Source organism: Nocardioides humi, assembly GCF_006494775.1.
Lineage (GTDB): Bacteria > Actinomycetota > Actinomycetes > Propionibacteriales > Nocardioidaceae > Nocardioides > Nocardioides humi.
Genome location: NZ_CP041146.1, coordinates 1,174,720 through 1,232,390, shown reverse-complemented (window position 1 = coordinate 1,232,390; position 57,671 = coordinate 1,174,720). Strand labels below are relative to the sequence as shown.

Sequence of the window (57,671 nt, the reverse complement as noted above, 5' to 3'; positions counted from 1 at the left end):
AACAGCTCGCCGTCGATCCGGGTCGGCATCGTGGTCACGCGCTCGCGGTAGCAGTCTGCTGCTCGCGGTTCTCCACAGGTTGTTGAGATGCCTCTATCCATCGCGCGGTTCGTGGCCTACGGTTCTGCCAGCCAGAAGCAGTCCTATCTCGGGGGAGTCGCCATGGCCCTGCTCCAGCCACCCGTCGTGGTCGCGCCGGCGTCCGATGACGTCGTGGCGCGTCTCGACGAGGACCTGCGCGCCGCCGTACGCCGGGACGGCATCGATCCCCAGCGCGAGGTGCCTGCCGTACGACGCCTCGCCACCGCGCTCGTCCGCGACCACGACGAGCGCAGCCTGACCGGGGTGGTGGCGCCGGTGGCCGACCCGGACGGCCTGGTGGCGGAGCTGGTGGCCAGGGTCGCGGGCTTCGGGCCGCTGCAGCCGCTGCTCGACGACCCGACGGTGGAAGAGGTCTGGATCAACAGTCCCGACCGGGTGTTCGTCGCTCGGCACGGCCGCCACGAGCTGACCAACCTGGTGCTGAGCGAGGCGCAGGTGGCCGAGCTGGTAGAGCGGATGCTCAAGTCCACCGGCCGGCGGATCGACCTGAGCCGGCCGTTCGTGGATGCCATGCTTCCGGCCGGCCATCGTCTGCATGTCGTGTTGCAGGGCATCTCGAGGGGATTCTCGGCGGTCAACATCAGGAAGTTCGTCGTCCGCGCGACCCGGCTCGACGAGCTGGTCGGTCTCGGCACCCTGACGCCCCAGGCCGCGCGGTTCCTGGAGGCGTCGGTGCGGGCCGGGCTCAACATCCTCGTCACGGGCGGAACCCAGGCCGGCAAGACGACCCTGCTCAACTGCCTGGCGGCCGCGATCCCCGGTGGGGAGCGGGTGATCTCGGCCGAGGAGGTCTTCGAGATCCGCTTCCCGCATCCCGACTGGGTCGCCCTCCAGACCCGGCAGGAAGGACTCGAGGGAACGGGCGAGATCCGGCTGCGGGACCTCGTCAAGGAGTCCCTCCGCATGCGCCCATCGAGGTTGATCGTGGGGGAGGTCCGGGCCGAGGAGTGTCTCGACCTGCTGCTGGCGCTCAACGCCGGTCTGCCGGGGATGTGCACCCTGCACGCCAACAGCGCCCGCGAGGCGCTCACCAAGGCCTGCACGTTGCCGCTCCTGGCGGGGGAGAACATCTCCGCGCGCTTCGTCGTCCCCACCGTCGCGGCCTCGGTGGATCTGGTCGTCCACGTGTCGCTCGACCCGCACGGCGCGCGCCGGGTGACCGAGATCGTCGCGGTGCCGGGGCGGATGGAGGGCGACGTGATCGAGACGGAGCCGGTGTTCGACTGGCGCGACGGTGCGCTGCGGCGGGGGATCGGGCTGCCGCCGCGGCTGGAGCAGTTCGAGCGGCTCGGCATCGACGTGGTCGGGCTGCTGCGCGAGGCGGACCGAGAGGTGGGCTGAGCCGTGGGGGCGCTGGTCGGACTGGCGTTCGGGCTCGGCAGCCTGCTGGTGTGGGCGGCCCTCCGGTGGCCGCGCGAGGACCGGCCGGCCGGGACCGACGGCCGCGCCCGGCGGATGCTCGCCGAGGCGGGGCTGCGGGAGGTCGCCCCGCGCTCGCTGTCGCTCCTGTCCGTCGGATCCGCGCTGGTGGGCCTCGTGCTCGTCCTCGGCATCACCCGCACCGCCCCGATCGCCGTGGTGCTCGCCCTCGGCGCCGGCTACCTGCCGTGGGCCGTCGTCGCGGGCCGGGTACGACGGCGCCGGCGCGAGTTCGCCCAGGTCTGGCCGGAGGCGGTCGACGACCTCGCCTCGGCGGTGCGGGCGGGGATGTCGCTGCCGGACGCGGTGGCGGCGCTCGCCGTACGCGGTCCCGATCCGCTGCGGCCCGCCTTCGACGCGTTCGCGCTCGACTACCAGGTGTCCGGGAGGTTCGGCGACTGCCTCGACCGGCTCAAGGATCGCCTCGCCGATCCCGTCGGCGACCGCGTCGTCGAGGGGCTGCGGATCGCGCGCGAGGTCGGCGGCGGCGAGCTCGGGCGGCTGCTGCGCAACCTGTCGGGCTACCTGCGCGACGACCTGCGCACCCGCGCCGAGCTGGAGGCGCGCCAGTCCTGGGCGGTCAACGGCGCCCGCGTCGCGGTCGCCGCGCCCTGGGTCGTGCTGCTCGTGATGTCGACGCAGCCGACGGTCATCGAGCGCTACCAGTCCGCCGCCGGCACGATCGTGCTCGCCGTCGGGTCCGGCACCTGCGTGCTGGCCTACCGGCTGATGATGCGGCTCGGCCGGCTGCCCGTCGAACGGCGGATCCTCCGGTGAGCCCGGCCGTCACCGGCGCTCTGCTCGGCCTGGCCGCCGCGCTCGGGCTCGGTCTCGTCGCGACCCGCGCGGTCGCGATCCGCCGGCCCCGCCTGGAGGACCGGGTGCTGCCGTACGTCCGCGACCTGGCGCCGACCGCCCGTCGTACGACGCCCGCGACCGGCGCCCGGACGACCGCCGCCGTCGTGTTCGGTCCGGCCCTGCGCCGCGCCGCCTACGGGGTCGAGCGGGTGGTCGGCGGCGCTCCGTCGGTACGACGCCGGCTGACCCGGGCCGGGACGCCGCTCACGCTCCACGAGTTCCGCGTGCAGCAGGTGCAGTGGGGACTGGTCGGGTTCGCGCTCGCCGCCGCCTACGGGCTGCTCCGCACCTGGACCCGCCCCGGCAACCCGCTGCCGCTCCTGCTCGCCTGCGTGGGCGCGTTCGCCTGCGGGGTGCTGCTGCGCGACAACCGGCTCAGCGCGCGGGTGCGCCGCCGCGAGGCGGCGATGCTGGCCGAGTTCCCGACCGTGGCCGAGCTGCTGGCGCTGAGCGTCGCGGCGGGCGAATCGCCCGTCGGTGCGCTCGATCGCGTGGTCCGGCGCAGCGGCGGCGAGCTGTCCCGCGAGCTCGGCGACCTGCTCGCCCGGGTCCGCACCGGCGAGCCGGTCGCCGACGCCTTCGACCGGCTGGCCGCGACCACCGGCCTGTCGGTCGTCGCCCGGTTCGCCCACGGGATCGCCGTCGCCATCGAGCGGGGCACGCCGCTGGCCGACGTCCTGCACGCCCAGGCCGCCGACGTCCGCGAGGCCGGGCGCCGCGAGCTCATCGAGCAGGCGTCCCGCAAGGAGATCGCGATGATGATCCCGGTGGTCTTCCTCGTCTTGCCCACGACGGTCCTGTTCGCCTTCTGGCCGGGCTTCATCGGCCTCACCCTCAGCTACTGACGCAGGACATCTCGGGAAGGAAGCACCGTGCACCGACAACGACACCGACGACACGACCAGCGAGGGGACGTGCCCGGCTGGGTGCTGATCACGATCATGACGATCTCGATCGGCGTGGCCCTGTGGGGCGTCGCGCAGCCGCAGCTGGTCGGCATCCTGCAGTCGGCGCTCAACTCCGTGCGGTGAGCCGGGACCGCCGCCCCGGCGCGGGCGACGGCGAGCGCGGCTCGGCCCTGGTCGACTTCACGCTGGTCACCCTGGTCCTGGTGCCGCTCGTCCTCGGCCTGCTGCAGGTCGCGCTGGTCCTCCACGTCCGCACGACCCTCGCCGCGGCGGCGTCCGAGGGCGCGCGGCTGGCGGCCACCGCGGACCGCGGGCCGGGCGACGGCGTGGCCCGGACCCGCGCGCAGATCGCCGACGCCCTCGCCGGACGGTACGCCGAGGACGTCGTCGTCCGCCGGGTCCTCGTCGACGGCGCCCCGGGAGTGGAGATCGTCGTACGCGCCGAGGTGCCCGCGCTCGGCATCGGCGGTCCCGCCGTCGGCCTGACCGTCGCCGGCCGCGCGGTCGAGGAGGACCCGCGATGAGGTACGACGAGCGGGGGAGCGGACTCGTCGAGATGGTCTGGCTCGGCCTCTTGCTCCTGCTGCCGCTGCTGTGGGTCGTGCTCTCGGTGTTCGAGGTGCAGCGCGGCTCGTTCGGCGTCAGCGGCGCCGCACGGGCCGCCGCCCGCGCGTACGCGCTCGCGCCGAACGACCTGGCCGGCGAGCAGCGGGCCCGCTCCGTCGCGCGGCGGGCACTCGCCGACCAGGGCCTGAGCGATGCCCCGGTGGAGGTCACGGTCACCTGCTCGCCGTACCCGAGGAACTGTCATGCAGGCACGTCCGTCATCACCGTCCGGGTCGCGTCGTCGGTCGCGCTGCCGCTGCTGCCCGACCTGTTCGGCCTCGGCAGGCCGACCTTCGCGCTCGACGCACGCGAGACGGTCCCGATCGGCCGCTACCAGGAGGTCTCCCGGCGATGACCCGGAACCAGCGCGGCAGCTCCACACCGCTCGTCCTCGCCTTCACCGCGATCGTCCTGCTCCTGGTGGCGGTCGTCGTCGACGCGAGCGCCGCCTACCTCGCCCGCCAGCGGCTCGACGCGCTCGCCGACGGCGCCGCGCTCCAGGGCGCCGACGTGGGCGCCCAGGGCGAGGACGCGTACGACGGCGGGCTGGCCACCGGCGACCTCGCGATCTCGCGCCCGGAGGCCGAGGCGGCCGTGCGCGCCTACCTCCGCGACAGCGGCGCCGCCGCCGACCACCCCGGGATCCGGGCGACCGTGCGGGTCGACGGCGACCGCCTCGTCGTCGAGCTCGTCGCGCCGGTCGACCTGCCCCTCCGCCTGCCGGGCGCCCCCGACAACCCGACCGTGCGCGCGGTGGGCTCGGCCGTCGTCGACCCCGAGGTGGGCTGAGCGGCCGGGACCTCCGCGGGATCGCGTCGTTGGGCACGCGACAGCACCACTGCGCCCCGGGGCAGGCCGCGGCGACGACGATGGGGATTCGACTGATGCGCACGCACTTCCTGGGAGCGGTCGTGGCCACCACGGCCGCCCTGCTCGGGCTCGGGACGCTGGCGGCGCCCGCCGTCCGTGCCGACGACCCGACACCGATCGGCACCATCTCCGGGACCGTCACCGCCGAGGCCGGGGGAGCGCCGCTGTCCGGCATCACCGTGGCCGCCTGGCAGGAGATCACCGTCGACGGCACCACCGGGTGGGGCCGGTGGCGTTCGCCACGACCGGCGCGACCGGCACGTACACGCTCTACGGCAGTCCGGGCGAGTACCGGCTCCAGTTCCTCCAGTGCACCGGCACCTGCACCGACCCGGCCTACGCGCCGGAGTTCTACGACGACGTCGCGACCCTCGCCGAGGCCGCGCCGCTCACCATCGCCGACCACGTGGACCTGCCGGGCATCGACGCCGCGCTCTCCGCCGGCCACGCCATCTCCGGCACCGTGACCGGACCCGACGCCGAGGCCGTCAACCAGGGCACGGTCACCGCCTACGTCCGGTCCGGCGACGAGTGGCGGCCGACGTACACCGCCCCCCTCACGGACGGCGGCGGCTACCTCCTCGTCGTGCCGGACGGCAGCTATCGCGTGGGCTTCGCCGGCCGGGGCCGCAACTACGCGCGCGAGTACTACGCCGACGCCGCCACGCTCGAGGACGCCACCACGATCACGACCGATGGCGCCGACGTACCGGACACGGACGCGCAGCTGGACCTCGTCCAGGTCCAGAACATCCAGGGGGTCGAGCCCACGATCAACGGGGTCCCGCGCGTCGGCGACACCCTCGTCGCCACGCCCGGCGCCTGGCTCCCGCAGTCGGACGAGTACGCCTACCACTACGCGTGGTTCCGGTCCGGCTCCGCCCAGCCGATCGGCACCGGCAGCACCCTCGTCGTCCCGCTGTCCGCGCAGGGCGAGACCGTCACCGTGCAGGTCAGCGCGACCCTGACGGGCTACACCGGCAACACGGCCACGTCCGCGCCGACCGCCCCCATCGCCGCGGCACCCACCGCCCTGCAGGTCGTCGCCCAGCCGACCATCGCCGGCACCGCCCAGGTCGGCCGGACCCTGACCGTCACGCCCGGCACGTGGGAGACCACGCCGACCCAGGTCAGCTACGCCTGGCTCGCCGACGGCAGGCCGATCCCCGGCGCCACCGGCGCCAGCCACACGCTCACCCCCGACCTGCTCGGCACCCGGATCACCGTCATGGTCAGCGCCGTCGGCCCCGGCAGCCTCGTCGGCGTCGCCTTCGCCGGCGCCACCAGCCCGGTCCAGGCGGGCACCCTCGCCCTCGCGAGCGCGCCGGCGCTCAAGGGCAAGGCCAAGGTCGGCAGGAAGCTCAAGGTCGTCCCCGGCCGGACGCTGCCCACCGCCGCCACCGTCGAGATCCGGTGGCTGGTCAGGAACAAGGCGGTCGCCGGCGCCACGAAGAAGGGCTACAAGCTCAAGAAGGCGGTCAGAGGGGTGAAGGTCCGCGCCGAGATCACCTACACGGTGCCCGGCTACGCGCCGCTGGTCGTGCGGACCAAGGCGGTCAGGGTCAGGTAGCGCCGTGGGCCGCGCACCGATTTCGCGGAACGACCACCAGAACGGGCGCTCAGCCGGTAGCGTGCGCGAATCCTGTGTCCTCGGACACGTGACACGACTATGGGGAGTCGATGATGCGTCCGCATTTCCTGGGGGCGGCGCGTGGCCGTCCGGCACTGCCGGTGCTCCGCCGGCTGCTCGCGACCCTGCTCGCCGCCGCGGTGGCGCTGCTGGGACTCGTGGCGCTGTCCACGTCCACCGCGCCCAGCGCGCATGCGGCCGACCCGCCGGTGCGCAACCTGCTGCGACCGACGATCTACAACGACCCCCGAAGGTCGGTGACCTGGCCTTCGCGCACCTCGGGACCTGGTACCCGACGCCGGACGCCGTCACCCTGACCTGGTACCGCTCGGGCTCGACCGACCCGATCGGCACCGGCAACCCGATCTTCATCCCGGTCGAGGCGCTGGGGGAGACGCTCACCGTGAGGGCGACGGCCACGAAGGCCGGGTACGCCGACGCCACGGCGACGTCGTCCGCGAGCACGGCGGTCGTGGCCGGGACGCCGACGAACTACGTCGAGCCGGTCATCTTCGGCGAGCCCGCCGTCGGCAGCACCGTGGTGGTGTGGGAGGGCGCCTGGTCGGTCGAGGCCGACAGCTACTCCTACCGGTGGTTCCAGGAGGGCACCGCCGAGCCGATCGGCACCGATCGGGAGCTCGTGGTCCCGGCCGGCGCCGCCGGCAAGGAGATCACCGCCGAGGTCACCCTCACGGCGGCCCGGTGGGACGACGGCGTCGCCACGTCCGACCCGGTCACGGCCTACGACCCCGGCTCCGCCCGGTGCAGAGCGTCGTGAAGCCCACGATCAGCGACGCCCCGACGGTCGGCGGTCTCGCGGTCGTCCACCCGGGCGTCTGGGACCCGCAGCCCGACGCGGTCGACCTGCAGTGGTTCCGCTCCGGGTCGACCGATCCTATCGGCAGCGGGCCGGCGATCGTCGTACCCGCGGCTGCGCACGGCGAGACGCTGACCGTGAGGGCCACCGCGAGCAAGGCGGGCCGCACCGACGCCGTGGCCACCTCGGACCCGTCGGCGCCGGTCGGCGACGGCGCGCTCCAGAGCGTGGAGCGGCCGGCGATCTTCGGCGCCCCCGTGGTCGGCGGCGTCGTCGAGGTCTGGGAGGGCATCTGGTCGGCGACCCCGTCCGGCTACAGCTACCGCTGGCTGGTCGAGGGGTCCGACGACCCGGTCGGCACCGGCAAGCAGCTCACCGTCCCCGCGTCCGCGGCCGGGAAGGCGCTGACCGTCGAGGTGACGGCCACGAGGAGCCTGTACGCCGACGGCGTGGCCACGTCCGTCCCCGTGACCGCCGCGGCGGAGGCCCCGGGCGCGGTGCAGAGCGTCACGGCGCCCTCGATCACCGGCACCCCGAAGGTCGGCGAGACCCTCGCCGCGAGCACCGGCACGTGGGACCCGGCACCCGACGCGACGACCGTCACCTGGTTCCGCTCCGGGTCGACCGACCCGATCGGCACCGGCGAGGAGCTCGTCGTCCCGGCCGAGGCCGAGGGCGAGCTGATCGGCGTCGTCGTGACCGCGACGAAGGCCGGCAGCGCCGACGGTGTGGCGTTCTCCGCGCCCCAGGGCCCGGTCCTCCCCGCCGGCGCCGCCAGCACCGTGCAGAGCCTGGTCGCGCCGTCCGTCTCCGGCAGCCCGAGGGTCGGCCGGCTCGCCGGGGTCCACCCCGGCGTGTGGAGCCCGGCGCCCGACGAGGTGACCCTGGAGTGGTTCCGCTCGGGCTCGACCGACCCGATCGGGACCGGCACCGTGATCGTCGTCCCGGCGGAGGCCGAGGGCGAGACGCTGACGGTCCGCGCGACGGCCGCCAAGGCCGGCTACACCGCCGGCGAGGCGACCTCCGCCCCCAGCGACGTCGTCGGCGAGGGCACCCTCGAGGCCGCCTCCGACCCGGCGATCTACGGGACGCCGATGGCCGGCGCCACGGTCGTCGCCTACGAGGGCCTCTGGCCGGCGAGTCCCGACGGATTCGGCTACCGCTGGTTCGCCGAGGGCTCCGACGAGCCCATCGGGACCGGCAAGGAGCTGGTCGTCCCGGCCGACGCCGCCGGCAAGGAGCTCACCGTCGAGGTGACGGCGACCAAGGCGGGCTACGCCGACGCGGTCGTCACCTCCGCGCCGGTGACGGTCGAGGAGACCGGCTCCACCCAGGTCGCGAACCTGCTCGAGCCCCGGGTCCTCACCGACCCGCCCAAGGTCGGCGAGCTCGCCTACGCCCACGTCGGCGTCTGGAGCCCGCAGCCCGACGACGTCCAGGTGCAGTGGTTCCGCTCCGGCTCGACCGACCCGATCGGCACCGGCATCGCGATCGTCGTGCCGTCGGCCGCCCAGGGCGAGACCCTGTCGGTGAAGGTCACCGTCTCCAAGGCCGGGTACGCCGACGGCACGCTCACCTCGGAGCAGAGCGCGACGGTCGGAGCGGGCACGGTCCAGGCCCTCGTGCCCCCGCAGGTCCCGGCCGCCGCGAAGGTCGGCGACACGATCGTCGCGCACGTCGGCGTGTGGAGTCCCGGGCCCGACAGCGTCGAGGTCCGGTGGTTCCGCTCCGGCTCGACCGACCCGATCGGCACCGGCAACGCGATCGTCGTCCCCGCCGAGGCGCTCGGCGAGACCCTGACGGTCGAGGTCACCGCGACCAGGGCCGGCTTCACCGAGGGCCGGCTGACCTCGGCGCCGAGCAGCCCCGTGACCGAGGGGGTCCAGGCCAACCTGGTCCAGCCGGCGATCCTCGGCGCCCCCGTCGCGGGCGCCACGGTCCAGGCATGGGAGGGCATCTGGTCCGTCGTCGCCGACAGCTACACCTACCGGTGGCTCGCGGCCGGGAGCGCGCAGCCCATCGGCACCGGCAAGCAGCTCGTGATCCCCGCCGACGCGGTGGGGAAGGCGATCACCGTCGAGGTGACCGCCCACAAGAGCGGGTACGCCGACGAGGTGGTCAGCTCCGGATCGATCACCGTCTCGACGTCGGCGGCGTGCACGACCGCGACGTCCGCGGTGGACACGGCCACGGCCGCGCAGGCCCAGGCCGCGGCCGAGGTCAGCGCCGCGCAGGCGAAGGTCGCGAAGCTCAAAGCCAAGAAGAAGGCGGCCAAGGCGGCGGGCAAGAAGGCCAAGGTCGCCAAGGTCAAGGCCAAGCTCGCGGTGGCCAAGGCGGCGAGGAAGGCGGCCGTCACGAGCCTCGCCGACGCCGCCGTCGGTCTCGCCTCGGCCCAGACGGCGGTGGGCCAGAACTGCTCCTGACCGGCTGAGCGCCGAAGGCTCTCCTCGACGTCGCACGCCGTTGCCCGGGGGTTCACCGACCGTTCGCCCGTCCTCGTGATCGTGCGGGACGACACGACGATCCCGCTGGAGCTCGGACCGGCGCCGACCCCCGAGGAAATCTCCCGTGCGCTCATCCCGCCGGCTCACCGGCCTTCTCGCCGTGGCCACCGCCCTGGTCCCGGTCCCGCTCGTCCTCTCCGTCGCCGCCCCCGCCCACGCGGCGGCGCCCGACGTCCAGATCACCGAGTGGGAGTACAACGGCTCGGAGTTCGTCGAGCTGACCAACACCGGCACCGAGGCGGTCGACCTGACCGGCTGGTCGTTCGACGACAGCAGCCGCACGCCCGGCTCCTTCCCGATCGGCGGCCTCGGCACCCTCGCCCCGGGGGAGTCCGGCGTCATCAGCGAGGTCGCCGCGCCCGCCTTCCGCGCCGAGTGGGACCTCCCCGTCGGCGTGAAGGTCGTCGGCGGCAACGACCAGAACCTCGGCCGCGCCGACGAGATGAACATCTACGACGCGGACGGCCAGCTCGTCGACCGGCTGACGTACGACGACCAGGCCGGTCTCGGCCCGCGCACCGACGTCGCCAGCGCCTGGGCCCCGGACGAGGCGGCGCTGGCCGCCGGCGACGCCACGGGCTGGACCCTCGCGACGGCGGGCGACGCCGAGGGCTCCTGGACCTCCGCCGGCGGCTTCGTCGGCTCGCCGGGCACCTCGACCTTCGGCGGCGCCACGAACGTGCGGATCACCGAGTGGGAGTACAACGGCTCGGAGTTCTTCGAGATCACGAACCTCGGCGCCGGCCCGGCCAGCCTCGCCGGCTGGTCCTACACCGACAGCGCGCGGGTCCCCGGCGCGGTCGCCCTCGGCTCCCTGGGCGTGCTCGCCCGCGGCGAGTCCGCGGTGGTGAGCGAGGCCGGCGCCGTCGACTTCCGCGCCGAATGGGACCTCCCGGCCTCGATCAAGGTCCTCGGCAACAACAGCGTCAACCTCGGCCGCAGCGACGAGATCAACATCCACGACGCCGCCGGCGCGCTCGTCGACCGGCTGACGTACAACGACCAGGCCGGGCTGGGGCCGCGCACCGACACCGCGAGCGCCTGGGTCCCGGAGGCGGCGCTGGGCGCCAACGACGCGGCCGCGTGGGTGCGGTCCACGGTCGCCGACGCCGAGGGCTCCTGGGCCTCGACCGGCGGCTTCGTCGGCTCGCCCGGCACCAGCACGCTCGGCAACAACCCGCCGGGCAAGCCGGAGGGCTCCGGCGAGGAGCCGGACCCGAGCGACGTGAGGCTCAACGAGATCGAGTCCAACGGCGACGTCGTCGGCGACTGGGTCGAGATCACCAATGTCGGCGACACCGCGATCGACGTGTCGGGCTGGAAGGTCCGCGACGTCGGCGACGACCACCCGTTCGCGGTGATCCCGTCCGGTACGACGCTGGCGCCCGGCGGCTTCTTCGCGCTCTACACCGAGTTCCCGCCGCCCGGCTTCGGCCTCGGCGTCGACGACACGGTCACCCTCTTCCTCCCCGACGGCAGCACCGTCGTCGACACCTACAGCTGGTCCGGCGGCCACGCCGCCACGACGTACGGCCGCTGCCCCGACGGCACCGGCGAGTGGCAGGTGACCACCGTCCCGACGCGGGGCGCGGCGAACGCGTGCAGCCCGATCCGGGTCAACGAGATCGAGTCCGACGACCCCGGCGAGGGCCCGGACTGGGTCGAGCTGGTCAACCTCTCCGACGACGCGATCGACGTCGCCGGCTGGGTGATCAAGGACAACGGCGACGCTGCGCCGACCACCCTGCCGACCGGCACCGTCGTCCCGGCGCACAGCCACCTCGTCGTCGACGACCTCGCCGCCGGGCTCGGCGGCAACGACGCGGTCCGGCTGTTCGACCCGTCGGAGAAGCTGATCGACTCCTACGCCTGGACCTCGCACGCCACGCAGAGCTACGGCCGCTGCAAGGACGGCGTCGGCGCGTTCGTCGACAACGTCACGCCCACGCCCGGCGCGACCAACAGCTGCCCCGGCCCGGACACCCAGCCGTGGCCCGGCTCCCAGAGCGTCGCCGTCGCGGACCTCGCGGAGACCTTCAACCAGGACGCCAGCGGCGTGGTCTTCGACCCGGCCGACCCGAACGCCCTCTGGGTCGCGCAGAACAAGGCCGGCACGCTCACCAAGCTGGTCAAGGACGGCAGCACCTGGGTCCCGGCCGCCGGCTGGTCGCCCGGCCGGAACCCGCGCTACCACGACGGCACCGGCGCGCCCGACACCGAGGGCATCACCTTCGGCCCCGACGGAGCGGTCTACCTCGCCGCCGAGCGCGACAACGACGTCAGCGGCGTCAGCAAGAACACCGTGCTCCGCTACGAGCCCGGCACGTCGATGAACGCCACCGACGAGTGGGACCTCAACCCGATCCTCCCGACGGTCGGGGCGAACCTCGGCCTCGAGGGCATCACCTGGATCCCGGACTCCGCCCTGACCGCCGGCGGCCTGATCGACGCGAGCACCACCGAGGCCTACGACCCGGCCGACTACCCGCACCACGGCAGCGGCCTGTACGTCGTCGCGGTCGAGGGCACCGGCCTGCTCTACGTCCTCGCGCTCGACCAGACCGCCGCCGTCCAGGAGACCGCCCACCTGATCGCGACCGCCGACCCGCAGCTGCGGACCAACGCCGGCCCGCCGGGCGTGATGGACGTCGTGTGGGAGCCGGAGGCCGAGCAGCTGTGGGCCGTGTGCGACGACAGCTGCGACGGCGTCACCGTCACCCTCGAGCTGGCCGACGGCGGGTTCGGCGTCACCGCGGCGTACGACCGTCCCGTGGGCATGCCGAACCTCAACAACGAGGGCTTCGCGATCGCGCCGCAGTCGACCTGCGTCGCGGGGGAGCGAGAGGTCGTGTGGGCCGACGACGGCGACACCGACGGCCACTCGCTGCGCAGCGGCACGCTCCCGTGCGAGACGCCGGTCGGGACCTTCGACAACACGACCCCGCCGACCGTGACGGGCACGCCCCTCGTCGGGTCCGTGCTCACCGCGGGAGCCGGCACCTGGACGCCCGCCCCGGACTCCGTCGACCGCCAGTGGCTCGCCGACGGTGCGCCCATCGGCGGCGCGACCGGACCGACGTTCACGCCCACCGTGGCCGAGATCGGGCGCGCGATCAGCGTCCGCGAGACCGTGCACGCCACCGGGTACGCCGACGGCGAGGCCACCAGCGTCGCCACCGCCCCGGTCGTGGGCGTGGGCCTCCCGGCGCCGGCCGTGGTCAAGGGACAGCCGGTCGTCACCGCCAAGGCCAAGCCGAAGAAGGTCCGGGCCGGGAAGCGGGCGAAGCTGGTCGTCACCGTGACCGCGCCCGCCGGCACCCCGGTCACCGGCACGGTCACGATCAACGGCCCCGGCGTGAAGAGGACGACGGCCGAGGTCCGCAACGGCAAGGTCACCTTCCGCCTCAAGGCGTTCCGGACCGCCGGGAAGCGGAAGGTCCGGATCACCTACGCCGGCAGCGACCTCCTCCTCCCCGTGAGCACGGTGGTGAAGGTCAAGGTCAGGAAGCGCTGACCCCGGGCAGCACGACGCCCCGGCCGTGAGGCGCGGCCGGGGCGTCGTGCGGTGTCGTCGTGCCAGGCCCGGAGGAGAGCCGGGCCCGGAGGAGAGCGTCAGTCGAGGACGCCGGGCGCGGCGCCCTCGTCGTCGATCCACTCCTGTCCGTCGTCGAACAGATCGCGGTCCTCGCCGTCACGCTCGTCGCGCTTCCGGCGCCCGGCCGTGCCGGCCGCAGCCGCGCCGCCGCGGCCGCCGGACCCCCGTCCTCCGGCGCCACCGCCGCGCCGGCCGACGCCCGCCCCACCGGTGCGTCCGCCGGCGCGGCTGACCGGGCTGCCGGGAGTGGCGGCGCCACCGCGCCCCAGCGAGCCCGGCGCCCCGGCCCGGGTGGTCGAGCCGATCGCCCCGACGCTCCCGCTGAGACCGCGGCCGCTGAGCAGTCCCCGGATGCCGCGCACCAGCCCGGGGGCGCCGAAGACGCCCGCCGCCGTGACGCCCCCGATCACGCCGGGCGCGCCCTGGCTGAGGCCGAGTCCGGTCCCGCCGGGGCCGGACTGGTCGGGCAGCTCGAGGTCGGGGTCGAGGGTGGAGATCGGCGGCGGCCGCACCGCCGGTCCCGCGCCGGCCGCGGCACCGGGGTCGGCCGACGGGTCGTCGACCCCCGGGACGTGCTGGCCGGTGTCGTCGGAGATCCAGGTGCCCGTCGGGACCGATCCGTGGCGGACCGGCGGGACGTGGCCGCCGCCGGTGTCCGTGTCGTCGTCCTGGCCGCCGCCGTCGTCGTCGACGGGCTCGCCCTCGACCTTCGACAGGGCGGTGTACGCCTCGTCGTACCTCTCCAGGAGCCGCGCGACCTTCTTGCGAGCCTCCTCGTCGGCGTTGCCGTAGGCGGTCACCGTGTGGTTGTAGGCGTTGACCTCGCTGGCGTGCTGCTTGAGAGCGGTGACGTCGTCGGCGATGTCGCCGGTGGACGGGGGTGCGGCGGGCGGCGTGTCGGCGGGAGCGTCCGGCGCCTTGTCGGCGGCCGTCTCGGCCGACTTCATCGCCGTCGCGGCGTGCTCCAGGGCAGTGGCGACGTCGGCCATCTCCTGCTGCCGGCCGTTGATCCGCGCCACGGCGCCGTCGAAGACGGCCATCGCCTCGCTGCCCGTCTCGCGCTCGCCGAAGCCCTTCACCAGGGCCTCCTTGCCGTCGTTGAGTGCCGTCTGGATCGTGCCGAGCGCCGTGGCGGTCGCCTCCCAGGCGAGCTTCGACGCGGCGACGTCCTTGCTCGACATGCCCGCGGTGCGGTGGAGCAGGTCGTTGAGGTGCTGGCCGGTCATCAGGCTTCTCCTCCGGTGCCGTCGGTGCTGTCGTCGGAGGCGGGGACGGGCGGGGGCTCGTCGCCGTACCAGCCGAGGTCGAGGTCGCCGGCACGGGCCAGGAGGATGCGGAGGTCGGTCTCCGCCTGCTCGTCGGCGCCGCCGATCGCCTTCTTCGCGAGGTCGATCGCCTCCTGGAAGGTGAGCAGGTCGGTCTGCATGTCCTCGAGCGACTTCACGATCACGCCGTGTGCCCGGGTGTGCTCCTTGGCCAGCCGGGTGGACTCGGTGCCCTGGCCGAAGGACGAGGCGGGGATCGAGCCGTCGGAGGTGAACTTCTGGTCCTTGATCACCTCGATCTGCTCCCCGAGGGTCTCGAGGATCTTGTTGACCTCGGTCTCGACGAGCAGCAGATCCCGCAGGGCGGTGACCCCGACGATCAGTGCGGGGTTGAAGATCGGGATCGGGATGAGCGGGAGGGGTGCGGTCATGGGCTGGTTCCTTGATGGTCCCGAGGACAAGCGGCACGCAGGCGGCTACCCACCCTGCGGCCGGCCCAAACGGCCACCACCGGAGCGACACTAGTAGCGTGTCGGATTGCCGGCGTGGTGTGCAGAGAGGGAGTCGGATGGTGTCTCGGGTGGTCCGGTCGCTGCCGGCCGCGGCCCTGGCGCTGGCGCTCGCCGGCTGCTCCGACGACGAGCCGTCAGGAGGCCCCGGCGTCGCGACTCCGCCGACCACGCCGTCGACGACGTCCGCTGCCCCCGCGACCCCGTCGGTGACCCCGGCCAGCGGCCAGGAGATCTCCAACGACACGGTGAGCATGCGGCTGACCGACGATCCCGACTGGCAGGTCGCCCGGTTCTCGACGACGGTGACCGGTGGCCTGCTCCGTGAGGACGGATCGATGTCGGCCAGCGTCTCGGACATCCGGTCGACGGGCGACGATGAGTTGGACAGCCTCGCGGCCGCCGCCGAGAAGACCTGGTCCGACGACGACCCCGCCCCGCTCCGTGTGGCGAACCGGGAGATCGACGGTGTGGACTGCTACGTGCTCGAGGCAAGCAACGACGACAGACGCCGCTACATCGTCGGCGGCGACCATGACGGGTTCACCTTCAGCATCGACTTCAAGGTGCCGGTGGCCTGGACGGACGGCGACCAGCTGATCGAGGAGATGCTCGCGTCGGTCGACATCAGGGACCACTGACGCGACGCCCCTAGCGACCCCGCCGTGGTCGGTGGCCGGCAGGAGGTCGGCGTTGCCGGCGAAGGCCACGGTGAACCCGTCGGCGTTGACGTAGGCGGGCATCGCCGGCGGCACCTTGCACTTGGCGAACCCGTCAGCGTCGGTGACGGCCCGGCAGATCTCCAGGTAGCCGCCGGAGACCGTGGTGTTCGTCGAGAACACCAGGGCCTGGCCCGCGACCGGCCCGTTGCCCGGACCGCGCAGCGTGGCCGCCACCTCGCGCACCGTGAACAGCTGCGAGTTGATCACCCTGAGGTCGTCCAGGTGGGTAGCCGCGCGCTGCACGACCTGGCTCAGCGCCGGGGAGGTGCTGGCCGAGCGCGTGCCGTCACCGGAGTACGACGCCGACAGCGCGTAGGTCCCCGCGGCCAGGCCGTCGACGTCGAGGGTCGCCTGCTGGTGCCCGTCGACCGTGGCGAGGGGTGCGGTGCCGATGACGTCGTCGCCGGCGAGGAAGGTGACCGTCCCGGTGGGCTTCCCCGGAGTCGGCACCGCGTCGCCCACCGTCGCGGTCAGCGTCACCCGGTCGCCGTACGACGACGGGTTGGCGCTGGACGCGATCCCGGTCACCGTGACGCCGGACCCGACCACCTGGGCGATCGACTCCGCCGACCCCTCGAAGGTCACGCTGCCACCGTAGGTCGCCCGGATCTCGTGGGTGCCGGGCGCCAGCGCCGCCGTCGTGTACGACGCCGTGCCGGTGTCGGCCTCGGCGGCCGGTGCCAGGCTCGCCGCGCCGAGCAGGACGCCGCCGTCCCAGAACTGCACGACGCCCGTGGGCGTGCCGGTGGCCGGGGCGACCGCGCGGACCGTGGCGGTGAACGTCACCGCCTGGCCCTGGTCGGACTCGGCGTCGTCGGAGGCGAGCTCCGTGGCGGTGCCGCCCTTGCCGACGGTCTGGCCGTTGCCCTGGTCGAGCAGGCCGGTGCTGCCCACGAACCGCGGCTCACCGCTGTAGACCGCCGAGATCCGGTAGGTGCCAGGGGCCAGGTCGGTGAACTCGGCACTGGTCGCCGAGCCGTCCACCAGCGGCACCGGTGCGCCGAGCGACGCGCCGTTGACCTTGAACTGGACCGTGCCGACGGGATCGCCGGCACCCGGCGCCACCGGGCTCACCGCCGCGGTGAAGCGGACCGCGCCGCCCGGCTGGGACGGGTTGGCCGAGGAGGACACGACGGTCGAGGTCTGGGCCCGCTGGACCTTCTGCGCGACCGAGCCGAAGCTGCTCGTGAAGCTGTCGTCGCCGTCGTAGGTGGCGACGACGGCGTGCTGGCCGACGGCGAGGGCGTCGACGGTGATCGACGCGATCCCGCCGGTCGCCGAGCCGACCGGCGCGCTGCCGAGCACGGTGTCGCCGTCGGTGAAGGTCACGGTGCCCGACGGCGAGCCGGCGCCCGGGGCGACCACGTCGACGGTCGCGGTGAACGTCACCGGCTGGCCGACGACCGCGACGGGCGCGCTGCTGGTGACCGTGGTCCTCGTCGCCGCCCTGTTGACCGTGTGGCTCACGGCCGCGGAGGTGCTGGTGACGAAGCTCGGGTCGGCGCTGAAGTACCGCGCCCGGACCTGGTGGCTGCCGCGGGCCAGGGTGCTCGTGGCGAGCTCGGCGACCCCGTCGTCGAGGGGGACGAACGCCCCCGGCTGGCCGTCGATCTCGAACTGGACGACGCCGTCCGGGCTGCCGGTGGCCGGGGCGACCGGGGTGACCGTCGCCCGGACGGTCACCGACTGGCCGACGACCGACGGGCTGGGGGAGACGCTCACGACCGTCGTGGTGGGGGCCGCGGCCACCTGCTGCTCGAGCGAGTCCGAGGCGCCGGCGAAGCGGTCGTCGCCCTCGTAGCTGGCGGTGATCAGGTGGTCCCCGGCGTCCAGCCGCACCGGCGCCGACACCGCGCTGCCGCCGCTGAGCGCGACCGGGGAGCCGATCTCCTCGCCGTCGGCGAAGAACCGGACCGTCCCGCTCGGGTCGCCGGTGCCGGGGCCGACCACGTCGACGTCGGCGGTGAAGGTGAGCGGCTCGCCCGCGACCGCGGCCGGGTTGGAGGTGCTCAGCGCCACCGTGGTGGCGGCGCGGTCGACGCCGTGGCTGATCTCCGCCGAGGAGCTGGCGGCGAAGTCCCCGTTGCCGTTGTACGTCGCCTGCACGGTGTGGTTGCCCGGTTGCAGGTTGCCGATGGTCAGCGTGGCGGTGTCGCCGGCCAGCGGCACGGCGGTGCCGTACGGGTCGCCGTCGACGTTGAACTGCACGCCGCCCGCCGGGTCGCCGACGCCGGGTGCGACGACGCCGACCGTGGCCGTGAAGGTCACCGCCTGGCCGCTGACAGTGGGGGAGCCGGTGCTGGTGAGCACGGTGCTGCTCGGCGCCTTGCCGACGGTGAGCTGCCGCGTCGTCGCGGTGCTGGCGCCCACGTCGGCGTCCCCGCTGTAGCGAGCGCCGATCGTGTGCGTGCCGGTGCTCAGCGACGAGGTCGCCGGGGACGAGGCCGATCCGCCGGAGACCGGCGCCGGGGCGCCGAGGTCGGCGCCGTCGACGGTGAACTGGACCGTGCCCGACGGCGTGCTGGTGCCGTTGTCGGCCGCGACCTGCGCGGTGAAGGACACCGCCTGGCCGTGGACGACGTCGGCGGGCGGCACCAGCGTCGTCGTGCTGGGGTTCTTCTGCACCTCGAACGGCGTCGACGCCGAGGAGCCCTCGTAGTACGCCGTCTCGGCGAACGCCGCCGTCACCGTGGCCGACCGCGGCGGCCCGGAGACGGGCAGGATCGCCGTGGCGACGCCGCTCGCGTCGGTGGTCGCGTTGACCGACGTACCGTCCGACAGCGAGAAGGTGACCGGCCGGCCCGGCAGGACCGACGACGACAGGTGGGGGTCGGTCAGCGTCGCCCGCACCGTCGCCGAGGTGTTCTGCGCGGCCTCGGTGGCGCCGGTGTAGGCGAGCTGGGTGATGTTCTCGATCGTCACCGACCGCTCGGTCGTCCTGGTGTTGTTGGAGCAGAGGATCGTGCCGGTGCGGTTCCGCTCGACCGCCCGCGCGGTGTAGGCCCCGTTGGGGTACGCGTGGGTGTCGAAGGTGAGGCTCTTCGCACCCTCGCCGCCCTGGACGCTCTCGATGACGGCGACGTTCGAGGAGTCGACCAGCAGCAGCGTCGTCTGCGGGCCGCTGCCGTTGACGCACAGGCTGCCGTTGCTCGCCCCGCTCGCGGACAGGGTGGCGTTGCCCCGCAGGACCGCACCCGCGGCCGGGGCGGTGATGTCGGCCGAGGCCGGCGAGACGAGGGCGACGGGGATCCCGATCGCCAGGGTGGCGGCCGCGAGGGCCGCGATCGTGCGCCGCACAGAGGTTCCTTTCATCGGAGCGGGCCTCACTTCAGGAGGGCGCCGCGCGCCGTGGAGGAGAGGTGGTCGGCGTCACCCGCGTAGGTGACCGTGTAGCCGCCGTTGAGGGTGAGGAGCAGGATCTGGGCGGCCGCGTTGCAGACGGCGAACCCGGACTCATTGGTAGTCGTGGTGCACACCGGCTTGGTGCCGACCCGGAACTCCAGCGGTACGCCGGCGAGCGGGCTGCCGCCCGCGGTGACGGTCGCACGCAGCTGGCCGAGCGGCAGCAGGAGCGGTGTCAGCGACACCACCGCCGGTGTGGCCTCGATCGCGGTCGGCCGCTGGGCCACCGACACGCTCCGGGTACCGGACGCGCCGGCCCCGAAGCGGCTGCTGCCGGCGTACTCCGCCCTGATGGCGTGGCTGCCCGCCGCCAGCCCGGAGACCGTCACGGTCGCCACTCCGGTGGCGTCCGCGCCCGGCGCCAGGCTGGCCGTGGCGAGGACCTGCCCGTTCTCGGTGAAGGTCACCGTTCCGGTCGGGGAGCCCAGCCGGCCCTCGGCCGGGGTCACGGTGGCGGTGAGGGTCACCGGGTCGCCGTACACCGCGAAGTCGCGGTCCACGGCGAGCGCGGTCGCCGTCGCGATGGTGCCCACCTGCTGGGTCAGCTCCGCGGTGCCGGCGCCGTAGCGCGGGTCGCCGGAGTAGAGGACCGTCACCGTGTGGCTGCCGGGCGCCAGGTCGCCGACCGCGGCGCTGGTCGCGCCGCCGTCGACGAGGGCGACCGCGGTGCCGAGCGGCCGGCCGTCGACGGAGAACTGGACGAAGCCGGTCGGCGCGACCTCCGCCCCCGACGTGACCTCGGCCGAGAACCGCACGTCCTCGCCGACCCCGGACGACGGGGCCGAGGAGCTGAGGGACACCTCCGCCGTCCCGGTCGTCACCGACTGGGCGAGGATGTCGCCGCTGCCGGCGAACCCGGGCGCGCCCACGAAGCTCGCGATGACCGTGTGGTCGCCCGGCTCCGCCGACGCGATCGGCGGGCTGACCGCCTCGCCGTCCTCCACCGCGACGGGATCGCCGAGGTCCTGGCCGTCGACCGAGAACTGCACGGTGCCGGCCGGGGACCCGTCCTCGGCGGCGACGCCGGCGCGGAAGGTCACCGTGTCGCCGTACGCCGACGGGTTGGCGCTCGAGGTGAGGGTGGTCGTGGTCGCCACGATCGCGGTGCCCGGGATCACCGTGTGCGCGACGGCCTCCGACTCGCTGGCGCGGTAGTCGGTGTCGCCGGCGTAGCGGGCGGTGACCTGGTGGGTGCCCGGCGGGAGGTCGTCGACGTCGAGGGTGGCGACGCTGCCCGAGGGGAGACCGCGAGCGGGACGGCGCCGAGCGACTCGCTGCCGGCGTAGAAGGTGACCGTGCCGGTGGGCGCGCCGGAGCCGGGGCTGACGGCGGCGACGGCCGCGGTCAGCCGGACGTTCTCGTCCTGCACCGACGGCGACGGGGTGGCCTGCACGGCGGTGGTGGTGTCGGCCGGGTCGACGACCTGGTCGATCTGGTCCGCACCGCCCAGGTACTGGCCGTTCCCGGCGTAGCGGGCCTCGACCGTGTGGGTCCCGGCGCCGAGGGACGTCAGCGGCGGGAACACGGCCACGCCGTTGTCGAGCGCGACCGGGCTGCCGGCCTCGCTGCCGTCGACGAGCAGCTGGACCGAGCCCGCGGGTGTGCCGCCCCCCGGGGCCTGGACCGCGACGGTGGTGGTGTAGCTGACCGCCTCGCCGCTGACCGTGTGGCCGGCCGAGGCGTCCAGGGTCACCGTGACCGACGCCTTCGCGACGTTCACGGTGCGCGGGGAGGCCGCGCTGGCGCCGTACACGTCGTCGCCGGTGTAGGTCGCGACGACCGCGTTGCCGCCGACGGCGAGGTCGTCGACCACCACCGAGGCGTTGCCGTCGGAGCCGAGGCCGGCGCGCGCGACCTCGGTGCCGTCGACGGTGAAGACCACGTCGCCGGTCGGGGTGCCGGCGCCGGTGGAGACCACGGCCGACAGGGTGACCGGCTGGCCGTGGACGGCGCTGCTCGGGGACACCGAGGACGCCGTGCTGGTCGCCAGCAGCGGCTCGCGGACCCGGAAGTCGACCGCGGCCGAGGTGCTCGCGGCGTTGTCGGCCGAGCCGCTGTAGACGGCGGTGACGGTGTGGTTGCCGAGGCCCAGGGTGGACAGCGCGGCGCTGGTCGCCTGGCCGTCGCTCAGGGCCACGGCGCCGCCGAAGTCGGAGCCGTCGACCTTGAACTGGACCGTGCCGGTGGGGGTGGCGCCGTGCGTCGGCGTCACGTTCGCGGTGAACCGGACCGGGTCGCCGACGGTGACCACGCTCGGGTCGGCGGCGACGGTCGTGGCGGTCGCGATCCTCCCGATGGTGAACGCCGACGTCGCGGACGCCGCCGCCAGGTCGGCGCTGCCGGCGTACGACGCCGTGAGGGTCGCGTCGCGCGGCGGACCGGCGAGGGCGATGGTGGTCTCGGCGACGCCGCCGGCGTTCGTCGTCGCGGTCGCGGAGGCGTCGCCGCCGAGGGCGAAGGTGATCGTGCGTCCCGCGACGTCGCCGCCGGCGAGGTCGGTGAGGGTCGCGCGCAGGGTGGCGGTGCTGCCCTGCGGCGCGGCGAGGTCCCCGCTGTAGGTCAGGGTGCTGCAGTTGACCGGGGTGACGACGAGGGTGGCGGCGCTGCTCGCCCCGCCGGCGCTCACCAGCACGCCCCAGCTGCCGCGCACCCCGCTCTTCTGCAGGCCGTCGGCCTGGGTGGGCGCGGTCAGCGTGGCGGAGTAGTTGCCGCCGCTGGTCGTGGTGGTGGTCGTGGTGACGAGCTGGCCCAGGCTCACCGGCGACCGGTCGAGGGAGACCGTGACGGGCACGCCGGCGGCGCCGGTGCTCAGCCGGCCGGCGACGGTGACGTCACCACCAGCGCAGCTCAGCGACGGGGTGATCGTCTCGGTGACGGTCGTCGACGCCGCGGGAGTGGAGGCGCCGGAGAGCTTGCGGTCCAGGACGAGCGTGGCGCCGTCGAGCGGGAGCTTGAGGTACTCCTGCGCGTCGTTGCGCTGCGCCGCCGACCACCAGTGGGTGCTCACGGTCGAGGAGTCCGCGCTCTGCGCGTGGACGCGCTTGGTCGCGAACGTGCCGGCCGGCACCGTGACGTTCGCGTTGGTGACGCTCGCCGGCGCGTCGACGTCGAAGGTGCCCTCGAAGGGAGCCCCGCCGCTGCCGAAGCTGCCGGCGTCGTACGTGAAGCCGCCGGTGTAGTCCACGCCGAGGTCGTTGAGCCAGCTCTGGCCGGCGTCGACCGGGTAGGCGATCCCGCGCCAGCCGCCGACGGGATCCATCTGCAGGTCGATCGCGGCGGTGATGTTCGCCGAGATGATGGCGACGGTGGCCCGGGCCCGGAGGTCCTGGTGCTGCTGCTCCCGGAGCAGGGCGAGGTCGGAGCGGCGGACGTAGCGGGTGCCGCTCACGGAGCCGGAGAAGCTGCCGAGGCTGGCGTTGCCGATGCCGTCCACGGCGGCCGTGCCGCTGCCGCCGGTGATCGTGCCGGTGATGTCGAGCCGGTAGGCACTCTGCCCCTGGAAGGTCTCGATCCCGGCGACCGTGTAGGTCACGTTCTCGTTGATCGTGACGTCCGCCTCGGGAGCCGTGTAGCGGAAGGAGGTCTGGTAGGTCCACGACCAGCCGGTGCTCCAGGTGGCGACGTCGTCGCCCGCGGCCTGGGCGGCCCGGACGGGCGCCGCGGTGGCGACCAGGCCCGCGACGACGGTCGCGAGGACGCTGAGCCAGGCCAGTCGTCGTCGGACGTCGCGGGCCGCGCGGCGGCGGCCTCCGGGCATGAGGGTGCTGTCGATCGGCGCAGGGAGCATGCGTCACCGTCCCGTGAGGAGGGGATGCCACCCGAGAGGAACGGGCACGGGAGCCCATGTGGCGGAGGGAGTGTGCGGGATTCAAGCAGGTTGTGACCGCACGCACATCCGTTTTCTGAAAAGGGTTCACGTTTTCTTCGCCGGGAGCGGGATCGGGGACGGCGGTTCGCCCCGTTCCGTGCCGAGCCGTAACCTTGCTCCTCGTGGCAGGAACCGACTACGACGCCGAGATCAAGCAGCTGACTGCGACGATGCGCACCATCGAGCAGGTCCTCGACCTGCCCAGGATGGAGCAGGAGATCGCCGACCTCGGCGTCCAGGTCGCCGCCCCCGACCTGTGGGACGACCAGGCCAACGCCACCCGCGTCACCGGCCGGCTCTCCTCGCTGCAGGGACAGGTCGAGCGCTTCCGCGGCCTCCAGCAGCGCATCGACGACCTCGCGGTGCTCGCCGAGCTCGCCGCCGAGGAGGGCGACGACGACACCCTCGCGGAGGCCGAGGCCGAGCTCGGGAAGATCAAGCAGTCCGTCGAGGGGCTCGAGGTCCGCACCCTCCTGTCCGGCGAGTACGACGAGCGCGAGGCGATCGTCACCATCCGCTCCGGCGCCGGCGGCGTGGACGCTGCGGACTTCGCCGAGATGCTGATGCGCATGTACACCCGCTGGGCCGAGCGCAACAAGTACCCCGTCGAGGTCTACGACGTCTCCTACGCCGAGGAGGCCGGCATCAAGTCGGCCGAGTTCGCCATCCACGCCCCCTACGCCTACGGCACCCTGTCCGTCGAGGTCGGCACCCACCGCCTGGTCCGGATCAGCCCGTTCGACAACCAGGGCCGCCGCCAGACCTCCTTCGCCGCCGTCGAGGTGGTGCCCCAGCTCGAGCAGACCGACGAGATCGAGGTCGACGAGAACGACATCCGCACGGACGTCTTCCGGTCGGGTGGCCCCGGCGGCCAGTCGGTCAACACCACCGACTCCGCGGTCCGGCTGACCCACATCCCCACCGGCATCGTGGTCTCCTGCCAGAACGAGAAGTCGCAGCTGCAGAACAAGGCCGCCGCGATGATCGTCCTCAAGGCCAAGCTCCTCGCGAAGAAGAAGGCCGAGGAGGCCGCGCTCAAGAAGGACCTCAAGGGCGACGTCGCCGCCAGCTGGGGCGACCAGATGCGCAACTACGTCCTCAACCCGTACCAGATCGTCAAGGACCTGCGCACCGGCTACGAGACCGGCAACCCCCAGCCGGTCTTCGACGGCGACATCGACGGCTTCCTCGAGGCCGGCATCCGCTGGCGCCGGGGCGCCGAGCAGACCGCCGAGAGCAACTAGGGAGTCTCGGCCGGCGGCGTACCGCTCGGCTCCGGCTCACCCGGCTCCGTCGGAGGCGTCTCGGGCTCCTCGGGCGTGGCGCAGTCGCCGGGCTCGGAGCCGTCCGTTCCGTCCGTTCCGTCGGCGGGGTCCGTCGGGTCGGTGTCCTTCGGGTCCGCCGACGGGTCGTCGCCGGGGGCCGGGCAGGTGGCCGGCGGGTTCGGCGACGACGGCTCGTCCGGCTGCGCGCCGGCCGGCGGGGTCGGCGTCCGCACCGGCACCGGCTGCTGCTTCTCCTGGCGCAGGGCGTCGACGCTCTCCGCCCGTGCGGCCGCGACGGGCGCGGCGGGGTCGTCGGCCGGCTCCGCGATCACCCGGGCCGGTACGACGGTGGGCGGATCGGCCGGCCAGGGCTCCATGGCCCGGTAGGCCCGCGCGGCGGCGCGGACGCGCTCGGCGAACTTCGGGTGGGCGTTCATCGCGGCGAGGGCGGTGGTCCGGCCGGCCTTGTCGCCGAGGTCGGCGCCGGTGCTGCACAGGAGCACGGCGGTGGCGAGCGCGGCGTCGTCGATGTCCTGGGGGTTGCGGGTGCCGTCGGCGTCGCCGTCGACGCCGACGGTGGCCCACGCGGTGGGGGACAGGCCCATGGGCCCGACGGTCCGGTCGTACTGGGCGTCGAGGTCGAGCGCGCCGGCGTCGGTGTCGGACTGCTTGCGGCGGTTCTCGTCGCGGACCACGGGTCCGATGATCGCCGGCGTCGCGACGCCCTGGTCGTCGAGGTTCGAGGGTCCGATCCGGCCGTGGCGGCTCACGACGTGGCCGATGCCGGCGAGCAGGGTCCAGGAGAGGTGGCAGTCGGGGCTCGCGGTCGCCATCACGGCCTCGGCCCGCTGGTAGGCGCTGATCGCGGCCGCCGGGACGGCGTCCGGTCCGGTGCCGGCGGGACGCGCCTTCTGCAGCGCGAAGCGCACCGACGCGCCGGACGCGGCTCGGATCTCGGCGGGGACCGGCGCCGGGTCGCTGGTGGCCGGCGCGGTCCGGGCCGCCACCGGCGGCTGCTCGGGCGGCGGACCCGTCGGGACGGGCGCGCTGGCGCTCAGGGTGAGGGACGCCGCCGTGACCGAGGCGAGCGTGACGGTGCTCGCGCCGATCAGGCTGACGAAGGTGGCACGTCCGCCGTACGTCGCGCCGAGGCGGCGGCTGAGGGGGGTGCCGTTGGTTTCGCGTGCCACAGAGGGCCCTTTCGTGTGGTTCCCCGTGGTGGCGCGTCTCGCTCGGGGAAGGTCCATCCAACGCCTGCGAAGGGCGTCATTCAAGGAAGGCGTGCCGAATTCCCCAATAGTTCGGACATCGGTCATCCGATCGGCCGGGGGATCCGCGACCACGCACGGTGCAGTGGGTCAGTCCCGCTCGGCCTCCGCTGCGTCGAAGATCACCTCGGCGACGGCGAACGCCAGCACCGCCCCGAGCGCGCCGACGACGTCGCCGTCGGCGAGCAGCACGACCGCGATCGCGGCGCCACCGGCGCGCCACGCCCAGCGCGGGACCGCGAACCGGCTCGATCGCCGGCCCCGATCGGTGTCGAGCCTCTCCTGCACAAAGACAGTAAACTAGATCGACTTAATCATGGGAAGGCCGGCCCCCGCCCGGACCCCGGGGACGGGCCCGGTCAGCGGGCCCGGGCCGCCGCCGAGCGCGGGCTGAGCGGTCCCCAGCCGAGGTCGTTGCGGGCCTTGACCCGGACCGCCCAGCGCCCCTTGCGCGGCAGCACGAGCTCGGTGCCGGCCGCGGCGCCGGGCGGGACGGCCGTCCTCCGCCGGGCGACGACGCGGCCGCGGGCGTCGAGCCGCAGCGCCTTGACCACATAGCCCGTGATGGCGCCGCCGCTGGTCACGGGCGCCTCCCAGGCGACCCGGACGGTCACCTGGCCCCCGCGGGCGCCCTTGCGTACGGCGGGCGCGCGCGGCGCCCCGGGCGCGAGGCCGCGGCCCCGGCGACCTCCGGGATGTCGCCGTCGGCGGGGTCCAGCGGGACCTCGGTCGGCGGGGGGACCGGGGCGCCGGTGCCGCCGGCGCAGCCGCTCATGAGGAGCTGGTAGGTGCCGACGCTGCCGTAGCCGTCGTACCCGCCGCCGCTCCACGCGCTGCTCCCGCCGGCGCCGGAGCCGCCCCCAGACACCGCCAGGTAGTAGGGCCCGCCGGCGAGGGGCACGCTCAGCGCTGCGCCCATCCCGCTGAGCGTCCCCGTGGGGGTCCGGCTGGTCGCGGGAGCGTCGGCGGCGATCAGGCCCCCGGAGGCGTCGCGCAGCTCGAGGACCAGGTCGAGGTTCGGTCCGATCGCGGCGGGCGAGGCGGCGGCGGAGAGCGTGCCGGTGCAGTCGGTGAGGGCGTACCAGTCGCTGTCGGTGGGGCTCGAGATCACGCCCCTGCCGTCGGGCAGGGTCGTCAGCGCCGCCGCGGTCGCGGGGGTGCTGCCCGCCTCGTCGGCGCGGGGCGGCAGTCCGTGCGCGGCCATCACGGCGAGGTCGTCCTCGTGGTTGTTGCCGCCGGGGTAGTCGCCCTTCGACCACTGCGTGACGGCGGAGGAGTACGGGCTGCCCATCAGCGGCCCCCAGAGCGCGCTCCCGGCGTAGTACCCGCTGCCGCCGGTCCCGTCGTGCGCGAGCCCCAGGGTGTGCCCGGCCTCGTGCGAGGCGGCCTCGGCGAGGTGCTTGGCCTTGTTCCCCAGAGCGTTGGGGAACACCCAGGCCGGGCTGCGCGTCTCGCCGAGGGTGATCGCGTCGAAGGTGCCGATCCAGGCGATGCCGCCGCAGCCGCCGTTGCACAGCTGGGCCTGGACCGAGCTGTCGTTCGTGAACGCCACCCGGGTGCCGTACGTCGGGTCGCCGGCCGACGAGCGCCACAGCGCGCCGATCGGCGGCTCCTGCGTGGTGACGTCGACGTCCCAGGGGGAGAAGTCCTCCGCGACCCGGGCCCAGACCTCGCGGATCACCGCCTGCTCGCTGTCGGAGAAGAAGGGGGACGCGTCCATCGACCAGCCGCCGAAGAGCAGGCTGGTCAGGCCCTGCAGCAGCCACGAGTTGCTGCCGAGCAGGCTGCCGCCGTCGAAGTCGAGGTAGATGGTCCGGGCGGCGCCGGGCCGGCTGTGCAGGGTGAAGGTGTCGGCGAGCGCGGCGTCCGCCAGGGCCTCGGCCACGCGCGGCCCGGCCTCCTCGGCGTCGTCCGGCTCGGTCTCCTCGGCGGGCGGGTGCCACTCGTCGACGGCGAACAGGGTGCCGTCGGCCGCCACGTCGACGGACGGGTCCTCCGCGAGCAGGCGCTGCTCGGCGGCGGTCAGCCCGGGGACGCCGGGGTCGGGCTCGGCGGCGGCCGCCGGGTGGGCGAGCATCCCGACGGCGAGGGTCAGTCCGGCGAGGCCGGTCCCCGCGCGCAGGAGGTGCATGGGCGCCCGATCGGCGCCGGCGCGGCGCCCCTGAGCGGATGCCGGTCAAGTCGGGACCATGGTCCTCGCAGGTCCGTCAGGTGAGCGGCACCGACGCCGCCTGCGCGACCGCCACGCACCAGCGTCCGGCCCGGTCGACGAGCTCGTCCTGCGGTACGCCGGCGGGCAGGGTGAGGCTGCACGCCAGCCACGCGTCGCCGAAGAGCCCGCGGAAGGACACCGTCTGCGTGTCGTCGCCGGCGCACAGGACGCCGGTCGACGGGGCGCCGTACGCCGGTGCGCCGGGCAGCGCCGCGCAGGCCTCGGTCGCCGACGCCTCGACCATCCGCTGCGCCGCCTCGGCGGTGACGGGCGGGGCGAAGACCCAGCCGCGGGCCTCGACCGCCGTACCGGTGTCCGCGTCGGTCGCCTCGCTGGGGGAGAAGCGGCAGCCGTACTCGTGCGCGACGTCGCCGCCGGGGAAGGCGTCGGACTGCTCGCCGTTGTCGTAGGCGGCGAGGGTCGCCTCCTCCTCGAGCGCCTCCTGCACCGCGGCGTCGGGCACCAGGTCGCAGAACGGCGCGCGCTGGACCACCGCCGTGGTCGTGTCGAACTCCGTCAGCGGCGTGCCCTGGTAGGCGGCGGGCTCGCGGGTGAGGGTGGCGTCCCCCGACATGGCCACGCCGACGGCGATCGGCACGAGCGTGAGCAGCGCTGAGAAGAGCAGCGCACGCAGGACCGTCGGCACGCAGGTCACCCTACCGACGCGGTGCGCGGCACCGGCGACGTGACGTGCCTCTCCATCGCCACGACGCACCGGGCAACGCCTCCGCCGGTCGTCTTCGGGCGTGGCGTACCGTCAGGCTGGTGGTCATCCCCGGAACCTCGTCGTGTGTCCCGCGCCCCGAGCACGCACCTGGCTGCGTCGGCGTCGCTCGGAAGACAACCCGGTATGCCGTCGCTCCGCCGCCTTGCCAGGCACGCACTCGGGGGCCACTTCGTTCAGACCCGCTCCACCCCCGACGAGCCTCCGGAGACGACCACCGGTGATTCGCTTCGAGAAGGTCACCAAGCGCTACCCCGGTCCCGGCCGGCCGGCGCTCGACCAGGTCACCCTCGACATCGACAAGGGCGAGTTCGTCTACCTCGTCGGCACGTCGGGCTCCGGCAAGTCCACCGCGCTGCGGCTGGTGCTGCGCGAGCTGAGGCCGACCACCGGGCGCGTGCACGTCGCCGGCAAGGAGATCAACCGGATGGCCGGCTGGAAGGTGCCCCGGCTGCGGCGCCAGATCGGCACCGTGTTCCAGGACTTCCGGCTGCTGCCCAACAAGACCGTCGCGGAGAACGTCGCCTTCGCCCAGCAGGTGATCGGCAAGTCGCGCCGCGAGATCGGCAAGGTGGTGCCCGAGACCCTCGAGCTGGTGGGCCTGAAGGACAAGGGCGACCGGATGCCCGACGAGCTCTCCGGCGGCGAGCAGCAGCGGGTGGCCATCGCCCGCGCGTTCGTCAACCGGCCGATGATCCTGATCGCCGATGAGCCGACCGGCAACCTCGACCCGGCCACCTCCGTCGGGATCATGAACCTCCTGGGCGACATCAACGGCACCGGTACGACGGTCGTGATGGCCACCCACGACCACGGCATCGTCGACCAGTTCACCAAGCGGGTGATCGAGCTGGACCACGGCAAGGTCGTGCGCGACGAGGCGTCCGGCAGCTACGGCTTCCAGCACTGAGCTCGACCCACCACAGCAACGAGAGAGTCTCCGATCCATGCAGCTGCGCTACGTCTTCACCGAGCTCCGCACGGGCCTGCGACGCAACCTGTCGATGCACCTGGCGGTGATCCTCACGCTGTTCGTGTCGCTGTCGCTGGCGGGCATCGGCATCCTGGTCCAGCGCGAGGCCACCGTCGCCCGCGACAGCCTGGGCGACGAGCTCAAGATCCTGGTCAACCTCTGCACCGACGACGACCCCTCCCACAGCCCGAACTGCGCGAGCGGTGAGGTCACCGCCGACCAGCAGCAGCGGATCGAGAAGGAGATCGACGACAGCGACGAGGTCGCCTCCTCGACCTTCCAGTCCAAGGAGGAGGGCTACCAGCGCGCGTACGAGCAGGCCAAACGCAGCAACACCGAGGCGGCCTTCGAGGGCCCCGACCCGGTGGTGACGGTCGAGCGCTGGCCGGCGGCGTACTGGGTGACCCTGAAGACCCCGAGCGGGCCGACGGCATCATCAGCGCCCTCGAGGGCCTCGACGGCGTGTCGGTCATCAAGGACCAGCGCAAGGCGCTGGGCCAGATCTTCGGGATCATGACGGTGCTCAAGTACGGCTCCTGGATCGGCGCCGGCTTCCTGCTCTTCGCGGCCCTGCTGCAGGTCACGAACACCATCCGCCTGGCCGCCCTGGCGCGCCGGCGCGAGATCGGGATCATGCGGCTGGTCGGCGCGTCGACGCTCTACATCGCCCTGCCCTTCCTCCTGGAGGCCCTGGTCGCCGCGATCGTCGGCGTCGCCCTCGCGGCCGGCGTACTCGCCGCGTTCCAGTACTGGGGGGTGGAGCGGGCGCTGGCCGACCACGTCCAGTTCCTGCCGTGGGTCGACTGGGGCGACTACGCCCAGGCGCTGATCGGGCTGTTCCCGCCGGGCATCGTCATCCTCGGCCCGGCGCTCACGCTGATCCCGACACTCCTGCTGACCCGCAAATACGTCAAAGTCTGACCCGCGGCGACTACGGTCGCCTTGTTCACTTCCCCGAACATCGATTGGTCTGACTGTGCGCTTCTTCCCCAGCGCCCTGTGGCTGCGCCGTGCCCTGCCCGACCTGCGCGACAGGCTGCCCGTGTGGGCCCACCCCCAGTGGCTGGTGACCGCGGTCGCCGTCGTCATCGCCATCGCCGGGCTCGCGGTCCCCCTGGCCCACGCCGACGACCGTGACGACCTCAAGGACAAGCAGAACCAGGTCCGTGGCGAGATCGCCGGCGTCAAGGGCGACATCCACGAGGCCAGCAAGAAGGTCGCGAAGATCGCCAAGCGGCTGAAGAAGGCCAAGGCGGAGCTCGGCGACGCCCGCACCCGGCTCGCGTCCGTCCGGGCCGACCTCGCCACCGCGCAGGCCGCCGCGGCCACGCTCGCCACCCAGCTCACCGAGGCCGAGGGCCGGCTGACGGTGGCCAGGACCGCGCTGGCGCAGGCCCGCGCCGAGGTCGCGGTCCAGCGGGAGGCGAGCCGCGACACGCTCATCGGCATCGCGACCCGGGGGGACAGCAGGCTGGCCCTCCTGTCGGCGTACGCCGATGCCGGCACGATCGAGGACGTGCTGATGGGCGAGACCACCAACGAGGTGGTCGTCGGCCGCCAGAACGACGCGCTGGTCGCGCTCAACGCCGCCGAGGACGCGATGGAGCAGCAGCGGACCGAGGTCCGCGCCGCGCGCGACCAGGTCGCCGACGCGAAGAAGGCCGCCGACGACAACGTCGCCACGGTCACCGCGCTCGTGAACCGGGCCGCGGCGACCGAGACCGAGATCGCCGGGCTGGTCACGCACACCAAGGGCGTGCGCAAGGAGGTCGTCGCCGCCCGCGAGGCCGACCGCAAGGCTCTGCGCCGGCTGGAGAAGCGCGAGGCCAAGATCAAGGCCAAGATCATCGAGCTCTCGAAGAAGCAGGGCGGCAGCTACAACGGCGACACCAACGGCCTGCTCGCCCGTCCGGGCCCCGGGCGCGTCACCTCGCCGTACGGCTACCGGATCCACCCGATCTACGGGTACTGGGGCCTCCACAACGGCACCGACTTCGGCACCGGCTGCGGCGCCGCGCTGTGGGCCGGCGAGTCCGGCACCGTGATCAACGAGTACTACGACGAGGTCTACGGCAACCGGCTCTACCTCGCGATCGGCAAGGTCAACGGCGCCGACATCGTCCTGGTCTACAACCACCTCAGCAAGTACGCCGTGGGTGAGGGCGCGAAGGTCAAGCGCGGCCAGGTCGTCGGGTACTCCGGCAGCACCGGCTGGTCCACCGGCTGCCACCTCCACTTCATCGTGATGCGCAACGGCGACACCGTCGACCCGATGACGTACCTGTAGAAACCGCATTGCGCGGTCCTGAGAGAATCGGTCTCATGGCCAAGTCGTCGGGCAAGTCGGGTGCGAAGAAGGAGGACGCGAGCGGGCGCAAGCTCGTCGCGTCCAACAAGAAGGCGCGCCACGACTACCACATCGAGGACACCTTCGAGGCCGGCATGGTGCTCCAGGGCACCGAGGTGAAGTCGCTGCGGCTGGGCCGCGCGAGCCTGGTCGACGGCTTCGTCGACATCGACGGCGGCGAGGCGTGGCTGCACGGCGTCCACATCCCCGAGTACGCCCAGGGCACCTGGACCAACCACGCCGCCCGCCGCAAGCGCAAGCTGCTCCTGCACCGCGACGAGATCGACAAGATCGAGCGCAAGGTCAGCGAGAAGGGGCACACCGTCATCCCGCTGGCGCTCTACTTCGTCAAGGGCCGCGCCAAGGTCGAGATCGGGCTCGCCAAGGGCAAGAAGAGCTGGGACAAGCGCCAGGCCATCGCCGAGCGCACCGCCGACCGGGAGAAGGAAGAGGCGATCGGGCGCCGGCTCAAGGGCATGCGTGACTGATCTCGCGCAGGAGGCGGGCGAGGTCCGGTCCTTCTGGCAGGGACTCGGGCTGCCGGGGCTGATGGACCTCCACGTCCACTTCCTCCCGCCGCCGATCGAGCGCGCGGTGTGGCGCGAGTTCGACAACGGCGGCGAGCTGATCGGCCGCGACTGGCCGATCCGCTACCGGTTCGACGCCGCCACCCGGCTCCGGCTGCTGCGGGACTTCGGCGTGCGCCGGTTCCCCACGCTGCCCTACGCCCACAAGCCCGGCGTCGCCGACTACCTCAACGACTGGAGCCGCGCCTTCGCCGCCGACGTGCCCGAGGCGCTGTGGACCGCGACCCTCTACCCCGAGCCCGAGGCGCCGTCGTACGTCGAGCGGCTGGTCCGCGACGGCGTCGCGCTCTTCAAGGTCCACTCCCAGGTCGGCCGCTTCCACGTCGACGACCCGCTGCTCGACGACGTGTGGGGCACGCTGGCGGACAGCGGCACGCCCGTCGTCGCGCACGTCGGCTCCGGCCCGGTCGGCACGCCGTACACCGGACCCGCCGCGACGACCCGGCTGCTGCGCCGCTTCCCCCGTCTCCGGGTCCTCGTCGCGCACCTCGGCACCCCCGAGACCGCCGACTTCCTCGACCTCGCCGAGCGGTACGACGGCGTCCACCTCGACACCTCGATGGCGCTGGCACCGTTCTTCACCGACCCGTACGGCGGGCAGGGCGGCCTCGCCCCCGACCTCGTCCCACGGCTGGCCGCGCTGCAGGACCGCGTCGTCTACGGCTCCGACTTCCCGACCCTGCCGTTCCGCTACGCCGACCAGCTCGGCTGGCTCGCCGATCTCGGGCTGGGGGAGGACTGGCTGCGTGACGTGTGCTGGCGCAACGCCGTCCGGCTGCTCGGGCACACGATCTCGGGAGACGAGGCACCATGACGCCGTGAACGACGGGATCGACGCCGGCTCGACAAGATCGACCACCCCGGCCGTCTGAGCGGGCCACCGAAACCTGGTGGGGAATGTCGTGGGGTACCGGTAGTGTTGGACAGGTACAACTCAAGAGGGGCTGATCGGTTTCGACTTGGGACGTTTGTTCCAGGGGAAGCGGGTCGAGAAGCCAGCGTCATCTCGTAAACGATCGCTGGAAACCAATAACTGCCAACGCTAAGCGCAGTTCCTTCGCTCTCGCCGCCTGACGCGGTGATCGAAGCGTCTGACCGGGCATCCGTCTCCGTCCCGGACCCAGGCGTCATCCAGGAGACTTGCTGACCAGTTGCCGTCAGGGCGGCTGATCGGGACTCAAACCTGACTGGGCCTGTCGGCGACGTGTTCGTGCGAGCGCCGGGGCCGAGAAAACGCCAGCACGGACTGCACCCGGAGAAGACCTGGCTCGGCGCTCGAGGACCGGGGTTCGATTCCCCGCAGCTCCACCATCCGATCGAAGTTCCAACCCTGCCCCCGATCACGGGGGCAGGGTTGCTTCGTTGTGGTCCACGAGGACCGTGCCTTGTTCCCGTCTCGCGGTGTGAGGCAGACGACCCCTTCAAGGTGAGGATGCGGATGCAGAAGTGCACGACCGCTTCGCCGAGGGCCGGACAGCGGCGTACGGGCCTTCCCGCTACCAGACGCCGCGTCGTCTCTTCGTCAGCTTGTCCGCGATCCGCTCGGCGAGCTCGACTTCGAGCAGCGGTCGGGAAGTAGGACGGCGCGCCACGCATGCACCAGCTCTGCAGCAGGCCCTTGCCCTCGGCGACGGCCTGGTCCATCCGCTCCCGGGTGACGCTCTGCACCCGGGCGTGCAGGGCCAACAGCGCCGACCCGGGGCGATCGCATCGCCTCTCGAGACCCTCACCGCCACCAAGGCAGGGTATCGAGGGCCGTCACGACCCGTTCGCCCTGCTGGGGGCCTGTCCCCTCTCCCACGCGGACCACAGGGCGGCGTACCCGCCGTGGGCCGCGACCAGCTCGGCGTGCGTCCCCGTCTCGGCGATACGACCCTGCTCCAGGACGACGATCCGGTCGCAGGCCGCGGCCTGGGAGAGCCGGTGGGCGATCACGATTCCGGTTCGGCCGGCGAGGACCGCGAGGACGGCCCGGTCCAGCTGCTCGGCGTGCGCGGAGCCGGCCTCGGCGGTGGCTTCGTCGAGGATCGCGAGATCCGGGTCGGCGAGCAGCACGCGAGCGAGGGCGAGCTGTTGGGCCTGTGCGTCGGTGAGCGGGTGCCCGCCGGTGCCGACCCTCGTGTCGAGGGCGTCCGGAAGCAGGTCGAGCAGGCGAGCCGCGCCGGTGGCGTCGAGTGCCGCGAGGAGGTCGCGGTCGGTGGCCCCGGACGCGGCGAGGGTGAGGTTCTCGCGCACGGTCCCGGCGAACACGTGCACCTCCTGGGTGATCACCGCGACGTGGTCGGGTCGTGTCACGGTCCCGGCGTCGGGTGGGTGGATGCCGGCGACCACGGCCGCGAGCGTGGTCTTCCCCGCTCCCGAGGCGCCGACGACGGCGACGTGCTGCCCGGTCGGCAGGTCCAGGGTGATGTCGTCGAGCACGCGCGGGCCGCCGTCGTACCTGAACGTGACGTCGCGGAGCCGGACGGCGGTGCCTGCCTCCACCGTCGCCGTCGGCTCGCCCGCAGACTCCGGAAGGGTGACGACACCGATCATGCGGCTCAGCGATGCGAGCGCCGACTGGAGGGTGTCGATGACGAACAGCAGCTGGCTGACCGGTCCGAGCAGACGCAGCACGAGCAGCATCGCGGTGGTGACGCCGCCGACGGTCGACGCTCCGTGGTCGATGAGGACGAAGCCGACGACGAGCACGGAGGCGAGGCTCAGGCACTCGCCGAGGTTGAGGCGGGCGTTGAGCATGCTCTGCACGGTCCGGGCGCGCAGCGCCTGCACCGCGACGCCCCAGGAGTCCGTCATGACCGCGCGATGCCGCTGCTGGGCGAGCCCGAAGCCGAGCACGGTGGCGTAGCCGCGCTGCGACTCGAGGATCTGCTGGGCACGCGCGCTCATCGCCGCCCGCTCGGCGCGGTACACCCGCGGACCGGTGCGCAGGTACCACCGCATGGCGAGTGCATAGACGGGCAGTACGACGGCGAAGGCGGCGGCGTAGGGCCATTCCAGCGCTGCGAGCCCGCCCAGCGACACGACGATGGTGAAGGCGGTGACGGTGAGCACCGGGATCACGGCGGGGGCGGCGTCGGCCACGGCGGTGACGTCGTCGCTGGACCGGGAGATCAGGTCTCCGGTGCCGGCGCGTTCGACGAGGTGCTGGGGGAGCGTCAGGGCGCGGCCCACGAGCCGCTCGCGGAGCGCGGCGAGGATGGTGTGGTAGACGCGGGTGGCGAGCAGGATCGTCAGCGCGGTGCCCGCTGCGCCGAGGACCGCCGAGAGCGCCATGACGGCCGTGATCGTCAGCACGGTGCCGGGGTCTGCGGTGCCCGCCTGCACCCGGTCGACGAGGAAGCCGATCGCCGCCGGCGGGATCAGGTCGACGCCGGTGCTGGCGATGCCCAGCGCCCCCACCGCGACGAGTCGGAGCCGGTGCCCGCGGCTGAGCCGCCAGACCTCGACGGCGGTCTCGCGACCGTCCGCGACCGGCAGCCCGCCCTCGGGCGGCGCGGCCCCGGTCGCCGCTGCACCGCTCACCGCGCCGTCCTCGCGGGCACGGGCACGTCGTCCAGCAGGTCGACGACCCGGTCGCAGCAGCCGAGAAGCGCCGGGGAGGAGGAGATCAGCAGGGTCGAGCGGCCCGTGCGTACGGCGCGCAGCCGGCCCGCGATCGCCTGCTCCGTGACGGAGTCGACCGCGGTGGTCGGGTCGTGCAGCACGAGCACCGGCGCGTCGCTCGCCAGGGCGCGGGCGAGCGCGACCCGCTGGCGCTGACCGCCGGAGAGCCGGTTGCCGCCCTCGCCGACCGGGACCTCGAGGTCGGCTGCGAAGTCGTCGCACGCGGCGGCTCGCACCGCGGCGTCCACCCGCTCGGGCGCGCCCGCGGTCACGGCGACGTTGTCGCGGAGCGTGCCGCTGAACAGCGTGGCGCGGTGCGGGGCGACGACGAGCCGGGAGCGGTACGCGACCGGGGACAGCTCCCGCGCGGCGATCCCGTCGAGCCGCGCCTCGACGCAGGCCTCGGCCTCGCCCTCGGACCATGGGTCCAGCAGCGCCTCGACGACCCGGGCGGCGGTGCGGTCGTCGGCGCGCACGCCCACGAGCTCGCCGGGCTCCACCCGGACCGTCACGCCGGGCCCGGATGCGTGGGGCACGAACAGGTCCAGCGCCGGCAGTGCCGCGACCTCCCGCCGGGTCGCGTCGTCCGGTCCGGGTGCTGAGGTCGCGTTGTCCCGCAGCACGTCGAGGACGCGCGCGGACGAGGCGAGGGCGCCGGCGAGGTTGGGGATCGAGGTGCTTGCGATCGCCTGGATCTGCGGCAGCAGGGCCTGGGTGAGGCCGACGGCGGCGATCAGCCCGCCGACGCTCAGCTGCCCGTCCACGGCGAACCAGCCGGCCAGTCCCATCACCCCGGCGACGAAGGTGCCGCTGACCACGCCCGAGCCCAGGAGGAACCTCCCCAGCAGCCCCGCATTGCGCCGTGCGCCGACGAGGGTCACCTGGCTCGCCTGCCGGTACCGCCTCGTCGCCTCGGCCTCGGCCCGCACGCCCTTGATCACCCGGTAGCCGGCGACCAGGTCCGTGGCCTGCCCGACCGTGGCGGCCAGCAGTCCCTGGTACGCGCGGGTGTCCCGGGCGAGCCGCTCGCTGAGCACGCCCATCGACCAGACCGCGACCGGCGCCCCGATCAGCACCACGAGCCCGAGCAGCCAGTGCGTCGCCAACAGCGAGGCCGCGATGAACCCGATGGCGGTGATCCTCGAGACCGGGATGATCACCAGGATCACCGCGTTGGACAGGCGCGTGACGTCGTTCGTCATCACCGAGACCACGCCGCCCTCCGGCGCGTGGGCAGTGCCGCCGACCGGGTGCAGCACGCCGGTCGAGAGGGTGGCACGGAGTCGGTGCTGCAGCAGCTGCACCGCATAGCCGGTCAGCCGCAGCGAGAGCTTGGCCGCCGACGTCAGCGCGACGTACAGGGTCACCAGCGCAGCCAGCCACAGCACCAGCTGTCCCGCGTCCCCGGTCGCCAGCGCCCGGTCGATCGCGAGCCCCATCACCACCGGAACCGCCGACTCGCCGACCTGCCACACGATCGCCAGCAGCATCGCGGGGACGGTGATCCGCCTCGCCGAGAGCATCACGCGCACCAGGAGCCGACCCGGCGTGAGCCCCGACGCGGCCTCGAACGGCTGCGCCCCGAGTGGCTCGGCGGGGGCGTGCAGGAGCACGGGCAACCAGCGGGTCAGGGGGCCTCGGCCGAGTCCGGTCGGGTCGGCGTCCGAGAAGCTCGAGGGCATCGTGGGATCACTCCGCCTCGGGAGGGAAGCACCAGCGCAGGGCATCGGCGAAGAGCCCCCGCCACCATGCGTAGTCGTGCCCGCCGGCGAATTCTCGGTAGAGGGTGTCGTAGCCCTTCCCGGTGAGCACCTGGTCCAGCCAGCGGCTGTGGGTGTTCGAGCCCTCCAGCTCGCCGACGTCGTGGAAGATGCGGACGGGCGCCGGCTCCGCGGCCAGGGAGTCGGCGATCAGCGTCGGTACGGGAACGCGGCGCAGCAGCTCACCCGCCCCGGTGCCCCACGTCAGGTCGGGGTGGTACCCGCACGACGGCGACTGGAGGACGGCGTTGCCGAAGGTCTCCGGGTGGTGCAGCGCCGTCCATCCGGCACACAGGCCGCCGTAGCTCTCGCCGGCCAGCGCGATGTCGGCGGAGTCCCGCGAGAGCGGGTACCGGCGGTGGAGCCACGGCAGCAGCTCCTCGACCAGCATGCGGGAGAACGCCGGGTTGCAGAGCAGCTCGTCGTAGCGCTGCATCCCGAGCTGGTCGACGAGGACCACCGCGCACGGCCGGATGGCGCCGGCCTCGACCAGGGCGTCGCGAACGCTCGGCGCGCTGTGGTCGGGTGTGCCGTCGAGCTGGATCACGAAGGGCAGCGCGCTCTCGCCGGAGAGCTCTCCCGGGGGCATCGAGACCCAGATCCGGCGCTCGTTGCCCAGGAGCTCGCTCGCCAGCGTCGCGACCTCCAGGGCCGGCGTTGGCCTCCTCTCGGCCTGGTCGAGCCAGGGCAGCGGATCCGCATCGGGCAGTGCGGCCACCGACGACCCGGAGAACCTCGCCTCCGGGTACGCCGAGAACCTCGGCGGCGGGTTGAACGGGTCCGGGACCTGTTCCTCCTCACCCGTCGACCCCCGCCGGGTGAACACGTACGAGAAGCGCAGGTCGGAGCGCATCCGCAGCGTGAGAGCGCGGAACGATGTCCCGGCCACCGCCGCGAACTCCGTGTCGATCGTGTTGCGGCCGATGCGGGGGCCGATGACGACCGAGAGGGTGACCGCCGTGTCGTCCCCGGGCTCGTCGACGAAGGTCACCTCCACCTCGCCCGCCGAGACCCGCTCGACGAGCGGGGTGCCTGTCTCCTCGAGATGCCGCCTGAATCTCTCGGGACTCCACTCACCGGCCGTCAGTCTCTCGATGCTGCTCGCGCTCATGCCTTCCGGTCCTCCCGTCGGGGTCGTTCGCGCCCGAGTGGCACCACCTGGGGACTGCCGGCCGCCGGATCGGGCACCACCAGGCAGCGCAGACCGAACACCTCCTCGACCAGCTCGACAGTGACGACCTCGTCCGGCGTGCCCTCGGCGACGACCCGGCCGTCCTTCATGGCGATCAGGTGGGTGCCGTAGCGCGCAGCGTGGTTCAGGTCGTGCAGGACGGCGACCAGGGTGTGGCCGACGTGGTGCAGGTCGGTGAAGAGCTCCAGCAGCTCGATCTGGTGGGCGATGTCGAGGAAGGTGGTCGGCTCGTCCAGCAGCAGGATGTCGGTGTGCTGCGCGAGCGCCATCGCCACCCACACCCGCTGGCGCTGCCCGCCCGACAGCTCGTCCACGAGGCGCCCGGAGAGCTCGGTGACCGCGGTCTGGTCCATCGCCCTGAGCACTGCCTGCTCGTCGGCCTCGGTCCACTGCCGCATGAACCCCTGGTAGGGGAATCGGCCGCGGGCCACCAGGTCGGCCACGGTGATCCCGTCGGGCGCGATCGACGTCTGCGGCAGCAGGCCGACCCTGCGGGCCACCTCCTTGGTCTTGAAGGAGGTGATGTCGGCACCGTCGAGCACGACCTGCCCGGCTGACGGCTTCAGCAGCCGGGAGAGGCCGCGCAGCAGGGTGGACTTGCCGCACGCGTTCGGGCCGACGATGACCGTGAACGACTCGTCGGGGATCGCCACCGAGAGGTGCTCGGAGATGATCCGCTTGTCGTAGCCGATCGTCGCCGACTCCACCCGGAGGCGCGGGACGTCGGTCGTGGTTGCGCTCACAGGCGTCTCCTGGCTTCGGTGAACAGCAGGTATCCGAGGTAGCCGCCGCCGAGCATGACGGTGATCATCCCGACGGGCAGCGGGGTGGGGGCGACGTGCTGGGCGACGTAGTCCGCCGCCAGGCACAGCAACGCGCCGACGAAGGCGGCGGGAGCGAGGGTGATCCCCCCGGTGCGGGCGAGCCGGCGTCCGATCTGCGGTGCGACCAGCGAGATGAAGGCGATCGGGCCGGATGCGGCCGTGACGGTCGCGGTCAGCGCCACGCCCACCACGATCAGGCCGAGCCGGGCCGGCGAGACCCGCACCCCCTGGGACGCGGCCGCGTCGTCGCCGAGCTCCAGCTGGCGCATCGGCCGGCTCGACATGCCCGCCAGCAGCAGGAGTACGGCGATGCAGGAGCCGCCGAGGACCACCTGGTTCCAGGACACGCCGTTGAGCGACCCGGCCCCCCACGCAGCCGCGGCCATCGCCTGCTCCAGCTCCGCCTTGAGGATCAGCCAGATGTTGAGCGACTCCAGCGTCGCCGAGACTCCGATGCCGACGACGATCAGCCGGAATCCCTGCACTCCGCGGCGGTAGGCGAGCAGATAGACCGCGACAGCCGTGGCCATCCCGCCCAGCAGCGCTCCGCCGACCAGCTGCAGATAGCTGCCGTTGACGACCAGGATCACGACCAGCGCACCGGTGTAGGAGCCCTGGGAGAATCCGATGAGACCGGGGTCCGCCAGCGGGTTGCGCAGGAGCGACTGGAACACGGCCCCGCTCACCCCCAGCGCGGCACCGAACACCAGCGCCGCAACCACGCGGGGCAGCCTCCACTCGACCACGATGTCGTGGACCAGCCCGGTCTCGCCGCCGGTCAGCGCGGAGACCACCTGGCCGGCGCTCAGCTGATAGGAGCCGGTCATCAGCGCGAGCACCGCCAGGCCGGCCGCCGCGACCGCGAGTGCTGTGCAGACGAGGACCGATCGCCGCTCGAGCCGTACAGCGATCCGCCGGCGCCGCAGCACCAGCACCCGCCGTCCGAAGTCCACCGCGCTCACAGCCCGCTCGCCCTCTTCCGCCGCGCGAGCGCGATCAGCACGGGCGCGCCCACGAAGGCGGTGACGACGCCGACGGGGACCTCGCTCGGGTGCATGACGACGCGGCCGAGGATGTCGGAGGCCAGCAGCAGGATCGGGCCGAGAAGGACGCTGTAGGCGAAGATCCAGCGCTGGTGCGGGCCGACGATCCAGCGAGCGACGTGCGGGACCATGAGTCCGACGAACGCGATGGGGCCGGCGATCGCGGTGGCGCCTCCGGCGAGCAGGGTGAGCGCGATGACCGCGAGGACGCGGGTACGTGCCAGCCGGACACCCTGGGCGACGGCCAGCTCGTCGCCCAGGGCCATGGCGTTGAGCGGGCCCGCCACCGCGAACGCCAGGACGATCGCCACGGCGAAGAACGGCAGGATCGGCCAGACGATCTCCAGCGGCCGCCCCAGGATCGACCCGGCGTTCCAGGACCGCATCGCGTCGAAGGCCTCCGGGTTGGTCAGCTGGAGCGCCTCCCGGGCGCCCCCGAGCACCGCGCCGATGCAGATTCCGGCCAGCACCATCGCCACCGGCGACTGACCCTGCCGGGTCGACCCGAGGGCGAGCACCATGATCGTCACGACCAGTGCCCCGGCGAAGGCGAACCACATGTAGTCACCGATGTCGCGGACGCCGAGCAGTCCCACGGCGACCGTCACCGCGAACGACGCGCCCGCGTTGACGCCGAGGATGCCCGGCTCGGCCAGTGGATTGCGGGTCAGCGCCTGCATCAACGCACCGGAGAGCCCGAGCGCGGCGCCCACCGCGAGGCCGGCGACGGTCCGCGGCAGCCGGTAGTCGCGGATCGCGAACTGGTCGATGTCGGCGGATGGACGGAACAGGGCGTCCCACACCACCGACGGCGCGATCGCGGTCGACCCGATCATCACGCTCAGCACCAGCAGGACCAGCAGCGCCACGAGCGCGACGACCAGCCCGATCAGACGCCGGCGCGGCCCGGGCACCTTCACGGTGCCCGGGCCGTCGCGGCGCAGTGCGAGAGCTGTCACTCCTTGGCGGGCAGGGTGGCCAGAGCGGCGTCGAGCGAGTCCAGGTACTGCAGGACGGGCCCGTAGGAGTTGTTGCCGGGGCAGAAGACGCCGAGCGCGCGACCGGAGCCCACGGCAGGCAGCGCCTTCCAGGTGTTGGTCTCGACCACCGGCGCGAAGGGCTCCGTCGGCCGGCCCTCGGCGTCGACGGGGTAGGTGATCACGTCGTACTCGGACAGCTCCGCGAGCTGCTCGAACGGCAGGGAGGTCCAGCCCAGGGGGTCCTCGCCCTCGGCGGCCCTCGGGAAGTCCATGCCGATGTCGTCCTGGGCGATCTCGACGCAGCCGAAGTCCGCGATGGAGAACGTCCCGGGATCGGAGCTCGCCCAGCGGTCGAGATTGACGAACGAGGTGTCGTCGATGATCTCGCCGTAGGTCTCCTGGATCCGGGTGATCTTGTCCTCGAACTCGGCCTTCTGCTCGCCGAGCCCGTCCGTCAGGTTGCCGGCCTGCGCAAGTCCGTCGGCGAAGGCCTTCCACTCGGTGCCGAGCCCCCAGAAGACCGTCGGGGCGATCGACCCCAGCTGCTTCTCGAGCGGCTCGAACTCGCTCTCGGGGAACTGGGCCAGGATGAGGTCCGGCTCCAGGCCGGCGAGCTGCTCCAGGTCGATCTGGTCGGCGCTGGCGCCGAGGCTCGTGCCCGCCTCGAACGTGGTCCTCTGGTCCTCGGGAATGAGGCCGAGCTCGGAGGCGGACACGTCGGTGACGCCCACCGGCTCGCCGCCCATGTCGATGAACGGGAGCGTCGTGTTGCCGATCGTGACGACCCGCTGCGGGTCGACGGGAACCTCGATCGTCCCGTTGTCGGCCGTGACGCTGTGCGTCTCGCCCGCCTTGTCGCCGGCGGCGTCGCCGTCACTGCCGCAGGCGGCGAGGACGAGCGCGGCGCTCAGGAGTACGGCGGCTGCGGCCGAGCCGCGTCGTCTCGGTGTCGTGGTCATGGGTGTGCTCTTCCTTCTGCTCGTCATCGGGTTCATCGGGGTCGCCGGGAGATGCAGCCGTCGCGGGAAGGTCGTCACTGCTCGGTCTCGAGCGTCGCCAGGGCTCGCTCGAGGCCTTCCAGATACTGGGCGGCGAAGCCGAACGACCTGCCCCACGGGCAGTAGATCCCCTGCGCGCGGCCGGACGTCACCGCCGGGAGCGCCTTCCAGGAGTTGGTCTCCAGCACGGGGACGATGGCCTCCGACGGCTGGCCGTCGATGGCTGCGGGGTACAGGATCAGGTCACTCTCGGCCAGGCTGCCGATCTGCTCGAACGACACCGAGAACTCGGCCGGAGCGAAGTCGACGATGCCCTCGTCGCGGACGACCTCGGCGCACAGCGAGCCGTTGATGCTGAACTTGCCGGCATCCTCCGACTCCCAGCGGTAGGCCTCGGTGATCTTCGCGGTCTTCAGGGTGTCGCCGTGCTCCTGCTGGATCCTGGTGACCACGTCGTCGTAGCTCGCCTTCTGCTCGTCGAACGCGTCCGTCTCGCCGGTCGCCTCCGCCAGGGCGGTGGCGCGGAACTTCCAGTCGCTGTCGAAGCCCAGGTGGACGGTCGGTGCGATCGAGGTCAGCTTGTCCTCGAGCTTCTCGTAGTCGCTCTCGGGCACCGCGATGACGATGAGGTCCGGCTCCAGCTTCGCGAGCTTCTCGTAGTCGGCCTCGCCGCCGTTCACGCCCACGTTCGTCGCGGCGTCGTAGGCGGCCCGCTGGTCGGACGGGAGGTCGGCCAGCGCACTGCTGTCCAGGTCGGTGACCGCGATCGGCTCGCCGCCGAGGTCGAGGTACGGCAGGACCGCGTTGCCGAGAACCGCGACCCGCTGCGGGTCGACGGGAACCTCGACCGTCCCGTTGTCGGCCTCGACGCTGCGCGTCTCGCCGGTCGCGTCGTCGGCGTCGCCGTCGCTGCCGCAGGCGCTGAGGACGAGCGCGGAGCCCAGCAGGGCCGCGGTCAGGGCCGCGCCGCGGCGTCTCAGGGGTGTCATGGTCATGGATGTGTGCTTCCTTCTCTTCAGCATGGGGATGAGGTCAGTGGGTGTCGGCAGGCACGAGCTCGTGGACAGTGGTGCCCCAGCCGACGGTGTGGGTCGCGCTGCGGACGAGACCTGCTCCGGCGATGACGGCGTCGAGCTCGGTGGCGGTGCGCAGTCCGGAGCCGTGGACGGTGAGGGCGAGCAGGTCGGCCTCGCCGTCGTGCTCGTCGAGGTCGTCGGTGTCGAAGACCTCCTCGATCAGCAGCACCCGTCCGCCCGGCAGGACGCTCTCGGACGCGCGGCGCAGCGCGTGGGCGGCGTCGGCGTCGGGCAGCGACGTGAGCGCGCGGCTGACGAGCACGGCGTCCGAGGCCGGGCCGGGCTCGAAGACGGACTGCTCGACCACATGGACGCGGGCGTGCTGCTGCTCGTCGGGGATCGTGGCGGGCAGGTCGCGGCGCAGCCAGTCGGCCTGGGCGGGCAGCGCGCAGATCGTGACCCGGAGGTCCGGGTGGACGTTGACGAACTCGCCGGCCTGGGCGCCGGCGCCGTCGGAGTGGATCACCAGGTGCTCGACGCCCTTCAGGAGGTCCGAGGTGGCGATCGACACCGCCAGCGCGGACTGGAGCTCGGCGAGGCGCTCCAGGTAGCGGTCCTCGTAGTCCTGCTCGGCTCGTGCGTCGGCGTACGTCCGGCCCGTGACGGAGGCGTACGACGCCCGGCCGGTGCGGATCGCCTCGGTGAGCCCGTGGATGCCGAGCATCTCCCGGCCCAGCGCGCCGGCCGGGTGCAGGTAGTCCGCCATGAACTCGACGGTCAGGACCTCTCCCATGGGCGCGAGGCCGTAGTGGCCCGGCTCGGTCTCGGTCACGACGTCCAGCGCGTGCAGGTAGCGCAGCAGCTTGCCCAGCGCCCGCTCGTCGGCGCCGGCCCGGGCGGCCAGGTCCGCCACGCTGCTCACACCCCGGGAGATCAGCTCGGCGACGTCCAGCTCGACGGCGGTGCGGATCGCGATCGGCGCGATCAGCTCGGTCAGCTCATGGAGCCGGTCGAACGGCGTGATCGACCTCTCGGGGTCGGGCACCGCCTCGTCGGTCTCCAGGGCGACGACCTCGCCGCGCCGCCAGTACCCGGTGAACTCGATGTCCTGCTTCGCCATGCCGCGGTCCTCGACCAGGTGCCGGCGCAGGTCCCGTACGGCGGTCCGCTCGCCCGCGATCCACGCGAACGGGCGGCCGTCCCACCAGGTGGCGCTCCGGACCGCGTCGACGAGCAGCGTCGTCGTACCCGCCTCGGCGCCGTCGCGCACCAGCCAGGTCACCTGGACGTGCGGCAGCGCCCGCAGCTCCAGCCGGTGGGCTTCCTCGGCGACCTCGATGAACACCTGCGCCCGCGCGTCGTCGGGCAGCTCGTCGAGCAGGCGGGCGATCGCGGGGATCATGGTGTCGTCGCCGGCCGCGAGCAGCCAGTCCGCCACCGGGAACGCCTTCGAGCTGCTGGGACCGGTGACGTGGATGCGGTCGCCCGGCTGGGCGCGGTGGGCCCAGGTCGTGCCGACCCCGATGCCGTGCTCGACGAAGTCGACATCCAGCTCGCCGGTCTCCGGGCTCCAGCGGCGGACGGTGTACTCCCGCGACAGTGGCCGCGGGTCCCGGGGCGTGCTCAGGCCGCTCTCCTGCTGTACCGGCAGCACCGGCTCGCTCTGGCCCGGGTACGGGAAGTAGAGCGCGATGTCGTCGTCGAAGCCCGGCGAGTCGAACGCCGGCTGCGGGAGGCCGTTCGCCGAGGTGAACGCGCGCAGCTGCTCGCCGGACAGGGTGACGCGTCGCATCCCCGGCGTCAGGTCCACCACCCGGACGACCTCGACCTCCCGCAGGGTCAGGGGGTGCACGGTGAGCCGGCGTGAGGTCTTCGGCATGTCGGGCGCAGCCCTTTCGGATCGCTTCGAGGGGAGGGGGCCGCGCGCCACCGTCGGCAGGAGGGCCGCTGCTAAGGTTAGGTAATCCTCACTCTCGTCGGGGTGCGCAGACTGCCGCATACTTAGGATGTGATCCATCCGCCCTCGCTTGCCGCCCCGAGCGATCCGCCGCCGATCCCGGGGGCCCGCGCGGACGAGACCGGCATGCCGCGCCGCCCGATGCTGCTCTGGGTGCGCACCGGCACCGCCCACATCCACCTCGACGACGCCGCGCCGTACCGGCTCGGCCGCGGACAGGGGATCTGGATCCCGGCCGACGGCTGGCGCGACCGCGTGATCGCCACCGAACCGGGCACCGTCGCCTTCCCCCTCTCGCCCCAGGCCACCATCGGATCCGGCGCACCGAGCACGCCCACCGGGTTCGAGGTCCCCGACGACTGGCAGGACTGGCTGATCCAGCACTTCAACCTCCAGGTCACCCCGTACAGCGCGCACGGCTATCCCGGGAGCGCCATCGCCGACCTGCTGCGCCCCGCGCGGCGCCACCGCCACGAGACCGACCCTGCGACGACCCTCTCGCCGCCTCCGGTGCCGAAGGCCCGGGGCGCCCGGGCACTGGCCGAGGAGCTGCTGCGCGACCCCGCCCTCGACCTCACCGTCGAGCAGTGGGGGACCCGCGTGCTGTGCAGCGCGCGCAGCCTGCGCCGGGCCTTCGTCGCCGACACCGGCCTCACCTTCGAGCAGTGGCGACTCGGCTGCCGGCTCGGCGCGGCCGTCGAGCTCCTGGCGGCCGGCTACGACGTCGACCAGGTGGCCACCCGGGTCGGCTTCGCGAGCCGCAACGGCCTGACCCGTGCGTTCAAACAGCGGTTCGGGCAGACGCCACGCGAGTTCGGCAGGGAGGTGCGGAGCCAGGTCACCGCAGGGGACCCGTCCACGCTCGGCGAGCGGGCGACCGCGGCCCGGCAGACCGACGCGATGGTCAGCATGGTGGGCCCCGGCGTCGCCCGCGCCGCGCCGGACCTGCTCCCCGCGACGCGCACGCCCCCGCATGCCAACGACGCCCACGTGCTCACCTGGGTGTATCGCGGCAGCGGATATCTGGACATCGGTGACCGGCGGTACGAGCGGGAGCGAGGCGTCGCGACCTGGATCCCCGCCGGCGCGGACCATGTCACGGTCCTGCGGGAGAACTCCGTCTCGCTGCCGCTCGGCAACGCCGGCCCGGGCGACCTCCAGCTGACCGCGCCGCTGCAGGTGCGGTTCTCGCCTTCCTGGGACGACTACCTGATGTTCTGCTCCGTCAGCGCACGGTCCCGGCTGCGACCCGACGGCTACGACTCCCGCCACATCCTCGGCCTGTTCGCCGAGCAGGTCGCCGCCCAGCGCGCGCTGTCGGTGCCGATGCCCACCGATCCGCGTGCGCGCGCGGCCGCCATGGACTACCTGCGCACCATCGGCACCTCCGGGGGATCGCCCGCCCTCGGCGTACCCTCCGAGGTGCACCGGGCCTTCCGCGACGAGACGGACATGACGTTCTCCCGCTGGCGCTACGCCGCCCGCATGCGCGTCGCGCGCGACCTGCTGGTGGGCGGCGCCAAGCCCAGCGCCGTCGCCCGCCGCGTCGGCTACGCCCACCTGCCGACCTTCAGTGCCGCCTTCTCCCGCTTCCACGGACTCTCGCCGCGCGAGTACCAGGAGCGTGAGGCCGAGCGCGCCTGACCGAGGTCTCGCACGCCAGCGGCCGGACCTGGTCCGGACTCAGCCCTCGGACAGGTACACCAGCACCGCCCGCACCCGCCGGTGCACAGCGGGGTCGTCGGGGCCGAGGTCGAGCTTGGTGAGCACGGCGGTGATGTGTTTCTCCACCGCCCGCTCGGAGAGCACCAGCCGGGCGGCGATGGCGGTGTTGGAGAGCCCGGCGGCGATCAGCGCGAGCACCTCGGTCTCCCGCGGGGTCAGCCGCGCGAGGGGCGAGCGCTCGCGGGCGACCCGGGCCTGGACCAGGGCGTCGACGACCCGGGGGTCGAGCACGGAGCCGCCGGTGGTGACCGCCTCGATCGCCTGCCGCAGCTGGCCGATGTCGCCGACCCGCTCCTTGAGCAGGTACGCCCGGCGGGCGGCCGACGGCTCGAACAGCCGGAGCGCCCAGTCGGGCTCGACGTACTGCGAGAGGACGACGATCCCCAGGTCCGGGTGGGTGGTGGCCAGCCGCTCGGCGGCGCGGATGCCCTCGTCGCCCTGGTCCGGAGGCATCCGTACGTCGGTCACCAGCACGTCGGGACGATGCCGGTCGACGACCGCAAGCAGCTCGGGGAGGGACGTCGCCGTCGCCACCAGCTCGAGGTCGGGCTGGGTGTCCAGCAGGAGCCGCAGCCCCTCCCGGATCAGGTAGCTGTCCTCGGCAGCGACGACGCGGATCATCGAGGGCACCCTACCGGCGGCGCGTCGCCGCCGGTGCCGACCGGCTCCGCGGCCACCTCGCCGTCACCGTCAGGCCCCGGCCGGCACCCTGGTGGCGCCGAGGTCCTCCGACGCCGACGACCGCCGCAGCAGCGCGAGCCCGATCGGCACCAGGCCGAGCACCATCGTCACGTCGCAGACGACGGCGAGCGCGTCGAGGGCGGCGGGGCGGGCGGAGACGAACAGGACGCCGGCGAGGGCGGTGACGGCGCCGGCCCATCGGGGTGCGATCGCGGTGCGCCACACGAAGACGCCGGCGACGACGAGCGCGGCGGGCGCGCACCAGCCCCACGGCAGGAACGCGAGCAGGCCGATCGCGTCGCCGCCGGAGTCGGCGGCCTCCATGAAGTCGTTGCCGAAGTGGTCCCGGTGCAGCGCGTTGAGGTTGAAGGCGGCTCCGCCGACCATGGCCGGGATGGCGAGCACCAGCAGGGCGAGGGCGCCGCGGGGAGCGACCGGCTCCAGCGCGCGGGAGATCCCGACCAGCGCCCAGCCGAGCAGGATGACCGACCAGATGCCGATGGTGCCGCCGAGGACGCCGTTGTTGATGCCCTCCCCGGCCGAGATGTAGGCGACATCGCTGAGCAGGAACACGACGGGCGCGAGGATCACGGCCACCGCCGTGAAGCGCCGGCCGGGGTGGGAAGCGGGTGTGGTCATGACGACCTCCGGTGAGTGGGAGTGGGACGGTCCACCCAGCGTCCGGCCGGCGCCGGCCGGATCCCACCGGGCCGGCCCGTGGACCGGGGTGCGGCCAGCCGCACCACGGCGGTACGGCGCGACCGGCTACCGCCCCCGCCCGCGCGGGTCGATACTCGGCTCGTGGACACGTCGGCGCGATCCCGGCGCCCGGTCACCGTCGCCGCCGCGGTCATCAGCGCGGTGGCGGTCGTCGCCGTGGCGTCCCTGTGGGTGCGCGGACGGTCGCTGGACGTGCAGTACGGCCTCTTCGTCTTCCACAACGCACCGCCGGCGCTGCTGCTGTCCTGGCTCGGGCGCCTGGTGGTCGTGCGCCGGCCCGGCAACCGGATCGGCCCGATCCTGCTGGTGATCGCGGGCCTGGGCGCGGCGCACTGCGCGGTCGCGGCGCTCGCCGACGTCGCCATCGTGCGCTGGGGGTATGTCGCCGCGATCACCGGCGACCACCCCTGATCCCCGCGGAGATGCCCCTGTCCGCCTCGGTCCCGTTCTGGATCATGAACTGGCTGTGGCTGCCGCAGGTCGTGCTGCTGCTCACCGTGCTGCCCGCGATCTTCCCCGACGGCTCGCTGCCGGGGCCGCGCTGGCGGGTGGTCCCGTGGCTGGCCGGCGCGGGCGGCCTGGTCTTCGGGCTCGGGTTGGTGCTCGACGCGTGGCCGACCGGGGCGTGGGGCACGGGGGAGACCCCGGAGGCGGTGGGGACGTTGCTGGGCCTCGGGCTGCTGGTCACCGGTGCCGCGACCTTCCTCGCCGTGGCGGCCCTCGTCGTCCGCTGGCGGCACGCCGCGCCGGCGCAGCGGGCGCCGTACCACGTCGTCGGCAGCGTGTTCGGCGTGGTGGCCGTGCTGTGGGTCGCGGCCTACCCGTGGCCGCGGCTGTGGACCCCGGCGGTGCTCGTGGGGATCCAGGTGCTGCTGCTCGCCTACGCGCTGGCCGCCGCGCGGTTCCGGGTCCACGACCTCGAGCCGGTGCTCGCCCGCAGCGCCGTCGCCACCGGCCTCTCGCTCGCCGTCACCGCCGCGTTCGTCGCCGTCGTCCTCGCCGTGGGCGTCGTGGCCGCCCGGCTCTCCGATGCGCCCGTCCTGCCCTGGATCGCGGTCGGCATCGTCGCCGTCGCCGCCGATCCGGTACGACGATGGGCCCGCCGCCGCATCGACCGGCTGGTGTTCCGGCTGGCCGACGACCGCACGGTCGTGGTCTCGGAGATCGCCGCCCACGCGGGCGAGGACGCCGCCGAGCAGCTGCTCCGCCGGGTGGTCGACGCCCTGCACCGCAGCACCGGCGCGGCCCGGGTCGAGGCCCGCCTCTCCGCCGAGGGCCTCCAGGGGGCGCCCGAGGCCGCGGCGGGCCCGGTCGCCGCCTACCGGACCTGCCTGGCGGAGCCGATCCTCAGCAACGGCGAGCAGCTCGGCGAGCTCCGCCTGCTGACGGACCTGCCCGGCGATCTGGCTCCCGGCGCGGCCGAGGTGCTCGCCGACGTCGCCCGGGTGGCCGGGACCGCGCTGCACAACAGCCGCCTCTCGAGCGCCCTGGCCGCCCAGCTGGACGACCTGCAGGCCTCACGCCGGCGCCTGGTCGAGGCGCACGACACCGCCCGCCGCAGTGTCGAGCGCGACCTGCACGACGGCGCGCAGGCCCAGCTCGTGGCGCTCCGGCTGCGACTGGCGGTCCTGCAGACCCAGGCCGACGCGGGTCTCGACCCCCTCGCGCTGCGCGACGGACTGGCCGGGGTCGCCGACGAGATCGACGCGACGGTCGAGACCCTGCGCACCCTGGCCCGCGGGCTCCAGCCGCCGATCCTCGCGCAGGACGGCGTCGCCGCCGCGCTCCGCTCCAGCGCCCGCGGGCTTCCCCTGCCGGTCACGGTGGCGGTCGACGGCTTCGGGAGGTACGACGCCGCGGTCGAGACCGCGCTCTACTTCGTCTGCCTGGAGGCGCTCCAGAACGCCGTCCGGCACGGCGACGCGGCGACGGCCGCCGTGATGCTGCGCGACGAGGGCGACGTCGTCTCGTTCACGGTCAGCGACGACGGCCGCGGGTTCGACCCCGTCGTACCCCGCGCCGGCGGCTCCGGCCTCACCAACGTGGCCGATCGCCTGGGCGCTCTGGGCGGCACGCTCGAGCTGGACAGCTCACCGGGCTCCGGGTGCCGGGTGCACGGCCGGGTGCCGATCGGCTGACTCGGGGCAGCTCAGCCGCCGAGGGCGGCGTCGACCGCCGCGTCGACCGGCAGGCCCCCGCCGATCAGGTGCCACTGGTGCCCGACGGTGTCCGGCCGGTCCAGGACGGCGGCGACGACCGCGGCCACGTCGGCCCGGGTGACGTCCTCGTGGGGGAGGTCCGCCCCCAGCGCGATCCGGTCGGTGGCGGGGGCGTCGGTGAGCCGGCCGGGGCGGAGGATGGTCCAGTCCAGGCCGGAGTCGCGCAGGGCGAGGTCGGCGTCCCGCTTCGCCACGAGGTAGGCCTTCCAGGCCTCGCTGGCGTCGTCCGCCACCGGCTGGTCGACCATCGCGGAGACCTGGACGAAGCGGCGGATGCCGAGGCGCTGCGCGGCCTCGATGGACTTCAGCGACCCCTCGAGGTCGACCGTGCGCTTGCGGCCGGCGTTGCCGTCGGGGCCGCCGCCGGCGCTGAACACCACCGCGTCGCACCCCTCGAACGCCGCCACGAAGTCGTCGGCCGTCGAGCTCTCGATGTCGAGCAGTCGCAGCTCGGCGCCCAGGGCCTCGAGCGCGGGGCGGTACTCCTCGCGACGGGCGAGGGCCACCGGGAGGTGGCCGCCCGCGACGAGCAGGGGGTGCAGCAGACGGGCGATCTGGCCATGGCCTCCGACGACAGCGACGCGCATGCCCCAACCTAGCCTCGATCCCTGGAAGGCCGCCTACTACGCGACACCACAGCGGCGCGCTGGCGGCGTTGCCGACGCTCGAAAGACGCCCAGTCTGCCTTCGCGCCGAGGTCTGAACGAAGTGGCCTTTGCCATCACACCCCTGTGGTGCCGCTCGCTACGACGTCCCTCCACGGATCGAGGGCTACGCGGCGGCGATCGCCCGCCCGGCCTCGCGTCCCGAGAAGATGCAGCCGCCGAGGAAGGTGCCCTCCAGCGAGCCCTGTCCGTGCACGCCGCCCCCGCCGAAGCCGGCGACCTCGCCCGCGGCCCACAGGCCGGGGACCGGCTGGCCGTCGGCGCCCATGACCTGGCCCTTGAGGTTGGTCTGCAGCCCGCCGAGCGTCTTGCGGGTGAGGATGTTGCAGCGGATCGCGATGAGGGGAGCGTGCTGCTTGTCGAGGAGCCGGTGCGGCTGCGCCGTACGGACCAGGGAGTCGGCCAGCGTCTTCTGCGCGTTGCGGATGCCCATCACCTGGACGTCCTTGGTGAAGGGGTTGTCCACCTCCCGGTCGCGGGCGACGATCTGGCGCCGCAGCTCGGCCGCGTCGATCAGGTCCGTCCCCACCAGCCGGTTCATCCCGGCGGCGAGGTCGTCGAGGTTGTCGGCGACCACGAAGTCCTCGCCGTTGTCGAGGAAGTCCCTGACCTCCTTCTGCATGCCGTTGATCGTCCGCTCCAGCAGGAAGCCGGCCATGTTCTTGGCCGTGAGATAGCGGTTCTGCTCGGAGCCGGAGAGCACGAACTCCTTCTCGATGATCGTCTTGTCGAGCACGAACCACGAGTAGTCGAAGCCGGACGCGCGGATCATCCGCAGCTGCTCCAGCGAGTCGTAGCCGGGGATCCCGGGCGTGGGGAACCGCCGGCCGTTGCCGTCGAACCAGAACGACGACGGGCCGGGGATGATCCGGATGCCGTGCCCGGGCCAGATCGGGTTCCAGTTGCGCATGCCCTCGACGTAGTGCCACATCCGGTCGGCGTTGACGACCCGGCCGCCGGCCTGCTCGGTGATGCCGATCATCCGGCCGTCGACGTGGGCGGGCACGCCGGTCACCATGCTGGCGGGCGGCGTGCCGAGGCGGGCGGGCCAGTTCTGGCGCACCAGGTCCTGGTTGCCGCCGATGCCCCCGGAGGTGACCAGGACGTGCCCGGCGGTGAGCTCGAAGTCGCCGACGACCTCGCGCGAGGTCTGCACGCCGCGCGGGGCGCTGGTCGGGACCAGCCGTTTCCCGCGGACGCCGACGACGCGGCCGCCCTCGACCACGACCTCGTCGACGCGGTGCCGGAACCGGAAGCCGATCAGGCCCTGGGCGTACGCCGCGCGCACCTTCTTCTCGAACGGGGCGACCACCGCCGGGCCGGTGCCGAGGGTGAGGTGGAAGCGCGGGACGGAGTTGCCGGCGCCGTCGGCGAGCTGTCCGCCGCGCTCGGCCCAGCCGACGAGCGGCACCCAGCCCATGCCGAGCGAGGCGAGCCAGGCCCGCTTCTCGTGGTGGGCGAACTCGAGATAGGCCTCGGCCCACTTGGCCGCCCAGTAGTCCTGCCCCAGCGGGTCGGTGACGCCCCGGCCGAACTGCGCGGTGCCGAACCAGTCCTGGCGGGCGAGGTCGAGGCTGTCCTTGATGCCGTTGAGCTTCTGCTCGGTGCTGTCGACGAAGAACAGCCCGCCCAGCGACCAGTGCGCCTGGCCGCCGATCGACTGCTCGCCCTCCTGGTCGAGGAGCAGCACCCGCTTGCCCTTGGCGGCGATCTCGCTCGCCGCCACCAGCCCGGCGAGGCCGTGGCCGACGACGATCACGTCGGCGGAGGTGCCGCTCTCCTGCCAGGGCGCGGCCCGGGCCGGCGTACCCAGGGCCGCAGTGAGGCCCACGGCGCCGGCGGCGGTCAGGCCCGCCCTGGCGGCGGTACGACGGGTGATCTCGGGGTCGAGCGCAGATGCCATGCCCGGCTCAACGGCCGTCCGTGAGCGAGGTCACTCAGGGGCGCACGGTCAGCGTCTGCGCGATGGTGCCGAGCGGGCCGTTCTCGTCGTGCATCTTCGAGCTGGTGACGCCGATGCCGCCGGGGCCGTAGGACTGGGTGGTGTCGAGCCCCAGCCAGCCCTCGGCGGGGGCATGGAGGAAGTGGGCGGTCAGGTCGAGGTTGGGGAAGGCCACCCGGGTCGGGTCGGTGCGCACCGCGATCCCGTTGGTGACGTCCACTAGCCCCGCGACGGCGGCGAGCCGGCTGACCGGCTCGTCCGCGACGAGCTCGTGCGGCGTGCGGACCCACACCATCGACCGGCCGGGGCCCAGGTCCTTGCGGCGCACCTCGATCGAGGAGATGAACCCGCTCGGCCACAGCCCGGCCATGTCCCAGGGCTCCATCTCGTCGGCCGGCGGGATCGACGGCAGGTCGGTGCCGGCGAGCGGCGCGGTGTCGTAGGGCTCGACCAGCCACGCCCGCAGGAGTACGACGGCCCGGCCGCCGTACCGCGCCGTGGCCTGCACCAGCTCGATCGTGCGGCCCGGCCGGAGCACCTCGACCTCGACGTCGATCGCCTCGATCGGCACCGTGCCGAGGATGTCGTAGGACAGCCGGCTCACCACGAGCCCGTCGGAGCGCCGCCGGTCGCGGTCGCGCTCGACCTCGTGGGCGAGCACGCCGAGGGCGGGCGCGATGTGCTGGGTCGCGCGGTCCCAGGCGCCGCCCACGTGCTCGGTGGGGTGAAGGTGTGCGGTGCGGTCCGGTGCCAGTACGCCACCGCGCCATTCTCCCCGGCGGCCCGCGGGCCGCCGTACCCCCTATCGGAGGGGTGGAGCATCATGAGGTCATGGCCACCTCGCTCGCCGTCGTCGTCGCCGCGACCTTCGTGTGGCTCGGCATGGTCCTGGCGATCTCGTTCATCGAGGCGCCGGTGAAGTTCCGCGCGCCTGACGTCACCCTCCGGATCGGTCTCGGCATCGGGCGGCTGGTGTTCCGGGCGCTCAACGCGTGCGAGGTGGTGCTCGCGGTGGTCGTGGTCGCCGGGCTGGTCGCCGGCTCGCCCGAGCGGGGTCCCGCGGTGGCGCTCGGCCTCGCGGTGGCGGTCCTCGCCGTCCAGCTGCTGCTGGTCCGCCCGGCGCTGACCCGGCGCTCGGACGCCGTGCTGGCCGCGCCCGAGGGCGTCGAGGGGCCGGGCTCCCGCGCCCACCTGTGGTACGTCGGCGCCGAGGTCGTCAAGGTCGTGGCCCTCCTCGTCGGCGGCATCCTGCTGCTCGGCTGACGTTCACCCGCTCCTCCCCGGCGGGCCACTTGCGGCTGGTCGGCTCGGGGACATGACATCTCGGACAAGTCCCGCACGGCGGGCGCTGCTCATCCTCGCCTCCACCGCCGTCGCGCTCGGCGTGGCCGCCGTCCCCGCCCACGCCGACCGGGGCCATGGCCACGACCACGACCACGGCCCGCACCCGGCCGCCGCGCCGCTCGTGATCGCCCACCGCGGCGCGTCGGGCTACCGGCCCGAGCACACCCTGGCGGCGTACCGCCTGGCCATCCGGATGGGCGCCGACTACGTCGAGCCCGACCTGGTCTCCACGAGGGACGGCGTGCTGGTCGCGCGCCACGAGAACGAGATCAGCGGCACCACGGACGTCGCGGCGCACCCGGAGCTCGCCGACCGGCGCACCACCAAGACCATCGACGGCGTCGCGGTCACCGGCTGGTTCACCGAGGACCTCACCCTCGCCGAGCTCAAGACGCTGCGCGCCAAGGAGCGGCTGCCGGAGGTCCGGCCCGGCAACACCCGCTACGACGGCCGGTTCCAGATCCCCACCCTGGAGGAGGTCGTCGACCTGGTGAGGCGGGAGTCGCGCCGCCGCGGCCGCGTCATCGGCATCGCGCCGGAGACCAAGCACCCGACGTACTTCGACTCGATCGGGCTCTCGCTCGAGGAGCCGCTGGTGCGCACCCTGCGCCGCCACGGCCTGGACCGGAGGAACGCCGAGGTGGTCATCCAGTCCTTCGAGAGCGGCAACCTGCGCGAGCTCGCCCGGATGACCCGGGTCCCGCTGGTGCAGCTCGTCGAGCGGCCCGAGCAGGTCGCGCCGGCGCAACTGGCCGACATCGCGACGTACGCCGCCTGGGTGGGGCCGACCAAGGACCTGGTCCTGCCCCGCGACGCCGGCGGTGCGATCGGCGCGCCCAGCACGCTCGTCCGCGACGCGCACCGCGCCGGGTTGAAGGTGGTGACCTGGACGATGCGGGTGGAGAACCAGTTCCTGCCCGCCAACCACCGGCTCGGCACCGATCCCAACGCGAAGGGCGACCTGGCCGGCGAGATCGCGGCCTTCCTCGACGCCGGCGTCGACGCGCTCTTCTCCGACAATCCCGACATCGCGGTCGCCGCGCGCGACCGCTGGGTGCGGAAGGCGCGGCGCGCGGCCTGACCACTAGATTCGGCGGCATGGCGGACTGTGTCTTCTGCTCCATCGTCGCCGGCGAGACCGAGGCCGACGTCGTCCTCGACGAGCCCGACCTCCTCGCGTTCCTCGACCGGCGGCCGGTGTTCAAGGGCCACGTGCTGCTGGTCCCGCGCGAGCACGTCGTCACGCTGCCCGACCTCCCGGCCGGGCAGCGTGACGGCTTCCTGGCCGCGGCGCAGCGGCTCGCCACCGCCGTCGTCGAGGGACTGGGCGCGCAGGGCAGCTTCGTGGCGATGAACAACGTGGTCAGCCAGTCGGTGCCGCACCTGCACCTGCACGTCGTACCCCGGACCAAGGGCGACGGGCTCCGTGGCTTCTTCTGGCCGCGCACGAAGTACGCCGACGGCGAGTCCGCGGAGTACGCCGCCCGTCTGCGCGCCGCGCTGGGGTCGTAGGCTGCGGCCGGATCGTGACCACTGACGTGAGAGGTAAGCACATGGGTCGTTTCGACGGGCGAGTCGCCGTCATCACCGGAGCCGCGCGCGGGATCGGGTTCGGCACCGCCACCCGCTACGCCGAGGAGGGCGCGTCGGTCGCGATCGTCGACCTCGACGAGTCCGCCGCGGCCGAGGCCGCCGCCAGGCTGCCGCTGACCGAGGGCGCCAAGGCCATCGGCGTCGGCGCCAACGTCTCCGACGGCGCGTCGGTCGAGGCCGCCATCGGGCGGGTCGTGGCCGAGCTGGGCGGCATCCACATCCTGGTCAACAACGCGGGCATCACGCGGGACAACCTGCTGTTCAAGATGACCGAGGAGGACTGGGACCTGGTCATGGGGGTGCACCTGAAGGGTGCGTTCTTGATGACCAAGGCGGCGCAGACGCATTTCGTGGAGCAGAAGTACGGCAAGGTCGTGAACATCTCGAGCATCTCCGCGCTCGGCAACCGCGGCCAGGCCAACTACTCGGCTGCGAAGATGGGCGTGCAGGGGTTCACTCGGACCCTGGGCATCGAGCTCGGCCCGTTCGGGATCAACGTCAACGCGGTGGCGCCGGGGTTCATCGCCACCGAGATGACCGACGCCACCGCGGCGCGGCTGAAGATGGACGTCGAGGAGTTCCGCCGTCTCAACGCCGAGGCCAACCCGGTGCGTCGGGTCGGGTTCCCCGAGGACATCGCGGCGGCGGTGACCTTCCTGTCGAGCGACGAGGCGTCGTACATCACCGGCCAGACGCTCTACGTCGACGGCGGCATCTCCCTCGGCACCTGACGCGCCCGGCACGTGCGCTGGCGGCGTTGGCGGCGCTTGACGACCGCTTCGCTTTTGAGGTCGCCAGCGCGCCGCCGCCTTGCCATCACACGCGCCGGACGCGTCAGGACGGGGCGGGTCGGACTCACTCGAACCAGAAGCCGGCGGTGGCGAGCTCGGTGACCTCGTCGAGTGAGAGCGGGGGCGCCTCGGCGATCACCTCCGGCCTTCCCGCTTCGGGGTCG

General features: G+C 73.5%; 49 protein-coding genes, 1 other RNA gene and 2 pseudogenes (2 of these 52 only partly in view). 26 read left to right on the top strand and 26 right to left on the bottom strand.

What is annotated here, in order from left to right; all coding sequences use genetic code 11:
• A pseudogene (locus tag FIV44_RS33905) lies at positions 1 to 29 on the bottom strand (TA system antitoxin ParD family protein) (its annotated part extends 109 nt beyond the left edge of the window); the annotation flags it as partial.
• A 58-nt stretch (positions 30 to 87) separates the two neighbouring features.
• Here FIV44_RS33905 and FIV44_RS06030 point away from each other — a divergent pair.
• The 11 genes from FIV44_RS06030 (at position 88) to FIV44_RS31140 (ending at position 13,228) form a co-directional block, all read left to right on the top strand.
• Complete coding sequence (locus FIV44_RS06030) at positions 88 to 1,443, top strand: TadA family conjugal transfer-associated ATPase (RefSeq protein ID WP_246086838.1); 1,356 nt, start codon at positions 88 to 90, stop codon at positions 1,441 to 1,443.
• 3 nt (positions 1,444 to 1,446) lie between these two features.
• Positions 1,447 to 2,298 carry a type II secretion system F family protein gene (locus FIV44_RS06025; protein ID WP_141003660.1) on the top strand — a complete coding sequence of 284 codons (852 nt, stop codon included), beginning with the start codon at positions 1,447 to 1,449 and terminating at the stop codon, positions 2,296 to 2,298.
• Entirely contained in the window at positions 2,295 to 3,224 is a 930-nt protein-coding gene (locus tag FIV44_RS06020) for a type II secretion system F family protein (protein WP_141003659.1), read from the top strand. Before FIV44_RS06025 ends, FIV44_RS06020 begins: the two co-directional genes overlap by 4 nt.
• Positions 3,225 to 3,406: 182 nt before the next feature.
• Positions 3,407 to 3,811, top strand: a complete 405-nt coding sequence (locus tag FIV44_RS06015; protein ID WP_141003658.1) for a TadE/TadG family type IV pilus assembly protein — start codon at positions 3,407 to 3,409, stop codon at positions 3,809 to 3,811.
• The gene (locus tag FIV44_RS06010) at positions 3,808 to 4,248 is read left to right on the top strand and encodes a hypothetical protein (RefSeq protein ID WP_141003657.1); all 441 of its coding nucleotides are present in this window, start codon (positions 3,808 to 3,810) and stop codon (positions 4,246 to 4,248) included. Before FIV44_RS06015 ends, FIV44_RS06010 begins: the two co-directional genes overlap by 4 nt.
• Entirely contained in the window at positions 4,245 to 4,682 is a 438-nt protein-coding gene (locus tag FIV44_RS06005; protein WP_141003656.1) for a pilus assembly protein TadG-related protein, read from the top strand. The genes FIV44_RS06010 and FIV44_RS06005 overlap by 4 nt, the downstream gene beginning before the upstream one ends.
• 310 nt (positions 4,683 to 4,992) lie before the next feature.
• Complete coding sequence (locus FIV44_RS06000; protein WP_141003655.1) at positions 4,993 to 6,333, top strand: hypothetical protein; 1,341 nt, start codon at positions 4,993 to 4,995, stop codon at positions 6,331 to 6,333.
• 110 nt (positions 6,334 to 6,443) lie between these two features.
• Positions 6,444 to 6,710 (top strand): hypothetical protein, encoded by a 267-nt coding sequence (locus FIV44_RS05995; protein ID WP_141003654.1) that lies wholly within the window; start codon positions 6,444 to 6,446, stop codon positions 6,708 to 6,710.
• A gap of 86 nt (positions 6,711 to 6,796) precedes the next feature.
• Positions 6,797 to 7,171, top strand: coding sequence for a hypothetical protein (locus FIV44_RS05990; RefSeq protein WP_141003653.1), 375 nt, complete (start codon positions 6,797 to 6,799; stop codon positions 7,169 to 7,171).
• Entirely contained in the window at positions 7,156 to 9,633 is a 2,478-nt protein-coding gene (locus FIV44_RS05985; protein ID WP_141003652.1) for a hypothetical protein, read from the top strand. Before FIV44_RS05990 ends, FIV44_RS05985 begins: the two co-directional genes overlap by 16 nt.
• 145 nt (positions 9,634 to 9,778) lie before the next feature.
• A complete protein-coding gene (locus FIV44_RS31140) occupies positions 9,779 to 13,228 on the top strand; it encodes a lamin tail domain-containing protein (RefSeq protein ID WP_219996312.1) in 3,450 nt (1,149 codons plus the stop codon).
• A gap of 98 nt (positions 13,229 to 13,326) precedes the next feature.
• On the opposite strand, the gene FIV44_RS05965 is transcribed toward FIV44_RS31140, so the two are convergent.
• The 5 genes and pseudogenes from FIV44_RS05965 to FIV44_RS05945 form a co-directional block, all read right to left on the bottom strand.
• Complete coding sequence (locus tag FIV44_RS05965; RefSeq protein ID WP_141003651.1) at positions 13,327 to 14,535, bottom strand: hypothetical protein; 1,209 nt, start codon at positions 14,533 to 14,535, stop codon at positions 13,327 to 13,329.
• The gene (locus tag FIV44_RS05960; RefSeq protein WP_141003650.1) at positions 14,535 to 15,005 is read right to left on the bottom strand and encodes a hypothetical protein; all 471 of its coding nucleotides are present in this window, start codon (positions 15,003 to 15,005) and stop codon (positions 14,535 to 14,537) included. Before FIV44_RS05960 ends, FIV44_RS05965 begins: the two co-directional genes overlap by 1 nt.
• Positions 15,006 to 15,220: 215 nt before the next feature.
• A complete protein-coding gene (locus tag FIV44_RS05955; RefSeq protein ID WP_181411017.1) occupies positions 15,221 to 19,102 on the bottom strand; it encodes an Ig-like domain-containing protein in 3,882 nt (1,293 codons plus the stop codon).
• 26 nt (positions 19,103 to 19,128) lie between these two features.
• Positions 19,129 to 20,325, bottom strand: coding sequence for an Ig-like domain-containing protein (locus tag FIV44_RS05950; RefSeq protein ID WP_141003648.1), 1,197 nt, complete (start codon positions 20,323 to 20,325; stop codon positions 19,129 to 19,131).
• A 335-nt stretch (positions 20,326 to 20,660) separates the two neighbouring features.
• Positions 20,661 to 22,466, bottom strand: a pseudogene (locus tag FIV44_RS05945) (Ig-like domain repeat protein); the annotation flags it as partial.
• A 731-nt stretch (positions 22,467 to 23,197) separates the two neighbouring features.
• On the opposite strand from FIV44_RS05945, the gene prfB reads away from it, so the two are divergent.
• Positions 23,198 to 24,319 carry a peptide chain release factor 2 gene (gene prfB, locus FIV44_RS05940; protein WP_141003646.1) on the top strand — a complete coding sequence of 374 codons (1,122 nt, stop codon included), beginning with the start codon at positions 23,198 to 23,200 and terminating at the stop codon, positions 24,317 to 24,319.
• On the opposite strand, the gene FIV44_RS05935 is transcribed toward prfB, so the two are convergent.
• The 5 genes from FIV44_RS05935 to FIV44_RS05915 form a co-directional block, all read right to left on the bottom strand.
• A complete protein-coding gene (locus tag FIV44_RS05935; protein ID WP_141003645.1) occupies positions 24,316 to 25,530 on the bottom strand; it encodes a lysozyme family protein in 1,215 nt (404 codons plus the stop codon). The two genes, prfB and FIV44_RS05935, sit on opposite strands and share 4 nt — an antisense overlap.
• A gap of 168 nt (positions 25,531 to 25,698) precedes the next feature.
• Positions 25,699 to 25,896: a hypothetical protein gene (locus FIV44_RS05930; protein WP_141003644.1), complete on the bottom strand. Its 198-nt coding sequence runs from the start codon at positions 25,894 to 25,896 to the stop codon at positions 25,699 to 25,701.
• 71 nt (positions 25,897 to 25,967) lie between these two features.
• Positions 25,968 to 26,222: a fibronectin type III domain-containing protein gene (locus FIV44_RS05925; protein ID WP_141003643.1), complete on the bottom strand. Its 255-nt coding sequence runs from the start codon at positions 26,220 to 26,222 to the stop codon at positions 25,968 to 25,970.
• Complete coding sequence (locus FIV44_RS05920; RefSeq protein WP_141003642.1) at positions 26,219 to 27,739, bottom strand: zinc metalloprotease; 1,521 nt, start codon at positions 27,737 to 27,739, stop codon at positions 26,219 to 26,221. Before FIV44_RS05920 ends, FIV44_RS05925 begins: the two co-directional genes overlap by 4 nt.
• A 76-nt stretch (positions 27,740 to 27,815) precedes the next feature.
• Positions 27,816 to 28,466, bottom strand: a complete 651-nt coding sequence (locus FIV44_RS05915) for a hypothetical protein (RefSeq protein WP_141003641.1) — start codon at positions 28,464 to 28,466, stop codon at positions 27,816 to 27,818.
• Between the two features lie 298 nt (positions 28,467 to 28,764).
• Here FIV44_RS05915 and ftsE point away from each other — a divergent pair, with 298 nt between their 5' ends.
• From ftsE to ssrA, 7 genes are all read left to right on the top strand, one after another.
• The gene (gene ftsE / locus FIV44_RS05910) at positions 28,765 to 29,454 is read left to right on the top strand and encodes a cell division ATP-binding protein FtsE (protein ID WP_141003640.1); all 690 of its coding nucleotides are present in this window, start codon (positions 28,765 to 28,767) and stop codon (positions 29,452 to 29,454) included.
• Between the two features lie 37 nt (positions 29,455 to 29,491).
• A complete protein-coding gene (locus FIV44_RS31895; protein ID WP_246086837.1) occupies positions 29,492 to 30,034 on the top strand; it encodes a permease-like cell division protein FtsX in 543 nt (180 codons plus the stop codon).
• Positions 29,980 to 30,438: an FtsX-like permease family protein gene (locus FIV44_RS31890; RefSeq protein ID WP_246086836.1), complete on the top strand. Its 459-nt coding sequence runs from the start codon at positions 29,980 to 29,982 to the stop codon at positions 30,436 to 30,438. Before FIV44_RS31895 ends, FIV44_RS31890 begins: the two co-directional genes overlap by 55 nt.
• 55 nt (positions 30,439 to 30,493) lie before the next feature.
• Positions 30,494 to 31,804 carry a M23 family metallopeptidase gene (locus tag FIV44_RS33055; RefSeq protein ID WP_141003639.1) on the top strand — a complete coding sequence of 437 codons (1,311 nt, stop codon included), beginning with the start codon at positions 30,494 to 30,496 and terminating at the stop codon, positions 31,802 to 31,804.
• 35 nt (positions 31,805 to 31,839) lie between these two features.
• The gene (smpB, locus tag FIV44_RS05895) at positions 31,840 to 32,352 is read left to right on the top strand and encodes an SsrA-binding protein SmpB (RefSeq protein ID WP_141003638.1); all 513 of its coding nucleotides are present in this window, start codon (positions 31,840 to 31,842) and stop codon (positions 32,350 to 32,352) included.
• Positions 32,345 to 33,265: an amidohydrolase family protein gene (locus FIV44_RS05890; RefSeq protein ID WP_246086835.1), complete on the top strand. Its 921-nt coding sequence runs from the start codon at positions 32,345 to 32,347 to the stop codon at positions 33,263 to 33,265. Before smpB ends, FIV44_RS05890 begins: the two co-directional genes overlap by 8 nt.
• Before the next feature lie 126 nt (positions 33,266 to 33,391).
• Positions 33,392 to 33,762: a transfer-messenger RNA gene (gene ssrA / locus FIV44_RS05885) on the top strand.
• A 447-nt stretch (positions 33,763 to 34,209) separates the two neighbouring features.
• Here ssrA and FIV44_RS05880 read toward each other — a convergent pair.
• The 9 genes from FIV44_RS05880 to FIV44_RS05840 form a co-directional block, all read right to left on the bottom strand.
• Positions 34,210 to 35,976: an ABC transporter ATP-binding protein gene (locus FIV44_RS05880; RefSeq protein WP_141003637.1), complete on the bottom strand. Its 1,767-nt coding sequence runs from the start codon at positions 35,974 to 35,976 to the stop codon at positions 34,210 to 34,212.
• Positions 35,973 to 37,739 carry an ABC transporter transmembrane domain-containing protein gene (locus FIV44_RS05875; protein WP_219996311.1) on the bottom strand — a complete coding sequence of 589 codons (1,767 nt, stop codon included), beginning with the start codon at positions 37,737 to 37,739 and terminating at the stop codon, positions 35,973 to 35,975. Before FIV44_RS05875 ends, FIV44_RS05880 begins: the two co-directional genes overlap by 4 nt.
• A 7-nt stretch (positions 37,740 to 37,746) precedes the next feature.
• Positions 37,747 to 38,928, bottom strand: coding sequence for an alpha/beta hydrolase (locus FIV44_RS05870; protein ID WP_141003636.1), 1,182 nt, complete (start codon positions 38,926 to 38,928; stop codon positions 37,747 to 37,749).
• Positions 38,925 to 39,752, bottom strand: a complete 828-nt coding sequence (locus tag FIV44_RS05865; protein ID WP_141003635.1) for an ABC transporter ATP-binding protein — start codon at positions 39,750 to 39,752, stop codon at positions 38,925 to 38,927. The genes FIV44_RS05870 and FIV44_RS05865 overlap by 4 nt, the downstream gene beginning before the upstream one ends.
• A complete protein-coding gene (locus FIV44_RS05860) occupies positions 39,749 to 40,795 on the bottom strand; it encodes a FecCD family ABC transporter permease (protein WP_219996310.1) in 1,047 nt (348 codons plus the stop codon). The genes FIV44_RS05865 and FIV44_RS05860 overlap by 4 nt, the downstream gene beginning before the upstream one ends.
• Entirely contained in the window at positions 40,792 to 41,835 is a 1,044-nt protein-coding gene (locus tag FIV44_RS05855; protein ID WP_246086834.1) for a FecCD family ABC transporter permease, read from the bottom strand. The genes FIV44_RS05860 and FIV44_RS05855 overlap by 4 nt, the downstream gene beginning before the upstream one ends.
• Positions 41,832 to 42,815 carry an ABC transporter substrate-binding protein gene (locus tag FIV44_RS05850; RefSeq protein WP_141003634.1) on the bottom strand — a complete coding sequence of 328 codons (984 nt, stop codon included), beginning with the start codon at positions 42,813 to 42,815 and terminating at the stop codon, positions 41,832 to 41,834. The genes FIV44_RS05855 and FIV44_RS05850 overlap by 4 nt, the downstream gene beginning before the upstream one ends.
• Before the next feature lie 74 nt (positions 42,816 to 42,889).
• The gene (locus FIV44_RS05845) at positions 42,890 to 43,849 is read right to left on the bottom strand and encodes an ABC transporter substrate-binding protein (RefSeq protein ID WP_141003633.1); all 960 of its coding nucleotides are present in this window, start codon (positions 43,847 to 43,849) and stop codon (positions 42,890 to 42,892) included.
• 37 nt (positions 43,850 to 43,886) lie between these two features.
• Complete coding sequence (locus tag FIV44_RS05840; RefSeq protein WP_141003632.1) at positions 43,887 to 45,749, bottom strand: siderophore-interacting protein; 1,863 nt, start codon at positions 45,747 to 45,749, stop codon at positions 43,887 to 43,889.
• A gap of 204 nt (positions 45,750 to 45,953) precedes the next feature.
• Here FIV44_RS05840 and FIV44_RS05835 point away from each other — a divergent pair, with 204 nt between their 5' ends.
• Positions 45,954 to 47,471, top strand: a complete 1,518-nt coding sequence (locus tag FIV44_RS05835; protein ID WP_181411016.1) for a helix-turn-helix transcriptional regulator — start codon at positions 45,954 to 45,956, stop codon at positions 47,469 to 47,471.
• Between the two features lie 39 nt (positions 47,472 to 47,510).
• On the opposite strand, the gene FIV44_RS05830 is transcribed toward FIV44_RS05835, so the two are convergent.
• Positions 47,511 to 48,173, bottom strand: a complete 663-nt coding sequence (locus FIV44_RS05830) for a response regulator transcription factor (RefSeq protein ID WP_141003631.1) — start codon at positions 48,171 to 48,173, stop codon at positions 47,511 to 47,513.
• Between the two features lie 69 nt (positions 48,174 to 48,242).
• Positions 48,243 to 48,872 carry a hypothetical protein gene (locus FIV44_RS05825; protein WP_141003630.1) on the bottom strand — a complete coding sequence of 210 codons (630 nt, stop codon included), beginning with the start codon at positions 48,870 to 48,872 and terminating at the stop codon, positions 48,243 to 48,245.
• 162 nt (positions 48,873 to 49,034) lie between these two features.
• Between FIV44_RS05825 and FIV44_RS05820 the strand changes: the two genes are divergently transcribed.
• Positions 49,035 to 49,364 carry a hypothetical protein gene (locus FIV44_RS05820; protein WP_141003629.1) on the top strand — a complete coding sequence of 110 codons (330 nt, stop codon included), beginning with the start codon at positions 49,035 to 49,037 and terminating at the stop codon, positions 49,362 to 49,364.
• Between the two features lie 11 nt (positions 49,365 to 49,375).
• The gene (locus FIV44_RS05815; protein ID WP_141003628.1) at positions 49,376 to 51,091 is read left to right on the top strand and encodes a sensor histidine kinase; all 1,716 of its coding nucleotides are present in this window, start codon (positions 49,376 to 49,378) and stop codon (positions 51,089 to 51,091) included.
• 11 nt (positions 51,092 to 51,102) lie between these two features.
• Here FIV44_RS05815 and FIV44_RS05810 read toward each other — a convergent pair whose 3' ends face one another.
• The 3 genes from FIV44_RS05810 to FIV44_RS05800 form a co-directional block, all read right to left on the bottom strand.
• The gene (locus FIV44_RS05810) at positions 51,103 to 51,759 is read right to left on the bottom strand and encodes an SDR family oxidoreductase (RefSeq protein ID WP_141003627.1); all 657 of its coding nucleotides are present in this window, start codon (positions 51,757 to 51,759) and stop codon (positions 51,103 to 51,105) included.
• A 184-nt stretch (positions 51,760 to 51,943) separates the two neighbouring features.
• A complete protein-coding gene (locus tag FIV44_RS05805) occupies positions 51,944 to 53,740 on the bottom strand; it encodes an FAD-binding dehydrogenase (RefSeq protein WP_141003626.1) in 1,797 nt (598 codons plus the stop codon).
• Positions 53,741 to 53,774: 34 nt separating this feature from the next.
• A complete protein-coding gene (locus tag FIV44_RS05800) occupies positions 53,775 to 54,491 on the bottom strand; it encodes a thioesterase family protein (RefSeq protein ID WP_246086833.1) in 717 nt (238 codons plus the stop codon).
• A gap of 119 nt (positions 54,492 to 54,610) precedes the next feature.
• Between FIV44_RS05800 and FIV44_RS05795 the strand changes: the two genes are divergently transcribed.
• Genes FIV44_RS05795 through FIV44_RS05780 form a run of 4 tightly spaced genes read left to right on the top strand, consistent with a single transcriptional unit; the run spans position 54,611 to position 57,447 of the window.
• Positions 54,611 to 55,042 (top strand): DUF4149 domain-containing protein, encoded by a 432-nt coding sequence (locus tag FIV44_RS05795; protein ID WP_141003625.1) that lies wholly within the window; start codon positions 54,611 to 54,613, stop codon positions 55,040 to 55,042.
• 52 nt (positions 55,043 to 55,094) lie between these two features.
• Positions 55,095 to 56,204 (top strand): glycerophosphodiester phosphodiesterase, encoded by a 1,110-nt coding sequence (locus FIV44_RS05790; protein WP_141003624.1) that lies wholly within the window; start codon positions 55,095 to 55,097, stop codon positions 56,202 to 56,204.
• Between the two features lie 17 nt (positions 56,205 to 56,221).
• Positions 56,222 to 56,635 carry an HIT family protein gene (locus FIV44_RS05785; protein ID WP_141003623.1) on the top strand — a complete coding sequence of 138 codons (414 nt, stop codon included), beginning with the start codon at positions 56,222 to 56,224 and terminating at the stop codon, positions 56,633 to 56,635.
• A gap of 41 nt (positions 56,636 to 56,676) precedes the next feature.
• On the top strand, positions 56,677 to 57,447 hold the full coding sequence (locus tag FIV44_RS05780) for an SDR family NAD(P)-dependent oxidoreductase (protein WP_141003622.1): 771 nt from the start codon (positions 56,677 to 56,679) through the stop codon (positions 57,445 to 57,447).
• A gap of 124 nt (positions 57,448 to 57,571) precedes the next feature.
• On the opposite strand, the gene FIV44_RS05775 is transcribed toward FIV44_RS05780, so the two are convergent.
• Positions 57,572 to 57,671, bottom strand: the 3' end of a protein-coding gene (locus FIV44_RS05775; protein ID WP_141003621.1) for a hypothetical protein. The gene runs 848 nt beyond the window's last position; only the last 100 of its 948 coding nucleotides appear in the window; its start codon lies beyond the right edge, outside the window; the stop codon is at positions 57,572 to 57,574.

What these genes read in the sequence shown, in the direction of transcription:
- FIV44_RS05965 (WP_141003651.1), bottom strand. Translation starts at nt 14,535, where the DNA reads ATGACCGGCCAGCACCTCAACGACCTGCTCCACCGCACCGCGGGCATG.
- FIV44_RS05960 (WP_141003650.1), bottom strand. Translation starts at nt 15,005, where the DNA reads ATGACCGCACCCCTCCCGCTCATCCCGATCCCGATCTTCAACCCCGCA.
- FIV44_RS06030 (WP_246086838.1), top strand. Translation starts at nt 88, where the DNA reads ATGCCTCTATCCATCGCGCGGTTCGTGGCCTACGGTTCTGCCAGCCAG.
- FIV44_RS06005 (WP_141003656.1), top strand. Translation starts at nt 4,245, where the DNA reads ATGACCCGGAACCAGCGCGGCAGCTCCACACCGCTCGTCCTCGCCTTC.
- FIV44_RS05790 (WP_141003624.1), top strand. Translation starts at nt 55,095, where the DNA reads ATGACATCTCGGACAAGTCCCGCACGGCGGGCGCTGCTCATCCTCGCC.
- FIV44_RS05920 (WP_141003642.1), bottom strand. Translation starts at nt 27,739, where the DNA reads ATGCACCTCCTGCGCGCGGGGACCGGCCTCGCCGGACTGACCCTCGCC.
- FIV44_RS05875 (WP_219996311.1), bottom strand. Translation starts at nt 37,739, where the DNA reads ATGCCCTCGAGCTTCTCGGACGCCGACCCGACCGGACTCGGCCGAGGC.
- FIV44_RS05785 (WP_141003623.1), top strand. Translation starts at nt 56,222, where the DNA reads ATGGCGGACTGTGTCTTCTGCTCCATCGTCGCCGGCGAGACCGAGGCC.
- FIV44_RS05810 (WP_141003627.1), bottom strand. Translation starts at nt 51,759, where the DNA reads ATGCGCGTCGCTGTCGTCGGAGGCCATGGCCAGATCGCCCGTCTGCTG.
- FIV44_RS05815 (WP_141003628.1), top strand. Translation starts at nt 49,376, where the DNA reads ATGCCCCTGTCCGCCTCGGTCCCGTTCTGGATCATGAACTGGCTGTGG.
- FIV44_RS05795 (WP_141003625.1), top strand. Translation starts at nt 54,611, where the DNA reads ATGGCCACCTCGCTCGCCGTCGTCGTCGCCGCGACCTTCGTGTGGCTC.
- FIV44_RS05870 (WP_141003636.1), bottom strand. Translation starts at nt 38,928, where the DNA reads ATGAGCGCGAGCAGCATCGAGAGACTGACGGCCGGTGAGTGGAGTCCC.
- FIV44_RS05850 (WP_141003634.1), bottom strand. Translation starts at nt 42,815, where the DNA reads ATGACCACGACACCGAGACGACGCGGCTCGGCCGCAGCCGCCGTACTC.
- FIV44_RS05825 (WP_141003630.1), bottom strand. Translation starts at nt 48,872, where the DNA reads ATGACCACACCCGCTTCCCACCCCGGCCGGCGCTTCACGGCGGTGGCC.
- FIV44_RS05780 (WP_141003622.1), top strand. Translation starts at nt 56,677, where the DNA reads ATGGGTCGTTTCGACGGGCGAGTCGCCGTCATCACCGGAGCCGCGCGC.
- FIV44_RS05995 (WP_141003654.1), top strand. Translation starts at nt 6,444, where the DNA reads ATGATGCGTCCGCATTTCCTGGGGGCGGCGCGTGGCCGTCCGGCACTG.
- smpB (WP_141003638.1), top strand. Translation starts at nt 31,840, where the DNA reads ATGGCCAAGTCGTCGGGCAAGTCGGGTGCGAAGAAGGAGGACGCGAGC.
- FIV44_RS05845 (WP_141003633.1), bottom strand. Translation starts at nt 43,849, where the DNA reads ATGACCATGACACCCCTGAGACGCCGCGGCGCGGCCCTGACCGCGGCC.
- FIV44_RS05805 (WP_141003626.1), bottom strand. Translation starts at nt 53,740, where the DNA reads ATGGCATCTGCGCTCGACCCCGAGATCACCCGTCGTACCGCCGCCAGG.
- FIV44_RS31895 (WP_246086837.1), top strand. Translation starts at nt 29,492, where the DNA reads ATGCAGCTGCGCTACGTCTTCACCGAGCTCCGCACGGGCCTGCGACGC.
- FIV44_RS05835 (WP_181411016.1), top strand. Translation starts at nt 45,954, where the DNA reads ATGCCGCGCCGCCCGATGCTGCTCTGGGTGCGCACCGGCACCGCCCAC.
- FIV44_RS05840 (WP_141003632.1), bottom strand. Translation starts at nt 45,749, where the DNA reads ATGCCGAAGACCTCACGCCGGCTCACCGTGCACCCCCTGACCCTGCGG.
- FIV44_RS06010 (WP_141003657.1), top strand. Translation starts at nt 3,808, where the DNA reads ATGAGGTACGACGAGCGGGGGAGCGGACTCGTCGAGATGGTCTGGCTC.
- FIV44_RS05830 (WP_141003631.1), bottom strand. Translation starts at nt 48,173, where the DNA reads ATGATCCGCGTCGTCGCTGCCGAGGACAGCTACCTGATCCGGGAGGGG.